Raw genomic sequence first — 57,671 nt, 5'->3', positions numbered from 1 at the left:
TCGCGGAAGTAACGCACAGTTTACATCAGCGATTCCTCGAAGACCTCGCGGCGATTGCCACCCGCGCAGCTAACACGACGGTCCCAGAGGCTGTCGCCCGTAAATCCATCTCGGAAACGGAGGGCGCGCTCGTGGCGGAAGGGCAGATCACGGAAAAGCCTCAGCCCAACACGGTGCTGGAGTCGCTGGTCAGCCACCACATGCTCCTGCGCATCGGCGATCCCGCAGGCTATTCGTTTCAGCACCAGCAATTTCAGGAATGGTATGCGTCGTACTTCGTCGAGCGCCTGATGATGGCGAGTATCGGCGATCCTGCCTCCCACAATAAGCTGAAGGCGGATGTTCTGAATCAACCGACATGGGAAGAATCCATTCTCTTCGCGTGTGAGCGGCTGGCACGCGGAGACATAAGACAGCAGGAAGCCTGCGGTGCGGCCATTCTTGCCGCGTACGAGGTCGACCCGATTCTCGCCGCCGAGATGATCTTCCGTTCGACTGAGGCCATTTGGGCACGTGTTAGCTCGACCATTCAAGGGCTTATTAGGCGGTGGCATACCCCTGGGAAAGTCGATCGTGCTCTAGGCTTCATGATTTCCTCAGGCCGCCCAGAATTTTTCAATCAAGTCTGGCCGCTCATCACGCACGAGAACAACCAAGTGAATCTCTCTGCACTCCGAGCTGGCAGGCAATTCAGGCCATCCCTCCTGGGAAGTGATGCGGCCAAGCGTATTGCCGCATTATCGCCGGATGTTCGGAAAAGCGTCCTGGCCGAGATCGCATCAAACAGCGGCATGGATGGCCTCGACCTCGCGGCCGCCATTACGAAAGATGATCCCGACCCCGAGGTGAAGGCGACGGTGATTGATGCGCTTGCGTTTCGCCGCGCGGACCGCCATGTCGCTGAGGTGCTGCGCGGCGCGGACGAAATGACTTTCGACTTGGTGGCCCGCAGAGGCCTCGTCGACGAAGCGACGGACGAACACGTCAAGAAAGGAATTGAGGCGGCGCACGAACGTCGGCGGAAGCAAGGCGCTTCGGCTTACGATCGGCTACGTGCGATCATCCATGCGCGAGGAGACGAAGACTTGAGCGTCGAGCTGACCGCGATCGTCGCCGAAATGGAGATCGATAAAAAGCGGGATGCGGAAGTCCAGCTCCTCTATGCGGCGCAGACTCGCTACTCACGCGCTATCGCCGATGGTCTCCTGCAGCGTGCGCGCGCGGACCGCACGTTGTTCTACGGCGCAGATGATCTTCTAGCCTCTGCGGGTTTTAGTCTGGAGGACGACACGCTTCTTGAGGCCGCACTTTCTGAGACTAGCCGCCACGATGATCGCGCTGAAGCTGCCGCGTCAGTGCTAGGACCCCAAGCTGTTGGCCGCATGATCGAAGTTATTCTCGAAGTGAAGAAGCATCTTCGCGACCCGAACGGCAAATACGACGAAGCCGCAGGTGACCGCTATCATTCTTTGCTAGACCGCATCGGGCATACGCCGGGCGCAAGTCTGGTAGCCGCTGTCCGTGAGAGCTCCGCAAAGGCGGGGAACGAAGAAATGGCGGAGTTGGCGGAGCTGATCTCTCGCCACCCGGACGACAAGAACGATCGCGGCAGGCCTTTCGACGCCGATTCAGTCTCCACAATCAGCGCCATTGCGGAAGACTGGGGCAACCGGATGCTCGCCTCAGGCGATGCGACGCGTTCGCAATTGGCTTCGATAGCAAGGGTCGCTAGCCGCGTCCCATCGGTGGGCTTGCTGCGATTGCTCAAGCGGTTGCTGGATGAAGATCTGCGCCGCTACCGCGCCTTCAGGGAAGAAGCAAAGGCGACAGGCTGGCGTCAAGGAAGAGCGACGAACGAAGCCGGGACTCTACACACACACGAGTATCAGCGCGCGTTTCTCGCAATCAACGCAGAGGAGACCGCTAGGTTGATGCGTGAATATCTGCACGACGAGCATTTTGGGCAACTCGCCGCTCTCGTATTGGCCACGCAATGGACCGCCGCGAATGAACCCAGCGATGGGGAACGCTTTCGGAGAGGATTAGATTTCTCGCGTGTTGAGGAGAAGCGTGATGTACGCGCCAGAGATCCTGCCGTAACGTCGGCGGAGGCCGACGCCATTTTTAACTCGATTGAGCCGTTGATTGCCGATGGAGCGACAGAGGAGCAGAAGAAGCACGCCGTTGCCCTCGGCGTCGTCGCCGCGCGACTGCCGCACGGCCAACGCGACGCCACGATTCAAAAGCTCATTTCACTGGCCCCGCGCGGTGCGCGCGCCGCCCTCCTTCAAAACCTCATCCTCTCGGGCGAAAGCATCGACATCGAGCTGGTCAAGAACGGCCTCGCGGAGGTATTCAAGGCGGCTAAGGCGCAGAACTGGATTTTGTCGGAGAACGGCTATGAGTTGAAGGAATGGCTGCGCCTGCTGCCTTTCGCCAACCCTCCTGCCGAAGCGTTCGCTGTCGTACGCGGTTTGCCAGACGATCAACGCAGGGTGGACCGCTTGGAAGAAATGATCGCCGGTTTCGGAACGGCGCCTGGCGACGCCGCCGAAAACGTCCTGTTTCAGCTCGCGGAAGCCGATCCGAAACTCTACGCGAGCCACGCCTGGCGCGACGCCGCCATACGCCGAGGCACGCTGTCAGCCGCGCGGCGATTTGTGGATTTGGCAGCGAACGGTGCGTTCGCTGCCAATGGAACGGATCGCTGGCATATGGCGCGCCAACTCGGTGGTTTGCTAGGTGAACATCCCGAGCTGCGTGCGCACGTCTATCAGATCCTAAGAGTCGGCGCTACGAAGCCCGGTCTCGCGTTGCTTGCGCAAGCCGTCGCTGAAAACCCCGATGTGGATGGTTTGCTGCTGCTCGTCAAGATCGAGATCGAGAAAAATCTCTCTTTCATCTCGCGGCGCACGATCGAGAACGTCGTGACTGAACACGTTCCTTCCGAGAGCTGGAAAGGCGCATACAACATCGTTCCCGTTCCCGCCGGTAAATTGCGACGGGAACTGCTCGCTATGACGATGGTCAACAGCCCCACGGACGCCGCCTCGCGTTGCTTGAATCAGATCGATGAGATCAGGGACGAATATGGCACGCCGGATTCCGAACCGCGCCATCCTGATCTGGCATCGGGCAAGCGATGGCCGGTCATGATGCCTACCCAGGATGTGAGTGAAAGGAATCAAGGGGCCAGGTCTAAAACCAAGAATAATTGTTCTTGCGGCATTAGTGGCCGCGATAATTGAGAAATGCCCGATTCTTCAAAAAACATTCCGCTCAGTTATCTTAATCCAAACGATAACCTTAATCATTTATGCATAATTTCCCACACTGATATGTACCGCATGAGGAGACATCATGAGAACTACAGTAGATTTACCCGATTACAGTAGTGTCCGGCAATTTAACCAGGATGATTGTATAAGCGATTGATCTGTAGAATCAAATAGTATGTTTTTGGGTGTCACCGATTTGGAAGTGAATTTTTTGCGAAACTGGAAGTTTCTCTACGTGGTTTCTCATTATGAATTCAGACAAATTGGTATTCGCACAACTCATGGAGCATTTACCCCTTCACACATTCTGTCGCTGTGTGCAACGCTACCCCTCAAATATCCCACCAAGACTTTTTCGCATCTCGATCAGTTTCTGTGCATGGCCCAGCGTTTCTACGGAACTACTGAGAACGCAGTCAAAACGCAGATATGGATTGCCATATCGGTTTATGTCTTGGTTGCCATTGTGAAAAAGCGGCTCAATACCGAAGCCTCGCTTTAACAATTCTACAGATTTTAAGCCTGACTCTTTTCGAGAAAAAACCTATTGATCAATTGGTTAAAAATACCGAGGTGCTAATGGATACGCCAGAAAGTTATAATCAACTGAATTTATTCAACTGAATTGCCGGACACTAATGGAAATAGATATATTAATAGGCGGGAAGGTCAATTGAGAAGCAACTATCTGCTGATCGAAAGAGGGGGTTGCGAACGCGCCAAACTTAGCATATTGAATGTACATGGATTTTATATGTACTCTAACAGGCCGTTGAAAAACTATCTACGTTGCCGCTGCGGTGTTAAAAACAGGCTCAAAATGCTCATTTATTAAGCATAAACTGCGCTTTTTCGCCTGTTTTTGCCTTGCATCGGCTGCCTCGAAAACGTTTTTCAACGGCCTGCTAAAGTAACGACAAGCATGACGTATCAGTCAGCGAAGAGTAAAATACGACTTTAGTTAGATAATTGATTACGAATGTCCATTCAATGGTTTCCTGGGCACATGGTTACGGCGCGCAAAAAGGCAGCCGAAACCATGGAACGCATCGATGTGATAATAGAAGTTCTGGATGCACGCGTGCCGGAATCAGGCAGCAATCCTGTCATTAAGGAACTCCGCTTGCATCGGCAACGGCCCTGCCTGAAAATCCTTAATAAAGCCGATCTGGCGGATCCTGCTGTCACTACAGCGTGGCTGAACTTCTACAATGAACAAGAAGGAATCAAGGCCGTAGCGCTATCCTGCAAAAAACCAGGAGATGTCGCCAAGATTCCCGGTTTGTGCGAGATGCTCGCCCCGCATCGTGATAACCGACTTAAACCATTGCGCATGATGATTATGGGCATCCCCAATGTAGGGAAATCCACACTGACAAATGCGCTGCTGAAGCGCCGGGTGGCCGCTGTAGGCGACGAGCCGGCAGTGACCAAAAACCAGCAGGGATTCGATCTGAATGAACGAATGACGCTGATCGATACGCCAGGGCTAATGTGGCCAAAGATTGAGTATGACAGCGACGGTTTCATGCTGGCCGCAAGCCATGCGGTGGGGAGAAATGCCATAATTGATGAAGAAGTGGCCAGTTTTCTGGGCGACATCCTGCTGGCAGGCTACCCCAGCCTACTTGTGAACCGTTACGGATTCTCCGTCGAAGGTCTGGATGGTGCGGGCATTGTCGAAGCAGTCGCAAAACGGCGCGGTTACCTGCTCAAGGGGGGTGTTCCTGATCTGGAAAAAGCTGCTCTCATGCTGCTACAGGATTATCGCACCGGAGCACTTGGACGGATCAGCCTGGAATCACCAAAAAGCCGCAGTGTAATGTTAGCCGATCAAGCACTGATTAAAGCAAAGGAACAGGCTTCAAAAACAAGGAGAATCAAGGGGCCAGATCTATAACCAAGAATAACTGTTCTTGCGGCATTAGTGGCCGAGATAATTGAGAAATGCCCGATTCTTCAAAAAACATTCCGCTCAGTTATCTTAATCCAAACGATAACCTTAATCATTTATGCATAATTTCCCACACTGATATGTACTGCATGAGGAGATATCATGAGAACTACAGTAGATTTCCCGATTATTAAAATCAATCTCTATCAAGCACAAAGCTAACAACGTCATTAATGAATGCGCGTACGTCTTTGGGTTGCATCTAACAGGCCATTGAAAAACTATCTGCGTTGCCGCTACGGTGTTAAAAACAGACTAAAAATGCTCATTTATTAAGCATAAACTGCGCTTTTTCGCCTGTTTTTGCCTTGCATCGGCTGCCTCGAAAACGTTTTTCAACGGCCTGCTAAAGGAAATATTTCCAAGCTTCAAATAACACAAAGACTGCAGAGTACTTGACGGAGCGATTTAACCGGTTTCAACAGAATAGCCAGAGAAACTCATTACTTCCTGAAAACTACTGTTTCATTTTTCCGTTCTTGGAATTTCTTGCGCATCAATTAGTTGAAATTTATCATCACCGATATGTCTAAGTTTGACTTTATAGTATGTTCCCAATGCCTTTACTTGCTGGATGTCCAATGTTCCAGTTTCAGCTACAAAAACAGAGTTTTCGTTAAGATCTGCAGCTGCTGAAACTGCCAGTTCAAATTTGTCGTGTTCAAGACCACGATTAAAAACTATTGTAATCGGGGATGTCGCGATAGAAACAGAAGTATCGCTATTCGCTTTAGATTCGAATAATTTGAGTTGAATGCGATAGGCGCCGACACTGCCGCCTAATGCATTCGATGCATCAAAAATAGACATTTCCAGGTGTTCGTGCAGTCCCCCATCGCTGCCAATTTCACCGATAACCGCTGCCGTATCACTCACACCGCTGGTTCGATACGAAATAGCAGTGCCAAGCGCGTCGGTAATTTCAATTCGCTCTTCGTTTGGCACAGTCGTGCTCCATTCAGTGCCATTCCAGAATAGCAGTTGACCGACAGGCTGGAAACGCAGCCAATTCCCTGGGGTGAATGCTCCTTGTGCGATATTGACATCAAAACCAGGTTCGTCCGTAGCGTAGAGTCCTCCGCTGATGTCGCCAAAGTCCGGTTCGAACAAATTGCTGTTAAGAAATATTTCCGCGCCAATTTTCCACGGTTGGATGTCGCCTTCATGCGAGTGTGCTTGCGCAATAGCAGATATGGAAAATAAGCTAAGAACGAACGTCATAGTCAGGTTAATAATTTTCTTTAGCATAGATAAGGCCTCATGAGTTGATTTAAGTTACTGTTTTATAATTTCTGCTTGCTTTAATTAAGATAATGGATGCCATTGTCCTCCTTGGATAATTGCTGTTATTCAAAAACCCCGCCAATTTCTTCTAAGTGCTCCAAGCGGAATTTATCGTCTCCGATGTTGCGCAAGGTCGCTTTAAAATTCTTTCCGTGTGTATAGACTGAAGGGATTTCCAGAATTCCGCTTTCAATGTCATACCGAACCGGTATGGCGTAGCGGGGTTTGTCGATTTGTACCGTATTGAGCACAAATATATTTTCATCTTTTAGCTGCAATTGCGCGCGATAATGCTGATTGCTTGCCTGGATATCGTTCAGATTCAATATGCCGGTATTCTGGTCGTAGACCGCTGCCACATTCAATACAGTGGCGGGCGCTATAATCGGGATATTGCACAGCCGGAGTGTGCATAAGTCTTTAGCCAGAGAAGCATCGGAACGATCAATGACACCATCGCGATTGACGTCAAGCATGGCATTGCCTGGGTTAACCGGTTCATTGTTTTGGGCAGCTAATAGAATCAATGCCACATCGATTCGATCCACATCACTGTCTAAATCCACATCGCCGGGAATTGACACAGGGAGTATTGGTCGTGGCGGATCCGGATCAATGTCCGATGGTTTGCCAGCGAGCGCTACTAAGGCTGCAGCGAATGCTGCCTCATCCAAACCGGTATTAAACAAAATCAGGAATGGTTCTGAAGGAAAGAAACGTGCATTGGAAATAAGCTGCATTTCAACCAAATAGGCACCAACAGGCCCGCCTATTTCTCCCTGTTGATTTTCCAGAAAGAAGCTCAGATGGGTGTGTAAAATGCCATTATTGTTGGTAATGTCCACAACCAATTCGGGATTGCCCAGAATGCCTTCAGCAGAGAAAATGGTACTGCCGTCAATGCCAAAGCTACCGTCACTAAAACATACTAATTGTCCAGCGCATTTCGAGAAATCGTTGAGTACCTCGGCACTGGCTTCGAGTCCGCCGAACAGGGTGATTTGGATACCGTGAGGCGAATTCCCCCACGAAGATAACGCCGGATCCCAATATTTAAGCGCCCCAAGTGCGCGATAACTCACCAGTTCATTGGGTAGTAAACCATTTTGAATTGATTGAAACCCCGGATTCTTGGTTCGGAAATCCCCACCGGGAAGATCTCTAAAATTGGCCAGAAAGATAAGCTTTCCTGTTGTAGATTCTTTAGGTAAGGCTCCGGCAGGTAATTCAAGCGTTTGTGCCAGTTTACCTAAGTCACACCCGACAACACCGGGCGTGCGGCAGTACCCGGCAAATACTGCATTGCCTTCTCCCCAGACTTCGACATCCAGGTGCTGGGAGAAAGCTGCCTGATTCAATAACAGCGCAACAATCAGCAAATAAAATCGGATACGGTTGGTCATGTAAGTTTGATTTTCATTCTATGCAATTCTTGCCGTGGTCTTGTCATTAAGCAGATTGACTAAAAGGAGGCACGCAACCCGAACACAAAACTTCGTCCTGGCTCCGGTGCGAAATTTCGTAAAAAGGAAACCGAGTTGCGTATTTCCTCATCCAACAGATTGTGCGCTTTGGCAAACAGCCACAAATCACCCCATGTGCCGGTTTTAATTTGATAATCCGCCGTTGCGGTTAATAAATGGTATCCCCCCGTGGATGTTTCATTTTTGCCCGGATGAGTTTGCGTTTCCCCGCGGGTATAACGCAGCGCGGTAGTCCATAGGCTGTTGCCAAATCCCAGCTCGGCGCCGTAGCGTAGCGGAGGCATGCGCGGCACATCGTCGCGATCGCCATTGACAAAGCGGCCGCGTACATAATCGGAGAACACGGTCAGCAGCACATTGCCCCGCGGCATCTTATAGAGGGTTGCGTCAATCCTGGATTCGAAACCGGCAAATTCGGCATTGCGTTGATCGTAAGCGAAAATCGATACGCATTCCGAGTCGCTGACACAGCGCTGGCGGATCACTTCGTTGTCAATTTCGTAGACCAGGCCGGTATTGCGCAGATAAATATAATTGTCGGTACGGTTATAATAACCATTGATTCGCGCACTGATGCGTTCGGATTTCCAGTCAAAGCCGAAATCAGCCATGTTCACAGTTTCATTCTTTAATTGCACATTCCCGATTTCGAAACTGCGGGTGGATAAATGCGGGCCGAGCGCAAGCAATTCCTGTATATCCGGGGGACGCTTGCCGCGATTCAATGTCAGCGTTAGCGCAACATCCGGTAGCGGATTCCACTGGACGGCTGAGGAAGCGGAGAGTGCCTGATAGTCAAGCGCATTGGGCAAAGGCACAGGTGGCAGGGCGCTGCCGCGCAGTTTCAATTCGCTGGCGCTGGGATTTACGTGCGCTTGTTCGAAGCGGAGGCCGCCACGCACTATCCATTTATTCCAGGTGTAATCCTGCGTGGTATAAAAACCCAATGACTGTTGCTTGGTCGGTGGTACGAAAGTTTCGACGCCGAGGGCGGAGAATTTACGATCTATCCAGTGTGCGCCGAAAGTGCCAGTCAGGTTCGGTAGCGCATTGTGACGCGCTTCGACACGGCCCTCGCCGACATCATTTTTGAACTTGGTGAAAGGTGAGCCGCCTTCCACCTCGGTATGTCCGTAGTCGACCAAACCATAACGAAAACTGATGCTTTCGATACCGCGCATCGGCGCGTACCATTCAGATTTAAAATCGTAGCGGGTTTGTTGCATATTGATACGGATATTCGGGAACAAGGCCTGGGGCCCAAAAATATCTTCAAAGCCAGTCAAATCTCTCAATCTGGGCAAGATCGTTTCCAGGCCGCCCAGATGACTCGGATCCAGATTATGGCTTCCTTTAGGTATTCCATAGCGATTATCCGTGTGACTGACCGACATACCCGCCATGACATTATTGCCCACCCATGAAACACCGGCAAAACCACCGGTTCCTTTGCTATCGGTATTCGGGATTTTGCCACTGACATTTTGGATTCCCGTCAGACCGAGCTGTTGTTCTGCGAAAGTTTCATCAATTGCCTTGCCGGGAATTTGAGTATCACCCCGCTGGCGAAAGAAACCGCCCAAATTGAACGCCAATTGGTCTTTTCCCATATTCAATTTAAAGGCGGAATTTGTGCCGTCTCCGTTTGTATCATAGCGGCTCTCAACAGAACCGCTGATTGGTTTTTTGGCGCGCTTTTCAGGTATGCGCTGATCATTAACATCGACAACGCCGCCAATTGCGTTGCCGCCATAGCGAACTATTTCCGGGCCACGCATGACTTTTATTTCTTCGGCAAATAACGGATCGATTGCCACGGCATGATCCGGGCTGAGACTGGTTGCATCATGGGTGCCAATGCCATTTTGTAAAATACGCACCCGGGATCCGGTTAAGCCACGGATTACAGGGACGCCAACTCCTGGGCCAAAAGAAGCATTGCTCACACCCAATTCCGTCTCAAGAGTTTGACCTAGCGTATCGCTTTGCTGCAAATACAGAGATCTGCCCTTCAAGACGCTGGTATTTGGTTTTGGATTCTGATCGGGTACGATGCCAATTACTTTTATGGGCTCAAGTTTGATCACGGATTCATTCTCGATAGAAACGGGTGCTCCTTTCGTTTGAGCGGAATTACTTGGTTTCTTATCAGTTGCTATAGCTTGATTTGACGTTCCTGCCAATATTTGGTGCTGCCGGGAGCGTGCGTCTGGTGTCCGATTCGATAAATATCTGAAAGATAATTTTTGGAAACGATTGCACATATGACGCTTGCTTGCTTCTTTTCTCTCGATCAGCGTGCGGATGTAATAAGTGTGGATCGATTCGAAATCTTTTAATTTCAGGGAATACATTAAAAATATGTTTCTTCTCATGTAAATCGTAGAGTTATCTAGACGCACCCTAAAAACTCAAGATAAATTTTTATTGCTTCATTCAAATGATATGTTATAACATAACTCTAATCAAGTAATAAAGTTTATTAAATGCGAATAACTCACACTATGAATACATCACCTGATCTTTTGCCCGTGACTGTTCTTTCTGGTTTTCTGGGCGCAGGTAAAACGACTGTGCTAAATCACATTCTTAATAACCGGGAAGGAAAACGAGTTGCGGTCATCGTGAATGATATGAGTGAGATCAATATTGATGCATCAATTATTGAGCAGGAAATATCATTCAACCGTTCCGAAGAAAAACTGATAGAAATGAGCAATGGCTGCATCTGCTGCACTTTGCGTGAAGATCTGCTGATTGAAGTACGTAAACTTGCCACCGAAGGAAAGTTTGATTATCTGGTGATTGAATCAACAGGAATATCCGAGCCGCTACCGATTGCAGAAACATTCACTTTTGAAGATGAAGAGGGTATCAGCTTATCCGATATTGCGCGATTGGATACCATGGTGACGGTGGTTGATGCGGTCAATTTCCTTAAAGATTTTGAAGAAGCAAAAATGCTTCAGGAAACTGGAGAAAGCCTGGGGGAAGACGATGAGCGTAGCGTTGCCGATCTATTGACCGATCAAGTTGAATTTAGCGATGTTATCTTGATCAGCAAGATCGATTTGATCACGCAGGAGGAGCTAACCCGGCTGCAGGGTATTTTAAGTTGTCTCAATACGCAGGCGGAAATCATAGCGATTGAGAATGGTCAGGTTGATTTGTCCAAGCTAATGAATACCCAGAAATTTAATTTTGAGCAAGCTCAGCAAGCACCTGGCTGGTTGAAAGAGTTGCGTGGGGAACATATTCCGGAGACGGAGGAATATGGAATCAGCAGCTTTGTTTACACTGCAAGGAAACCATTTCATCCGAAAAAATTCTATGATTTTCTTCACCATGAATGGCCGGCTGGCAGATTACTTCGCTCGAAAGGGTATTTTTGGCTCGCAACCCGGCCAGATGATGCAGGGCAGTGGAACCAGGCCGGTGGCATTGCAGGATACAGTTATAGCGGTATGTTTTGGAAATCTGTGCCAAAAAAACAATGGCCTACCGATAAAGACTATTTGGCATCTATTGCAGCGAAGTGGGTTGAGCCATTTGGGGATAAACGGCAGGAATTGGTTTTTATTGGTCAGAATCTTAATCAACAAGCAGTTTGTCAATGGTTGGACGAATGTCTGTTGACCGATGCAGAGCTGCATGCTGGCAAGGAATACTGGAATACCTTGGAAGATCCTTTTCCTTCCTGGGATCCTGATTAATATGCAAACATATCCGGCGACTGATCATTTACTCAATCAAGTGATGCCTGCGCAAAGCACTTATGTTATCGGTTGTGCGCCTGAAGTGCTGGCGCAAATTTATGATACGCAGATTAATATGTGCATTTTGCAACGTTCTATTGCGCCTGACGTTAGAATGTATGCGGCGTTTTTGCAGCAAGAATATATCGATTTCCAGTTGATACGGCGGGTCAATATTCCGAGCGTGGTTGATGTGTTAATGGGATCATTGCCTGCGCATTCAATGCGCGTTAGCTTTATCGAAGTTGTTGCAATGGCGATTGATATGTTTTCCTGTCTTTTCGATCTTGATCATGCGGGCTTACGGTTGCTGGTGTTAAATAAAACCATGTGTCCACGTTTTCATGCGGATAAAGTGCCGTGCCGTTTGGTGACGACCTATGCGGGCAAAGGAACAGAATGGCTAGACAGAGAAGGAATAGATCGTTCAGCGCTAGGAACCAGCGAGGAACCAATTGTTGAGCACGATCTCATCCAACATTTAAGCGAAGGGGATATTGCCTTGCTCAAAGGGGACGGATGGAAAGGAAATGAAGGGTCTGGCGTTATTCATCGTTCACCGTTTCTTAATGACAGTGAAACGCGGTTACTGCTTACGCTCGATTTTGTTTAAATTTTGACTGTTGTGTAATGAATCTATCCATACTAAAGTGCATCTCTGTTATAGGCGCACAATTGCAATTTATAATCTTGTAGCAAATCTTCTTACATGCTTACTATGCCACTGGAAGCCAATTAGAGTGCCAACTGATATTGATCAGATCCTTACGAAATCACAAGAAGCTTGTGCGTTGACGGGAGCTAAACTAACCAGTAAGCGAAAGAATGTGCTTACAGTGCTATTGACCGCATCGATTCCGCTCTCTGCCTATGAAATTGTCGAGAGATATAAAACCCGGTTTAATGAAGCACTACCGGTCATGTCCGTTTATCGCATGTTGGATTTCCTGATTCAGGAAAAGCTGGTTCATAAACTTGAAACAGCCGGTCAGTATATGATTTGTGCTCATATTACCTGCGATCACCCGCATGAAATGCCACAATTTCTGATTTGCGACCGTTGTCATGCAGTGAAAGAAATTGGTATCAAAAAGCAGATTATGTCAGAGCTGGAGCGTGATATTCAAAGCACAGGCTTCGCATTAAATAAAAGACAATTGGAACTGCATGGATTTTGTGAACGCTGTCAGAATGAACCTAACCCGGATATTGCATGATTTGCGCGCGCCCTTACTACTGATCAACATCAGTCAGATGCAAGGCATTACATTGGTTTTTGTCAGTCATGACGTTGCACTGGCTCAAGATTTTCAGCATGTTGTCAATTTGACTGAGATCAATCGTGCAAGGATTTCATCAAATGTTCGCTAAAGTTGCTTGGCATAGTTTACTAAATTGCAGATACACCACAATACTGGCAATAATTTCTGTGGCAATCAGCACCTTTGTATTGCTTGGTGTTGAACATATCCGGCACGAAGCCAAAGAAAGTTTCAGCAAAACGGTATCCGGTGTGGATCTTATTGTTGGTGCGCGTACTAGCCAGCTTAACCTGCTGCTTTATTCTGTTTTTCACATCGGTAATCCAACAAACAATATTTCGTGGCAGAGCTACCGTGAGCTGGCCGATGATCCTAAGGTAGCCTGAACAATACCAATTTCTCTAGGAGATTCGCATCAGGGATACCGAGTGATGGGCACCACAGATGATTTCTTCATGCGGTTCCGGTTTGGCAAAAATACCGCGCTATCCTTTTCAGAAGGAGAAGCCTTTTCTCAGCTATTTGATGTCGTGTTAGGTGCTGAGGTTGCCAAAAAACTCAACTATCGCGTGGGTGATCCAATCTTATTGGCTCATGGACTTGGTCGGATCAGTTTTAGTATGCATGATGTAAGCCTTTCAGAGTCAAGGGGATCCTGAGACCAACGGGAACGCCTGCAGATCAAACGTTGTATATCAGTCTGCAAGGTATGGAAGCAATTCATCTGGACTGACGGGATGGGGTAAAAATTCCAGGTAAAAAGGTTTCTGATAGTGACATTGAAGCACTGGATTTAACACCCAAGAGCATTACTGCTTTTATGATTGGATTGCAATCAAAAATGGCAATATTTTCTGTGCAACGCCATATTAATCAATATCCCAAAGAGCCGCTACTTGCCATTTTGCCTGGCATCATGCTGACCGAGCTATGGCAAATGATGAATTCGATGGAAAATACGCTTAGGTTAATTTCCATCCTGGTTTTATTCTCGTCGTTGTTAGGGCTCAGTACCATGTTGCTTTCATCAATACGAGAAAGACAACGAGAAATCGCAGTGATGCGTGCCATTGGTGCCAGCCCCCTGTTTGTTTTTTTGATCATTCAGATAGAAGCTTTAATGATCGCCTTGGTTGGGATAATCGCTGCAATTGTGGTTTTATCAATTGGGATTTTGTTGGCCCAATCAACACTTTCAGAAAATTATGGAATATTTATCAATCACTTATATAATAATAGCCAGACCTCTGATATTGTAGGAATCATTATCCTCAGTACATTTATACTCGGACTGATTCCATCGCTCAGCGCTTATCGTATGTCCTTGCATTATGGTCTTATAGAGAGAAGTTAAGTGAAGTTATTTGATTGGAAGTTGTGATGGGATCAATTGCATCTTCCTGGTTATGAACCTGCTCATCTTGTTGCGGGTTCTTATTTGCCTGAGGAATCTTGCTGCCAAAATAGCATTTTGGGAAACAAAAAAGGCATGCCCAGAGAAATCCCGTTTGCGCGTGCCTGCTAAGTCATCTCAAACCAAAATTCTAACTTGGCAGTGCATATCTGATCGCTGAATTTCTGAGTAAGCTCTATGAGGGGCTCCAGTTATAAGCCTCCGGCTCTGCCGGAAGTAATTTAACTTGAAGAGGGTTAATTTGATGCCGTTGATGTCAACTAACTGGAGAGTCGTTGTCTTGATGTTGCGCTCTTAAACGCAGCGCAAAACTAATCAGGCTATTGGGACCGCTCAGATTGAGTTTTCTGGAAATATTGACCCGATGATTTTCTATTGTTTTATTGCTCACAAACAACTTCTTAGCAATTTGCGGGGTAGTGTATCCTTCGGATATCGCATTGAGTACTTTACGTTCTGTTTTAGTGAGGCTGGTCATTTTCTCAAGTGTCGCCTCGATTAGTTCATCCTTTTCCAGTTGATGCTTACTTTTTCTGGATAATTTCTCAAGTCGAGCCCTGATGCTATTGATCAATTCTTCTTTCGTAAACGGCTTGGTGAGGTAGTCATCGGCTCCCATATTCATCCCAATTCGGGTATCTGAGCGAGTCGATTTTGCGGTCAGAAAAATAAATGCTGTTGGTGGTAATTGCGGAATCTGCTTTACTCTGGAGAGTACTTCGAAGCCATCTATTCCGGGGAGCATGATATCGCAAATGATGATATCTGGAGCATATTCCAATGCCATTGTGATCCCTTCCTCACCGGTAGGTGCGCTGATTACGCGAAAACCATAATGCGCAATAATCTCGGATACGTTTTCGCATAGCACTTTTTCATCCTCTATCAAAAGAATCAGCGGATTGTTCATTGTTTCTGTTTATAAGCGCAATTGAATCGTTACCGTGCATCCGTTCCCGGATTTACTTGCAAAACTGATATCACCGCCATGTATTAGGATTAATTTTTTGGCAATCATAAGCCCCAGTCCGCTCCCGGGAAAAGCTTTGGCATTGGATGCCCGGAAAAATGATTGGAACAGGAATGGCTGATCTTTTTCCGGAATACCGATTCCATAGTCCTTTATCGTTATTAAATAAGAATTGTCATGGAAAATAACAGTAAGTTCAGGCGCTTGCTTATTTTCAGAATATTTAAATGCATTTGACACAACGTTGCGTAAAACATTCCGTAGCAGAATTTCATCTATGCTGATAATGCGGTCTGGTGCATCAAAATGGTAGTTCAGCATTCTTTGCTGTCCATTTGGTTCAATATTCGATTGAATAAATGCATCCATAAACTGCTTGAATGGGTGATTTTTTTTGGATATTTCTATTTTCCCTTCATCAATCCGGCCGATATCCAAAATGTTTTCCATCAGTTCCGTCATGCGCGTTGTTTCCTCTGCCATAATCGCTTTGTGTTTCTGAAAGAACTCGATAAAGGGAGTACTAAGGTTGGTTGATTCTGTTCTCAGATCCAGTAGATCAATGCTGGAACGAATGGTGGCAAGGGGAGTACGGAACTGGTGTGAAGCCAGATTGACGAATTGGGTTTTAAAGCGATTGAGTTCGCGTTCTTTTTCCATAGCTTTTTGAAGCCGCTGTTCCGCCATTTTTATTAGCGTAATATCATTTTCAACAGCGACATAATTGATCAATTTACCGGTGTCATCATAAACCGCAGCGATATTAAGATAGAGCCAGATCTTGTCGCCGCTTTTTGTATAATTCAGAATTTCACCGGAGAATGTACCTGTATCCCTTAGCGAGCGGGTGATTTCACGGATTGTTTCGATAGAAGTTTCCGGTCCTTGGAGAAAAATCCCCGGATCAATTCCAATCACCTCTTCAGATTTATACCCCAAGATTTTTTCAAAACTATTATTGATCCATATCACGCGCTTTTCGGGATCGGTAATCATCACGATGCCATTGGTTTTCTCAGCAACAATGGCCATTCGCTGTAACTCCAATTCGCTCTTCTTTCTTGCAGTGACATTTTGCAAAATACCATACAAACCGATTAGGTCTCCCTGCTCATCAAGCATTGGGTAAATGGTTGTGGTGTGCCATTTGGGTCTGCCATCATCCATCACAATCATAAATTCTTCGGTTCGCTCTGTTTTTTCTATGGTGACATGTGCAATCAATGCGAGCATTTTTTCTTTCTCAGGTCTCTGATAAAAATGCGTGCTTTCAAGTAGGTCTGAGTAATTATAGTTTCTGTCTAATTCGTAAAAGTCATAAAGATACTCAGACCAGATCGTAATATCAGTCTTGAAAGTATGAGACCAATCGCCCATTTCGGCTGTTTTACTGAGAAGGCAAAGCCGTTTTTTCTGGGATTCGAACGAATCGAAAGCCGTCAAGTTAAAATTGGATCCAGAAATCATGAGAAGTTATTTTGTGAAGTTGAAGGCGGTTGATAATCGTCATGCCCAAAGGATTAAACAGCAAGTTTATTTCTAATATTCTTTCGCTACCCTCATCCGGGGTTGCACATAAACGCAATATTACACTGTGATAATGATAGCGGAAGATGAGTCTTTTTATGAATATAGATCTCTTGTACTCTGATTAGAGCGTTCGTATTCGGCAAGCAAATGCCTCAATTGGTTAAAGTCGGGCGGCTTTAACAGATAATGATCAAAGTCAGTTACTTCCCCGAGCAAAGTCTTATTTAGCACATAGCCGCTCAAGGCAATAATCAACACCCGCCGGGTAGTAGGCAGTTTACGTAGCTTTCTGGCGACCTGATAACCATCTATGTCGGGTAGTCCGATATCCAACAAAATGACATCAGGCTCAAATGTCTGTGCAGCAGATATGCCCTGTGTTCCGTTGCGTGCAATCGCTATTTGATGTCCTGACATCTCAAACCATAAAGCGGTACTTTCCACAACATCTTCATTATCATCAATCAGCAAAACTCGCAAACCTTGTTCAGTTTCTTTAGTTGAGCTCCGCGGAATCAGTGGTGTTGTCAGGATTGTTTCCTCTACGAGTTCGGGTAATTGAATCAAGAATTGTGAACCCTGGTTGACACCTTGGCTGTGAGCTGTGATTTGGCCGCCATGTAGTTCGACCAGCTTCTTCGCCAAGGTAAGACCAAGTCCCAAGCCACCTTCGGAGCGGTCGAGCCCTATTGTTTCTTGGATGAATAGATCGAAGATATGAGGCAGCAATTGCGGTTCAATGCCCATGCCATTGTCCCGGACGTGAACGAAGATTGATGAACATTCGACACTTGCGCTCAGGTCAATACAGCCACCCGCATCGGTATATTTAATAGCATTGTTAAGCAGATTGGTGAACACCTGGGTGAGGCGGATGGGGTCGCCTTGCAGATAGATCGGCTGTGTTGGCAATTCGAGATTGAGCGTTTGATGTTTCGTTTGGATTAATGGCAAAATTGATTCTGTCAAATCTTTGAGCAGCTTAACCAGCTCGACACGTTCCCGTTGGATCTTCACTAGGCCTCTGGTGATGCGCGAAACATCCAATAGGTCATCGACAAGTTTGGTAATATGGGTCACATTACGATTCAGTGTCTCAGTGGCCCAATTCAGTGTGGATTCCTGGAAAGGGAATGAAGACAAGACCTGAGCCACATTACTGATGGGTGTGAGCGGATTGCGCAGTTCGTGACCGAGCATGGCCAAGAATTCGTCTTTGCGCCGGTCGGATTCGCGCAGTAACGCTTCAGTCTTTTTCTGTTCGGTGATGTCGAGATTGATACCAGCCCAGTATTTGATATTTCCGTTATTGTCCCGCACCGGTACGCAGCGGGCTAGAATGGGATGCCATTGCCCATCCGCCCCGCGGAAACGATGCTCAATATCCCACACACCACCCGTGCGGATACACTCTTGCCACGCCGAAAGGGTGCTTTCGGCATCGTCGGGATGCAACACGTTACCCCATCCGAAATTCGAGCATTGATCCTGGGTGAGTCCGACGAGCTTGAGAAAACTGGGGCTTGCATAAATGTTTCGTCCTTCTGAATCGCAAACCCAAACGCCATAATCAATGGATTCTCCGATGGCGCGGTACAACGCCTCACTCTCGCGGAGTGCCGCAGCGGCACGCTCTCTTTCGGCTGCTATTTGTATTTGCGTCTCTGCTTGTTTAATGTTTTCGATATCCGTACAAGTACCAAACCAATTTTGAATATTTCCCTCGTTGTTTAAAACAGGCACCCCGCGAATCAACCACCAGCGATAAATCCCGTCAGCGCGACGCAACCGGCATTCAAGTGAATAGGAGTCATTGTTTGTTACTGCATTCTGCCAGGCATCCCAAGCGCGTTGTTGGTCGTTGGGGTGAAATGGTTTATTCCATCCGTGACCGTAGCTTTCTTCTAGTGTGAGTCCTGTATATTCCACCCATTGTTGGTTGAAATAACAGTTCCAGCCATCTGCCCGAGTGACCCAGACAATTTGTGGCATACCTTCGGCTAAAAGACGAAATCCCTTCTCACTGGCAAGAAGCTCCATCTTTCCCTGATTGCGCTCAGTAATGTCGGTGATGATCACGCTTATCCGCTGGTTGCCAGAAAATCCTAAGGTGCAGCAGGAAAATAGCACTGGTATGGATTTACCCACTCCACTTATCAAGGAGAGTTCCTGTTTATCGCAACCCTGGGTTTGATTTTCCAGAAGGGATGTGATCAATGGGTAATCCGAGGGGGGCACATAAGCTCCAAACGAAGATCCGATGAGTTGATCTAGCGGTACTTGCAGCAGTTTAGCCAGGCGGTCATTACAATAGAGGATCACACCGCCCTTTGTTAGGATAGCGGCACCTTCGTTCATGGTCTCGATCAGAATCCGGTATACACTTTCGTAACCTTGCAACATTTGCTCGGTTTTTTCGAGACGAAGGCGTAGAGCCTCTATCTCGGCTAATAGCGCTTCATGCGATCTGTTATCGATTAATATGCCCATGTTTAATTCTGAGGATTGTTAGTGTTACTGACAATCCAATTAAGCGTTTTCCAATTTTTTATACGGTATCCTGTTAATACAGGTTTGCAGAATGATGATAATTCACGATTCTGGAAAGTTGGATTTTACATTCATTTCGTGAGGAGCTTGGCCTGACGCCAATTGGCATGCTTCGCACAGGCGCCCTAATTCCAGGATATTGGTCATGCCGGTCTTGCGTAATATTCGCGCGCGATGAACTTCAATGGTACGGTAACTTATTCCAAGTTGCAGACCAATTTCCTTATTGGAGTGGCCAACTGCAATCAACGGTAAAATCTCTCGTTCGCGACTGGTCAGATCATTTAGGCGGTTATTTAGCAGTTGTATTGCCAGATCTTTTTCTTTCAGCTTAGCTGTTTCTTGCAACACTGCCTGAATGCGTTTTATTAGCAGATCGTTTGAAATAGGTTTCGTTAGATAATCGATTGCCCCAGCTTTCATTGCACGAACTGTTTGAGGTATGCTGCCATATGCGGTGAGGAAAATAATCGGAAAGTGCATATTGCGACGGTTGAGTTCGGCTTGCAATTCATCGCCATTCATTCCCGGCATGTTAACGTCGAGCAGCAAGCAGCCGTATTCATTCAGAGAGGAAGTTTGCAGAAAGTGCTCGGCGCTTTCAAAAGTCCGACAGGCAAGACCGGCATTTTCGATTACCAGCCTGAGTGCATCGCGTACCGCATAATCGTCATCGACAATAAAAACGCAAGGTTCAGTACTCATATCACAAAGGGTAAAGTAAAGTGGACACTTATACCAAAACCGGCATTTTCCTCAGCCCATATCTTTCCGTTGTGCGCTTCTATCAGGGTACGACTAACGGCAAGACCCATGCCTAAGCCCGCGGATTTGGTGGTGTAGAAGGGTTGGAAAATGAGTTTAAGCGCGGCGGTGTCCTCCACGCCAATTCCACTATCGCATACTGTTACATGCACCCTAGACGGATCATCGGCGCAGCAACGCGATGTGATGGTGATGATTCCAGTGTTTCTCCCGCTTTCTTGCATAGACTCTAAGCCATTTTGCAACAGAATAGTCAGTATCTTTTGGATTTGTAGACCATTGCCCGCAACCAGCGGCAGGCCGTCTGCGAGATCCATTTCGAATTTAAAAGCACCTAAATCTAAATATCCATTCATCTTGATAAAGTCGAGCGCTTCAAGGATTGAATTATTGATATCTATCGTTTCGATGACAGTCTCTCCCTTATGCAATACGCTCATCAGCTGCTGTATCACTTCGCAGGCACGAAGTGCTTGGAGCGAACAATTTTTCAATATGTGAGAGAATTTTTGCGAATCTTTGTTGGCGTTTGGCAGCATAGTCAACGCGAGATCCGTATAGGAGGAGAGAGCGGTGAGTGGCTGGTTCAGTTCGTGCGCGATAGCGATGGCTGTTTGGCTGGCGACGTATAATCGGAATGCTTTTTCCATCGAATCGCGCCGTAAATTCAGCTCTTTTGCCTTCTTGTAGTCCGTAATGTCTAAATTGATACCCAGCATTCGATAGGGATGGTTATTGTGATCGCGCAACAATCCGCCACGGGAGTGAATCCAGCGGTACGAGCCATCCTGATGGCGTAAGCGAAATTCCATATCAAAGACTGGTTGACGTTCGGCGATATAGTTTTCAATAGCTGTTAAAACCGATTCCTGGTCGTCGGGATGCAAGCGGTTCCTCCATTCTTCCCAGCTGTTGGGTATTTCCTTTTCGTCCATGCCGATTTGCTGCTTCCATTCGGACGAAAAGTACAATGTGTGTGATATGAGATCCCAGTCCCAATAACCTGCTTTCACTTCATCAACTATTAGGGCAAGCTGCGCTTCGCTTTTACGCAATGCAACTTCCGTGCGCAATCGCTCAGAAACATCGCGCAGGATGACAGTGAACGTTTTCTTGCCGTTTGTTTCGTAGCAAGATATGGTGGCTTCGATAGGAAATTTCTCGCCATTAGTACGGAGACCTGTCACAGCATACAGTTCGGGTGTGTTATGGTTCGTGGAGCCGGAATAACCAGAAGCATGAATATGCGTGCAGCAGTGGTCGAAGCGAAAGCGTTCCGGGATAAAACGTTCAATGGGTTTTCCGATGGCATCATTTTCCGTACAACCAAACATATCTTCCGCTGCTAAATTGAACACCAGAATAGCTTGATTAGCATCGATTGTGATTATCGCATCTCTTGCCGACTCAACTATCTCGATATAGCGTTTCTGGCTTTTCCACAGCGCCGTAGTTGACCTGCGATGGAGATTGGTTGTGGCGATGATAACAACAGACAAAATGCAAAAGCCTGCGTTTAAAATAAAAGCATCGTAGGGTGCAGAAGCCCAAATCGGAAATAATATAAACGCATTAATCGCAATTAAAGATAAAGCGATGGCACAGATTCCAGGATTTCGTCCGAGCCAGAATGTGGACTGGATAATTGCAAAAAAAATAACATGAATGCCGTGCGCTCGCCAATGACCGGAGTTTTGAGCGTCGCGAGCAAGGCTAAGGTGACTGTCAGCACCGCCAAAGCGTAGTGGAACAAAGGCGGCTGCGTATCGAAATAGAGAAAAGCAGATTGCGTTATTGATTGCTTGGCCATCTATTTTTAGGGGCAATGCTCATTTTATAACCGAAATAAGATTTTCAATTTGATGTTAGGCTAAATGATAACGTCGATCCATCGCAAAAAGTTGTATGCACATAAAAATTACTTACGAAAGAAAGGGATTTTTTCTCAGACTATTATGAATTTGATTTTAATTTAAAGAATTCTATTCGAACTATCCTAGTCTGCACAATAATTTTATCCATACCGTGAAGAATATCAATAAGTATCGATTTATTGGTAAACACCGATCCACTTTCTAAGTAATCAACAAAACATTTGTTGATTTGGCCATAAAGTAGTTTGATTAGAATTTCCCCGTTCTGGCCTTCGCCGCACTGGAGAACCGTACCGTTTAATGGCCGTCTCCATCGCTCGAACATGTTCGTATTTCGCATAAAACCTGCAAGATGCGATTCTCCTCAATACCCAAAGATTAACTCTTAAGTAAGTAGTTGCCCTAATTTTTTCTCAAAGCGCTTCATGTTAAAAATACGACCTTGAAGAACCGTTCTGTTAATAGTGATTTTCCGTCTAATCTAAAATAAAAATAACAACTAATCTGGAGAATAGATATGAATAACTTGAATACTCCTCGGCAAAACTATCTTCTCAACGCCCTGCCAACAAATATTTATGAGCGTATTTCTCCCCATCTGGAGCGGCTTTCGTTGCTCAACGGTAAAATTCTTTATGAACCGGGTGAAGAATTGCCTTACGCCTATTTTCCAACGACTTGTATCGTATCCAAGTTTATTTACACGCAGGATGGCGGGTCTACAGAAATAGCCTCGGTCGGCAATGAAGGCGTCGTCGGTATCTTCCTCATCATGGGCGGGAAAAGCATGCCGAATTGGGCCGTCGTGCGTAGCCAGGGATGTGCTTATCGGCTGCGGAAGCATATATTTTTGCAAGAATTCGAGCATCTTCCTGAGAGACCTAATGATGAGTCGTTACACCATTTAATGCTACGTTACTCTCAAGCGTTGATTACACAGGTAGCACAGACGGCGGTCTGCAATCGGTTTCATTCGATAGATCAAAGATTTTGCCGCTGGCTGCTGACAACCATTGATCGGCAGGTTTCGGACGAGTTGATCATCACACAGGAACTGATCGCCAATATGCTGGGGGTGCGCCGAGAAGGTATCACGGAGGCTACTCAAAAATTACAGTTAGAGGGATTAATTGAACACCACCGTGGCCATATTACCGTGCTAGACCGGGCGGGCATAGAAGACCGGGCCTGTGAGTGCTATCAAGTGGTTAAAGTAGAAACTGATCGCCTGCTCCACTGTGTCCATTAATGTGAGGGCAATCTACTTAGAAAATCGGTGGATGTGGTTGTGGAATTGACATAGCTATGGCATCAGAAGAAAAAATAAGAATCGCCTTGATTGAAGAATTAGCAATATCCTCAGTTGAATCTCCGCAATCTTCTGTGATAAGTAGCCCAATTATTGGATTGATAAACAGAAGAATTGAGCTACAAGCGATAAGTAGCGCTGTAATGGCCGGAAAAAAATATACGACTAAGCGGTGGTATTAATATTTTTTCCAAGATGCGCCGGTAAATTCTGTGTGGAACTATTATCCGGAAGCGCTTCAATCAAAGCGAGAGCACCCGCAGCATTTATATCGATTGCTTTTTTAAGAACTGCAATACCGACTGCCTGATTGGCGCTGGCATCGGCCATTGACGTGGCTACATTTGCTATACCTGTAACATCCATGAAATCTCTCCTTAACTTTTATATTGTATATAGCGGCAAGCAATGTAAAAATTTGAGAGAAATATGTTTTGAATCTCTTTGGGTTATATTCCCCGCCGCTTGCGACGTAGAATATATGGATTTGAGAATATATCAATAAGAATCAATATGTTGATGTTTTGATGTGTCACTTGGTATTTCCGGAAAATATAGGCGGATCATCTTTGATGAACAGGTTTAAGCTGTCCTCAAGGAGGTTCTTTGATTGAATGTACAATTTGGCGCAGTTGCGTATTGCGGGTAGTTATTTTATTTCGAGTTGTAAGATGGGCGGATTCAACTTTGAAGCGCAACTTTTGTAAGGAAGTTTACAGGCAAGTGTTGCAAAGTATGCTAGGTAGAGCTTACTCAGAAATTCAGCAATCAGATATGCGCTGCCAAGTAAGAATTCCGGTTTGAGATGATTTGGCAGGCACGCGCAAGCGGGATTTCTCTGGGCATACTCTTTTTTTATCACCCAGAATGCTATTTTGGCAGTAAGATTTCTTAGACAAATAAAAACCTGCATCAAGATGAGCAGGTTCATAACCAGGAAGATACTATTAATCCATGCGGCAGACGTATCAGCGTGCTTGGCTCGAATACTGTTAAGTCGATATCCATACTCTCCTTGATTAAACTTTCCTTCAATCGGAATGCGCTCGCGATATTCCGGTCGACGTTGTGCTTTTAGGCGCATCAATTCATCTTTGTTTTCAGGTGTAATCTTTGGTGAACGTCCCAGTGGCTTGCCTGTGAAGCGGATGTGATTACGTTCCAGATAGCTGCGATTATCACGTGAACCATATAGCGTGTCAGCAATGACGACTTCAGGATAATAGCCATAACGTTTCTTGTAGGCTTCATCTTGCGCTTCAAGATCATGGCCTTCATGTTGCGCGTTCCAGCGCGGCTTGTCGACATGCGCCAACCCTTTGCTCGTTAGGCTCACGCTAATTTCGGCGCCAAATTCCATTGTTTTACCTTGCTTATCCCTGATAATGGGCCGAAGATACGGCTTACTGACAATGCGACCATCACAGCTGTCTGGTTTTGGTTTTATACATTGCATATTGTTGTTGGTACAGATGGGGCACTACCCAGTAGTGGCGCAACAACCAATTGGGTAACGGTATGGGCGTGCCAAGCGGATATTCCGTTAACACAAGACGCAGATATGGATTGCCATATCGGTTTATGTCTTGGTTGCCATCGTGAAAAAGCAGCTCAATACCGAAGCTTCGCTTACACAATTCTACAGATTTTAAGCCTGACTCTTTTCGAGAAAACACCTGTCGATCAATTGGTTAAAAATGAAGAGGTGAAAGTGAATACCTCAGAGAATTATAATCAACTGAATTTATTCAACTAAATTGCCGGACACTAATGAGATGAACCAACTCGAAAAACCGTGCACTATGATTGCTTTTGGCTGCTATAACGAATCATAGTGCACGGTTTTGGCGTTAATTCACATGTTTACGTGCACTAGTAACAAAAATACAATATTATTAAGTATAGTCATATACTTATGCTTTATGAGCAAGCTCTACGTATCTTTACGCCGAGGCCAATCCGCTGATGTACAACGGACCCTCTGGGTTTGTGGGCGTGGGGTGATCCCGCATCAATGGTTACTGGAATGAAGCAGCGAAACAAAAATTGGAACCAATAAAAGCTTAATCACTCTAATTGGGTGAATCAACTCTCCCTTTTTTGATTCTAACCGCATCAATCAGTGTACAAAATACCAGTGCATAGACGGATGGTTGAATAAATTCCTTTGCCAGTACTCCTCAGGTGCTGGTTTCTTTTTGCGTGTTGTTTTCTTGATGTAACAAATGCCATTGATAAAACGTGGCTACAAAACGTTTACAATTTTTAGAAAAGAAAAAGCACTTAGGATTATTAGTCTCTAAGCACTTGATTTATTGGTGAGTCTGGCTGGACTCGAACCAGCGACCAAGGGAGTATGAGTCCTATTTAATCAATAAGTTACAACACATAACAACAAACTAAAGCAATTCTATCAAATAGTTAATTCAGCACTCTTATTGCTGCTTGTCGTGCTTTTTTCTGGTTTTTTATCTGTGAGTGCCCCACCAGTGCCCCATTATTTACTGCGGGGTAATTGCCCCATCCCTTCTTGTGATAACTTTTTAAAGTTATAGAAAACTGACCACAAAAACCACAATAGCGCCCTGCAATAAGTTACGAATGAGTTGTTTCTAAAAAAACTTTAAACATGATTATTACGAATAGAGCATTTAGCCAGCTTGTTTAAAGCATTAGAATAAATCCATATCTTTATACTTATTTTTTCTCTGTGATTTCGGAAGTTTTAATTATGCTTGCTGACACTGTAAGAGCTTCTGAATTTTGCTTTAAAAAGATTAAAATTATTAAGATATTTTATTCCTGTCTTTTAATCTTTTATTATTCTCTCTATTAGCATGTCTGGCAGAAAACCATTTACATCAAGCGATTAGATATTCTGAGGCTGCAATTATGGCTGATGATGGGAAAACCATCTCGAAGCATTCAGAAATAGCAAAAATTCATGCTCTTTTAGTTCAAAACCAAAAAAATATTTCATCGGCAGATCGTATTCATATGGCCGTTGGGATTGTAAGTTTGGATCAAGCCATTGAGAAAGGAAAATATGAGGCTGATGATTCAGCAAGGAAAGCTGCAAGAACTGCCATGTTTCATTTCAAGGAAGTTAGACAATAAACATTGTTATTTGAAAGGCAGAAACAAACTTTTAATTAAATTGTCTCTATAGTTAGAGGTGAATCCAATGAAAACAGATAAACAAGTAGGAGGAATGTGCTATTCATTGTTTAATCATTTGCAATGTATTGCTGATTTGCATATTCCAGAGATTGATTATGAAACTGCTATGCAGATTCCTGAGAATTCTTATCAATATCATACCGTTGCTTTTTTTCATAACTTGCGCTTAGCTGCTCTTGAGAACAATTTCGCCAATCTTTTGACATGTTGTTACTATGAATCCGAAGATTTTGAACAGTTTCAGCGTTTAACGCCTTTCTTGTGCTCTACAAGTCATTTATTGTGTAGTCATACCTTGCAACCATATCATCAATTAGATGAAGACAAAGTTCTTGATTTTTTCATGCGCTTTGCTGCCAATTTCTCTAAAGAGAATGACTTGGGTCAATTCATTCAATTTAAAATTATCCCTTTCATGCACAGTTTTCAAATACACAAAGAAGAGATAATCCATTTGTTTCCGCAGCAACGGCACGCAATTACCCAATTACTGCATTAACTTTAATCCTTCTTACTTTCAAGAATCGCGCCGCTGACCAGTTCACCGAAGAAACTGAAAAATCTCTGACTCTTTTCACCGGAGAGCTTTTGCATATGGTTGTTTTGGGTGGAGAGATCATGATAATGAATTCGCTTTATCATATTACAGACAATTACGAATCACTGATTTTCATAAATAATGTTGTATGATTCGGCAGATTTTATTGCCGCAGTACAAAAAGCGCTCGGTACGCTGAACGATACTATTCCCTCGAGTCGATATAGCATTGCCCGACTCAGAAAATAGTATGTCTTATAGAGAGGTAACTCGAGTTTTGAATGTATACATGAGCTTATCAAAATTAAAATTGAATTAATAACAGATATTGCATTAATCTTTTGTGTTTTTTCTAATCCTGTCCGCATCATCTTCTATTCGATCGGCCGTATCTTCAGCGGCTTTTCTTACTCGATCCGCATCATCTTCCTTTTTATCCGCTATTGCTTCACCGGTTTTTTCTATAGCTTTTTTATTATCTTTATCTTCCTTTCGTATTTGATCGGCTCTATCCTCTAAGCGATCTGCTTCCTTTTCTGCTGGGTCGCTTGCAGAACAAGCCACACCGGTAAAAATAATTAATAAAATAGCGGTTATTGATGTCGAAAATTTCTTAAATTTAATCATTTTTTAATCTCCAGTTGATTGTACTATTTTTTGGAAGCCTCCATTCTTTATGGTGCATGAATAACTTCCTTGATTAGGATATTTCAATTAAGGACTTTCATCTGTGCGGTAGCATACCTTCGAAGATGGTAGGTGTGGGAATCATTAATTAGTTTTTAGGTTTAATTGGTTATATGTCGCGACGTAAAATAAAACTTATCATTGAATTCAAACTAAATTTAATCCAGAAAGGGGGCACAGCCTCCTGTATTTGTTTCTTTTTATCTAAGAAACCTGCGCTGTTAATCAGATTTAATCAATAACCTGCTTATTGTGGTTTTTGCTGGTTTTTTATCTGTGAGTGTCCTACTAGTGCCCCACAGAATCCAGTCATGTAACAGGCAGGTTGGCAATTTAATTGTGTTGATTTTAGACAATATCTAATTTGTACTATCAGTTTCTACAATATTTATTAAACCTATAGAAATTGACCACAAAAGCCACAGAAGGGTTAAGAAATACCTAATTTATCAGTACGTGGCACCGCCGTCGTCCGGCGCGAAGGGTATGCTCTCGAACTTGAGAGGGGGCATGCTGCCAGAACCCTAACGCGCGGATTATCTTTAATCTGGCTACCTCTTATTGCTGAACGCTTTTTGATGGTTCTTGCCCTTGATGGCTCTCCCATATTTAAAGGGTCATTGATGACATCATCCAACTCCTTAATTCCATCAAGTACATTTTGAAATTGCTCCGTGAGTAAGTCTGATTTTGTCACCATTATTGGAAAAAGAAAAAATTAATATTTTGTCATGAGACTGTTTATATAAATTAAAATGATCATTTACATCATTAAGTAATCAATAAAAATGAGTTCGGATAATAATAGTGACGCAGAAAAGAAACATTGGTCATACGTTGAGCACATGTGGATTACTTATAAAAATAATGATAGCTCTGAAAGAAAAGATTTCTATTCAGACATAAAAGGTGCGAAATATCCTGATGATGCTTTTCGTATACCAGGCTATCAATATCAAATCGCACCAGAGCCTGAGGAATTTTTGTTCAATATCTGACAGTTACAAAGCTGGAGGATTTGTATCGACTTGCACATCGATACGATACTGCAGATCCAAAACCTTTATATCGAGGGCAAAGTAATTACTCATGGAAATTGGAAACACATCTTGAACGAAATGTGCCTGAATCTGTACTTAAGGAAACTGGTTTAGAAAGGTATGAGTTAAAAATCATGACTGAAGCGCAACAAAGGTTTCATGAATTTTTTTCTCAGTTACCAGATGAAGAAGATTATTTATCATGGCTTTCTTTTCTTAGACATAGAGGCGTTCCAACTAGATTACTTGATGTTACTCGATCACTTTATATTGCATGCTATTTCGCTATTCGTGACGCCCAGCCGAATGTTGATGCTGCTGTGTGGATCTTTTCGCCTATGGAAATTAATAGATCATATGATCATAATTGGGACTATAAAGCCAATGATTCATGGCTACGTAAAACAATCTATACTGTAGCTAGTTATAATCAAGATCCATCGTTTCCATTTCCTAAAAATCCATATAAACAATTTTCTCCTCCAACAATCGAAACTCTCAAACATCCCTACATACCCAATAAATTAAATGCTTTGAAAGTGATTGATGCAGCAATGCGGGGTTTTGTAGATAAACCAGGAGTAGCTTTTGTTGAACCTTTTTGGATTTCTCGAAGACTTGTTTCTCAGCAAGGTGCTTTCTTAGCTCCGTTTAACGTTCGATATGATTTTGAGTTTAATTTGTTTCATATGTTACGAATGTTAAAAATTGAAACTCCTGAACGTGAAGTACCTAACGACGATCAAGGACTTTTTGATTTATGGCAAAAAGCAAAAATAATTAAACTTCGCATTCCTGCTCATCTTCATGCCATTCTGAAAGTAAAATTAGAAACAATGAATATACGTGAACTTACTTTATTCCCAGATTTAGAGGGTACACTTTTACATCTTTCCTCAATAATACCTAGAGAAATAAAATAACCATGTTCTAATCATGAAATAAGATACTGAAGTTGAAAATATTTTTTAGCCTGGAGCTAAAACCATGGGCGCAACGCCGACCGGCGCGAAAAATATGACCCAGAGCTCGATAATCTTTATTGGTTTATCCGCTACACGCGCAAAAAATCAGTTAAGCGTAAATATTATCGGTATGTTTACAAAATTACAGGATGAAATGACCGGGCAATTTTATTGTTGCTGGGATTGGTGGATTGTCGCAGAAAAATGTCCCGCTAGTGCCCCATAAAAGAAAAAAGCACTTAGTAAGTTTCACTAAGTGATTGATTTGTTGGTGGGTCTGGCTGGACTCGAACCAGCGACCAAGGGATTATGAGACACAATTTCTACATTAGATATATTTAAATAACAGTCACTTACAGCGCTTGCAATAGTTAGAATCAATGTCACACAACTATAATTTATGCCATTTGTATCATTCCTTGACACAAATTTGTCACAATCAATTTTGTGCCATATTTTCTCCTTTAACTATAGGTAGAATCTAAAGCTAAGGAATCAACAAGCATCTTAACTGAAAATTGTTATTGCCGTTTTTACAGACACCACTTCGAGTTCTGTAAATAACTGTATGCAAGAAGAATATTGAGAAAATAACAATAAGTAGAAGTGGTTGCATTATTTTTTTGTCCAATCTCAATATATGGCCTTATAGGTTGTTTTTGAACCAGGCTCATCATCAAACCTGCCAAGAATGAGTATTGCCCAACTGAGCGGGCAGAGAGCAATAAGTCAATACTAAATTCATCGCTGCCATTGTGGAATCTAGCTTGATTACTACCTTCGGCATTCACGATTGCTGACCCGCCATCTCCATTTTAATTGTTACTTTTTAACTACCATCCACATGATGCACCACCGCTAACTGAAAAAGAGGTTCTTCTTAAGGGTGATGAACCACCGGCAAGGCAAGGCATTCCCACCCCGATCCGTTCTGATGCGAACGCCATCGGTTTAACCATACGCTTTAGACAATCGTAAATATAGTCAACTCTCGTTGCAGTACGTGACATGTTATTCGACTCACCAAGATATAAAGCGGCCAAACCAGTCAAGTGGGGCGCGGCCATTGAGGTCCCGTCTAGCACTTTTATTCCGCCTCTAGGGACTGTGGAAATAATACCAACACCTGGGCCGGCGAAATCGATACTATTTCCAAAACATGTAAATGATGGCGAAAAGAACCCTTCAGCTTCAGACAAGTTCGGAACGAAAGTATTAGCAGAAACCGAGTCTATCGGGAGGTAAGCTTTGTGCCCAATTGCACTTACCGCGATGGATGTCGTTAAATTGGCAGGAAACTGAACCGCATCCCCAGAGTTACCGGCTGCAACAAAGCAGGCGATCCCATCATTCTTGGCCTTATTAATGCATTCCGCTATATCATTTGAAAAATCTTTTGATCCCAAGCTCATATTTATAATATCAACCTTATCGGCTATAGCAGCTTCAAGTGCAGCCCCCATAGTAAAGAAGTCACCCTGAGGAAAAATCTTATAGATATACAGTTCAGCCTCTGGCGCAACTCCACGGAATGACAGTCGGCTTCCATCAGAATATCTTGCACCAATGATCCCTGCCACATGGGTACCATGACCAATCTCATCAATCTTCCAGCTTTCGGCACTGCCGCCGCGATTAAAGTCAACGCCTTTTGTTACATGACTTAGCATCTGATGAGTAGCATCACACCCAGAGTCGATTATTCCAATTTTCACCCCTCGACCAACCAAGCGACTCTCATCAAACACACCGAGCTTTCCAACTCCCCAGCTGAGAGCGCCTGAAGCATAAAGATTCTTGTCAAAATCCGCGTAACTTTGAACCCTGATATTATTTATTTTTCCAGCTTTAAATATGGGGTTTCTGACTATCTTGCTCCAATGCATGGATTCTGGTTCGATAACAAGCCCAGCAATCGAGGCAATCATAGCTTCCGGCAACTGAAAACTTGCTACACCGTCTTCATTCGTAATTCCAACAATGGGAACAAGTTGCAAAGGGGTGTACAGCTTCACCGACGAATTAGACAAAGGTTTTCCGGATTCACCAAGAATGCAAATATCTAATCTACCGGATGCTCCCCCATCAGATACTTGTACAAAGGTCTGGGCACTGAACAAACTAGTTATACTCTCCGAGCAAGTTATCCGAAAATTTTCATCTACCCAAATCGGGCTTGTCGGCAGGGTTGATTGATTAACAAACTCTCTGCCTTTTTGTGGGTCAATTGAGACTAGTAAAGCAGCAGTTTCTCCATCGACAGCCTGAGTATCTATCCCTATCTTTTTGCGAACATTCACGATTTCGATGTCTAGACCAGCATAAGCTTTTAGGTCTTTAACTAGGTTTTCTCCATTTGCAAGCATCTGAATAGCTGCTTGGCCATGTGTTCGCTTCGGTGAAATGATAAACTCTTGCGGCCTTGACTGAATAACCTCGATTTGTAATGTATCATCTACATTTTTTGTAGGCTTCGCATCTAGTGTGCTGGATATTTCTGAAACATCCTGATTTGCGACAAGATCCGATTCAGTTTTTAATTGATCAGATAGCTTATCTTTTTTGTTAGAGGACATGATCATTTCCCATTTTGAGATTACAAAATACTTACTTTCTTATTCGGCTCTATTACAATTCCAGCTTTGAACTCATCTAATAATTCATTTATATGCACCTCATCACCCTCGACGAGGAAACGGGTTGGAAAGTTTTCATTAGGTAGCTGTTGCAGGAGACGTAGATTGGCATTCTGATTGATAAGAATCTTGTCTCTTGCAGAGAGGAAATTGGCCCTGCCCGGATCAATTTCCTCTCCTAATAAAGCTCGGACTACAAATTCCTCGCTCATCACTAGACACACATAGGGGCTACACCACTTGATTGAGGTGCAGCAAAAATAGGTTGTCCGTTGACGCTGCCAATGCACACTAGACCTGTAGCAGCTGGCGTTGCGCTACCACCGCTTGAAAATGGCCCAAAGTCTCCCGCCGACATAGGAGTTGCCCCACTTGATTGAGGTGCAGCAAAAACAGGTTGTCCGTTGACGCTGCCAATGCAGACTAGACCTGTAGCAGCTGGCGTTGCGCTACCACTGCTTGAAAATGGCCCAAAGTCTCCCGACGACATAGGGGTTGCACCGCTCAATTGAGGTGCGGCAAAAACAGGTTGTCCGTTAACGCTGCCAATGCAGACTAGACCTGTAGCAGCTGGCGTTGCGCTACCTCCGCTTGAAAATGGTACAAAAGGCGTAAAACCATCCACTCTCATAGGGGCTAGACCACTCGATTGAGGTGCAGCAAAAATAGGTTGACCGTTGATGCTGCCAATGCATACTAGACCTCTTGCCATTTTATTCTTCCTTCCATAAAGTTTTTAGAGCAAAGTTAAATACACCAATAAACATAGTTTCCAATAAATGTTGCGAATATCCGATATCACTTGCTACCTTACCTTAATCAGCTGATCCGATTTATTTGATACCATATCCAGATTAAGATAATGGTTAATTATAAACACCTAATTATATCTAGGTAAAGTAAAAAAAATATTTTTTAAAATAAAAATTAAGGAAGCTCTGATTAAGTTGATTACATTCATGGTTCGACAAGCTCACCCCCACAACGTAATCAATATATTACCGTTCGTCCTGAGCCTGTCAAAGGACTTAATCAGAGTTTCCTTAAACACTATTATTGATCCAGCCGTCAATATGACTTAATATATTCAAATCTTCCTAATCGCTACTTGCAATATAAATATAAATGCGCTTGTATGGCAGTAATTTTATGCTCTCCAATTTTGTTTGGATTTTGAATAATCGAAACTCGATCTACCGATTACCAATTATTTTGCTTGCTTTTAATCATTATACAATTGAAGTGTTTTTCTCGAAAAAAAGCCTGCGCTAAATAATTTAGCTTAATTGAAAAGAAACCGCTTCCCGGGTGCGCCGGTCGGCCCGGCGCAAGGCCATGCCCGGATTCATGGGCATGCTGGCCGATCCCATTCCACTATCGTGTTTCTACTACCTGCCCTTCCTGCAAAACGTTTCTGATTTTTAGTCTTTTTCTGCTTTCTCTAGAATGTGCTTTGCAGAGGTTGTTTATTACCCCTTAATCCATTATGCTTATCGTACTTACTAAGGAAAATTAAATAATGTCTGATCTTGAAAAACAAGCTATCCCTCCTCTATCTCCAGAAGAAGCATTGCAATATGTTGCGATTATAGATAAGGCTGCTGAGAATTTTCGCGGACAAGCTGATGAGCTTCAGGCCGCTATAGGCATGCTCATGACTGGACGACTCTTAGGATGGAAAGTATTACTTATTATTCATAACAAACGCACCATCCGTAAATATGAGGAGATTCTCGGTATCAATGTTCGTGAAATGTTTCCACCGGAAGGCCCTTTAGCCTATAAATCACTTGGCTATAAAATAGCCCGTGGGGTTAGTAACTTCTGGAAAGCTGTAAGCGGTGATGTGAAGATAGAACATCGTCGAGAATTAGATGCAGGCTAAAGGATATTAAATATCCTTGACAGGATAATACATACCCCTTATATTAAGGGGTATGGAAAAACCTTTTGCAAAACTGATTAATCAAACTAGCGCCAGTGTCAATGCGCGGTTGGGAGCGCCAGCGACCAACACAGCACATTGCACTGGCGCATCATCGGATGGTATTCAGTTATCTGATACGGTTCATCCGGTCAATCTCCCCCGTACGGTAATACGGGGGGAAAGTCCCTCCGAAGAAAGAAAAAAATCACAGGCAGCTTTAACAGATTGGTTGAATGTTTCTTTTCCTTTTCCTCCTGAAAATAATAATCCTTTAAAGTTCTTCAAATCCTTTAGTGAAGTAACTAACTTTAGATTTGGCGGTATGACCGATCAAGAGCGTGGTCTCCAAGGCTGGAAAAAATCTTTTCGCTTTGATCATGGTTGTGTCATGTTTGCCTACGGCGGTCAAAATGATACTGCTTTTTTATCGCTACCTGGTGAAGGTTGTTCGTTCATATATGATTGGCAATCATTTGCTTCATTTCTTCAAGATGATCTTCAGAGCCGAATTACTCGATGGGATGGTGCTGTAGATGATTTTAAAGGACTGCATTCAGTAGACCAGGCAGTTGAACTTTATAAGAGCGGAGGCTTCAAGCAAGGCGGCAGAAATCCCAACCCAAAACAGCATGGTAATTGGATCACACATGATGATCTTGGCCGTACATTTGAAGTTGGTAGACGCAAAAACGGCAAGCTCATTAGGATTTATGAAAAAGGAAAGCAGCTAGGCGACCCCTCAAGTCCATGGGTTCGCTGGGAAGTAGAGCTTCATGCAAAAGACCGCATTATCCCATGGGATGTTTTACTGCACCCAGGTGAATATGTTGCAGGTGCTTACCCTTGTATGTCATGGGTATCTGAACGCGCTTTTCGTATTCATACAATCAAAGAACAAGATCGCATTAGCTATGAACGTTTAAAGCAAGTCGCTTCAACTTCTTATGGTGCCTTGTTTAATGTCATGCTTCAACGTGAAGGTAGTGCTGAACGTGTGGTGGCGCTGCTAAAGAAACAAGCTATACCGAAACGCCTTGCATTCTCAGACCATTATTTACGTACTCAGGGTGAGTCTTCTGATGAACTTTGAAATGGATGATCTCGACTGGGCTATGGGTGAGCTTGCAAATCTGTTTGCTAAGTCAAATCGTGTGGGTATTCTTCCGCATCAGCTTAATCCCGGATTATTTTCTGAAGCTTGGACTGTTCTATGTTTTCAACCGCTTGAAATTTCAACTCGCTGCCGTCAAACATTAATTTCAATGCTTACTGCCCCCTTATGGCAAGTATCCAAGGAAGGCTATATCAAGAGAAATTTTGGTTTTAATAATCCCGACAAACCCATGCGCTATGAAAACACTTTCACTCACTGAAGCAGCCAATTTTCTAAAGATGCATGCAGAAGAAGTGCGGCGGCGTGCTAAATCTGGACGATTGCCTGGCGCTAAACTTGGCAAACGATGGGTATTTATTCTTGATGATCTTGTTGAATACATCAGGTCGCAGTATTCTATCCCTCGGCAAGCGTTGCGAGTGGTTACAGAAAAGGAGGTAAACATATGCCACTCTACAAGCGCGGTAATACGTGGTGGATCACATTCACTACACCAGCAGGAGAGCGTATTAGATGCTCTGCTGGCACAGCCGACAAAACCCAGGCCCAAGAATACCACGACAAGCTAAAAGCCGAATCATGGCGTGTTCAGTGCCTGGGAGTAAAGCCAAAATATACATGGGATGAAGCAGCCAGCAAGTTTCTACTGGAAACACAGCACAAAGCAACACATGAACGTGATAAAGAAAAGCTGCGGTGGTTACAGCAATTTTTGCGTAATAAACCACTGCATGGAGTTGACCGTGAATTGATTGATCATATTGCACATGCAAAGTCGAAGGCAACAAGTCCTTCAACTGCCAACCGTCATTTGGCCTTGATACGGGCAATTCTTAGGAAAGCTTGCCATGATTGGGAATGGATCGATAAGGTTCCAAAAATCAGGCTTTTTCCAGAACCTAAGCGTCGTATACGCTGGTTACCACCTGAGCAGGTAAAACGGCTTCTTAACGAACTGCCACCTCATCAACGGGATATGGTGATATTTGCGTTATCAACTGGATTAAGGCAGTCAAACGTGATTAATCTGGAATGGAGCCAGCTTGATTTGGATCGAAAAGCAGCATGGATACATCCTGACCAGGCCAAGGCAAGAAAAGCAATTCATGTTCCACTTAATTCCGTAGCAATGGCGGTTTTACTTCGGCAAGTCGGCAAGCATTCAAGCAGGGTATTTACATACCGCAGTGTCCCGATTGCATGGGCTAATACTCGTGCATGGAGAGAAGCATTAAAACGAGCAGAAATAGAAAACTTTAGATGGCACGATCTGCGTCATACATGGGCGAGCTATCTGGCTCAGCTAGGTACACCTATGAATGTATTGCAAGAGCTTGGAGGTTGGGAATCGGAAGAGATGGTGAGGCGGTATGCTCATTTATCAAAACCGCAACTTATGCAGCATACCGAGCTAGTTTCTAACGTCCTTGATGACACAATTTTGTCACATCAGAAAGAAAAAAGAGGTTAGAAATTAATCTAACCTCTTGATTTGTTGGTGGGTCTGACTGGACTCGAACCAGTGACCAAGGGATTATGAGTCCCCTGCTCTAACCAACTGAGCTACAGACCCCTAAATTATTATTTTAATTATTACCAGTATCGAGAAAACTGCGTAAACGCTCCGAGCGCGCCGGATGGCGCAACTTGCGTAATGCCTTGGCTTCAATCTGACGAATGCGTTCACGGGTGACATCGAATTGTTTTCCAACTTCTTCCAAAGTGTGATCGGTATTCATCTCAATACCAAAGCGCATCCGTAGCACTTTGGCTTCGCGCGGCGTCAAAGAGTCAAGTATATCCTTTGTTACGCCACGTAAGCTAGCATAAACTGCTGCATCGGCTGGTGCCATCGTTGCTGCATCCTCGATAAAGTCGCCGAGATGAGAATCTTCATCATCCCCAATCGGCGTTTCCATAGAAATTGGCTCTTTGGAGATTTTAAGAATTTTACGAATCTTTTCTTCTGGCATTTCCATTTTCTGTGCCAGCACTGCAGGCTCTGGTTCTTGTCCAGTTTCTTGCAGGATTTGGCGTGAAATGCGATTCATTTTATTGATTGTTTCAATCATATGCACCGGTATCCGGATAGTACGTGCCTGATCTGCAATAGACCGGGTAATCGCCTGACGAATCCACCAAGTTGCGTAAGTTGAAAATTTATAGCCGCGCCGATATTCGAATTTATCAACCGCTTTCATTAAACCAATATTGCCCTCCTGAATCAGATCGAGGAATTGCAATCCACGATTGGTATATTTTTTGGCAATAGAGATCACTAAACGTAAGTTTGCTTCGGTCATCTCGCGTTTGGCTCGACGCGTCTTTGCTTCACCCGTCGACATCTTACGATTTATTTCCTTCAAGTCCTTGATTGGAATTCCAATCTTATCTTTGAGCGAGAGTAAATTTTGCTGCTCCTCCAGAACCGAAGGCCTATAGTGCTCAAGTGCTTGACTATATGGCTTTCCAGCTTCGATTTCTTGCTTTATCCACTCAAGGTTTGTTTCATTCCCAGGAAACGTCTTGATAAAATGGTTCCTTGGCATTTTTGCTTTGGATACACATAGGTCCATTATTTTACGTTCATAATTACGTACATCGCCGACTAATTCACGCTGCGTATCACAAAGCTTCTCTACCATTTTTGCTGAGAAGCGAATAGCCATCAGTTCAGATGATATTTTATCCTGCAACTCAATATATTCCTGATGATACGGCCCATCCTTTTCAAGAAGGTTTTGCATCTCGGTATAAATTTCACGAATAACTGAGAAACGTTCCAGTGCATCAGCTTTTAATTTCAATAAATCTGCACTGGCAATAGCAGCGCTGTCTCCGTCTTCATCTTCGTCTTCATCGCCAAGATCGTTGGCAGCTAATTCTTGCTCTAGTGATTCTTCAGAAAACTCTTCATTAATAATATCCTGAGCGTTTGCATCCAATAGCCCATCAACAACTTCATCAATACGTAGAATATCTTTTTCAACTTCAGTAGCCAGATCGACAATTCTTGCAATAATCGGCGGGCAAGCAGATATTGCCTGAATCATGTGGCGCAAACCACCTTCAATACGTTTCGCAATTTCAATTTCGCTTTCACGCGTTAGCAAGCCCACAGAACCCATTTCCCGCATATACATGCGGACAGGATCGGTGGTGCGCCCAAACTCAGAATCCACAGTAGAAAGGGCCGCTTCTGCTTCTTCCGCCACATCCTCATCAGCAACAGTTGTTGCTGCATCCGACATCAGCAATGTTTCGGCATCCGGTGCTTCATCATGCACAGATATACCCATATCATTGATCATGCTGATGATGCCTTCTATTTGCTCCGCATCCAGCATATCATCAGGCAAATGATCATTGATTTCGGCATAGGTCAGGTACCCGCGCTCTTTGCCCAATCCGATAAGCATTTTCAGGCGCATGCGACGTGCTTCGATATCTTGCGGGAGTGAACTACCATTCGATATAACAGAAATTGCTCCCGCATCAATTACTTGGTCAATTCCAGTCGTTGCTTTATTTTTCTTAGGCACTCTACCTCTGGTTTTCTTGGCATCAGTCGATTCAATATCATTTTCTCCAATGATGGATTGAGAAACCTCAGTAGCAGCATAAGCTCCTCTAGCGGATATTTTCATATCAACGACGTCTATGCTTATTGTTTCTTGTTTTGCTTTTTTAGCAGTTATTTTTAACTTTTTTTCAGTTCTAGCTACTAATTTATTAGGCTCTTTTTTCTCTACCGTTTCGGTATTGATATTATTATTTTTTCTAGTTGTTGATTTCTTGGTAACTACATTATCTTTTGACTCGACCGCTTTTGTCTTTGGCATATTGGATTCCCAATAATATTGGATAAATTAAAAGCTGAAAACGTCAGATTATACCAAAATTCGATACCGCTGACACCCTGTGACCGATTTCATCGCATAGCCAATCCTTGTAGCTCTCTTTTTTCTTCGTCGGTTAGCTTATCCAGAGATTTGCTCTGTAATTCAGTCATGCGTTTCTTACGTTGTGCTTGCTGTAATATTTCTAATGCCCCCAAAAACTCCGCTTCTAATTCAGCCGTATTGCTCCATTCTAAGGTTTCGCTTTCTATACTTTCCAGTAATGCGCTATATGGGCTATTTTGTAGATAAGTCAATATTGAAGATCCTGATTTACTATCAATTAGATAAGAATGTACGTCAAGAAAATTAACCAGCGTTTTTAATGCAGCAACTTCTTCAGTGTTTTCATTGCATTGGACAAGCAAGTCTCTATCCAGTTTCGCAATATAATTCGGGCTATACAATAACATTAGAATTAGCCAACGGTAAGGTGTAGAGGGTTGTTTTCTTGGCGCAATCTTCGTGGCGCTAACCCTAGGTGCGCGTTTTATTTGCAGCAATTCCTCTAGCTCGCCTTGACTAATCCCGCTCAATTCCCCCAAACGTCTTACCAGCATCAAAGACAATGCTGGCGCTGCTACTTGCTGCAATAGCGGTTTCGCATCACTGACTAACTTGGCGCGACCTTCGCTGGTTTGAAGGTTTGTCTTTAAACCTAATTCTCTGAATAGAAATTCAGATAAGGGTATTGCTTGTTTGAGCAGCTCCTCAAAGGATTCCTTTCCATACTGATTCACGTAACTATCTGGATCTGCGCCCTCGGGCAGAAAAAGAAAACTCAGATACTTCCCATCTGAAAGCAATGCCAAACTATTCTCAAGAGCACGCCACGCTGCTTTTCTACCCGCTTTGTCTCCGTCGAAACAAAAAATAATATTATCAGTCTGACGTAAAAGTTTTTGTATATGAAAGCTGGTAGTAGCCGTACCCAGCGCAGCCACTGCATAATCAATTCCGTGCTGTGAGAGTGCGATGACATCCATATAACCCTCGACAACAATCACACAATTTGCTTCACGAATGGCTCGACGTGCAGAAAAAAAGTTGTATAGTTCCCGTCCCTTTTCAAATAAAATTGTTTCCGGAGAATTCAGATATTTCGGTTCTTCCTGCTCTAATACCCGGCCACCAAAGCCAATGATCTGACCTTTCTGATTAAGAATCGGGAACATAATGCGATCCCTGAATCGGTCATATTGCTTGGCTTCGTCGTTGATTATTACCAATCCGGCTTGCAGTAATATTTTCCGGGTTTTCTCAGATTTATAATCAGTAAAAATGGCCTCGAGATTTTGCCAACCGGTCGGCGCATAACCAATTGCAAATTGTGCTGCTGTCTTCCCGAATAAGCCGCGTTTCTTAAGATAGGCAATGGCTTTTTCTGAAATTTTGAGTTGCTCTCGATAAAAACGAGTAGCAACTTGCAGAGCACTTAGCAGATCCTGTGGCGATATCTCCGGATAATTATTACCCAGGTAGTTAACTGGATATTGCGAAAAATCATCCGAAGCAGTCTGTTTGGAAAAAGCATCTGCCTGCTGCTCAGGTACCTGCATCCCAACATAAGCTGCCAGATCATGCACAGCTTCAACAAAACTCAAGCCACCGTATTCAATTAAAAAACTAATTGCGTTCCCGTGCGCGCCACAACCAAAGCAATGATAAAACTGTTTAGCCTGGCTAACAGTAAATGAGGGCGTTTTTTCACTATGAAACGGGCAGCAAGCAACAAAGTTAGCACCTGCTTTTTTGAGTGGAACGTGACGATCAATCGCATCAACAATATCTACACGATTGAGTAGGTCATAAATAAAAGGCTGAGGAATCATTTACCGAAAGCAATCAATAACACCCAGCTTCAAGTATAAATAAATTACATCAACTGTGGTTTCGTTTAAAAAAAACAATGCCAAAGTAGCTGGGTAGTATCAGGCTGATATTTTTCCTTTAATCAGCGTTGATACTCTAGCCATATCCGCACGCCCAGCAAGTTTCGGTTTTAATATGGCCATAACTTTACCCATATCCTGCATACCTTTTGCCCCTGTTTCTGAAATTGCATCAGCAATCAACGCATCTATTTCAGAATCATTAAACGCTTCCGGCATATACGCACTTAATACAATGACTTCATCTTTCTCAATATTGGCCAGATCCAGCCGCTGCGCAGCCTCATACTGCGTGATAGAATCCTTCCGTTGCTTGAGCATTTTTTCAATAACCGCGACCACCGCGGCATCATCAAGCACGATGCGTTCATCGACTTCACGCTGTTTGATAGCAGCTTGTAACAAGCGTATGGTATCCCGCAGTTTGGTATCACCCGAACGCATAGCTGCTTTCATGTCTTCCGTAATTCTCTGTTTCAGACTCATCGTACACCATGCGACGAATTGTTAGTTGATTAGCTTTGATGATTATTCCGAGAATGCCCGGAAATAGCATTACGCTACACTAAAGTTTATCTTATTCCTATTTGTTACGACTTAATAAAGCTTAGGAGGTAACAACTGACTACGCAAACGTTTGTAGTTACGTTTTACAGCCGCAGCCAGTTTCCGCTTACGTTCCGCAGTCGGTTTTTCATAAAACTCGCGTGCGCGTAATTCTGTCAGTATCCCTGTTTTCTCAATGGAACGTTTAAAACGCCGCATCGCAACTTCAAATGGTTCGTTTTCCTTAAGCTTAATCGTCGTCATAAATAGGCAAAATCCTTTGGTTAGTTATATAAAAAATACAATTGAATTCTATTTTGCTCCACACCCTATTGGGACGCAACAAAAGCTTTGAATTATAACACTAAGAAGTTTTATATAAAAGATAAAGTTGTATCAGAAATAACAAGCAGAATCACCGGGGGATTCAATTCACATACCCACTAGATAACAACCAGCATACTTCACCATTAAAACGCTGTCCGGCTACTTTCTATCCTGCAGAATTTTATCTCACTTTTAGTGTGTGAAAACTCACTTAGAATTTCTTTGAAAAAATCAATAATGCGCTCACAGATGATTTATTTCTAATAATCAATTTAGTGAGTGATAAGCATGTTAGACAATTCAAAGACTGCACAGATTATTCTGTCTTGGCTATTAGCTATTTCTTTTGTTATTGGTATTTTGATACTTCCTAAGTATGTTTTCGCGGAGGATCTCGACGATGCAGATCCCCCTCAAGATCTAATACTGAAAGGAGATGGTAAGTGTACGGTATGTCATGATGAGAGTAGTGATAATCCAATACTTGCAATTGGGAAAACCAAGCATGGTACCACTGCTGATCACCGAACCCCGACATGCACCAGCTGCCATGGCGAAGGTGGAAATCATGAAGATACTCCACACAAAGCACCCATGCCTCAAAGAACATTCGGTAAAAAATCAGTTAATTCTATTGAGGAAAGAAATAACGCCTGTTTAGCTTGTCATCAAGGCGGTAAGCGTATGCACTGGTCTGGCAGCACACATGCTAACCGCGATGTTGCGTGTACATCCTGCCACACAATTCATACCGAGCAAGACAAAGTGCGCAACCGGATTACTCAGCCAGAGGTTTGCTTTAACTGCCACAAAGAAATGCGTCAACTAATCAACCGTCCGTATCGCCACCCTATTCGTGAAGGCAAAGTGATTTGTTCGGATTGTCACAATCCGCACGGTTCAGCCGGTCCAAGCAAAATGGTGCGAGATAACGTCAACGATACTTGCTATACCTGCCATATGGAAAAACGCGGACCTTTTGTCTACAACCACCCGCCGGTACAAGAAAATTGTGCTATTTGCCACAATCCTCATGGCACGACTGCGCCTAATTTATTGCGTACTCGATCACCATTCATTTGCCAGGAATGCCATGAACCCAACACACACCAAGGCAGCTCCGGGACACTCACTGGCGCTTATGCAAGAAATACCCTCGCTCGCGGATGCCTGAATTGCCACACACAAATTCACGGCAGCAATATGCCTGAAAACATTCGCAATGAAAGCATGTTTCAGCGTTGATCTAGGAGGTGAAGAAAATGTTTACTGCTACTCTTGACCTAAGAAAGTTTCAATATTCAATCGCATTTTTCACATTCTTAGCGGCCACAACCTCGGTATATTCGTCGGAAACAAATAATGATCCTGTTAAAGAACTCGCAAAACCTAGAAGTGTCGTCAATATCGGTGCAGGCCAATTGTTCAATGATAATGCGCGATTCGGTCAGTATACCGGTTTGCGCAATGAAGGGCCTTATGGAATCTTTAATGTCGATATATCCAAGCGCTATGACGATACAGGAACATGGTTTAAATTGCTGGGGCGCAATTTAGGATTGCAAAACCGTGATGTGCATTTTGAGCATAGCAAACAAGGCAACTGGGGTTATTTTATCGATTATAGCCAGACACCTCGCTATGAGCCATTCACTGTCAATACGGCGGTTACAGGTATCGGCACCACTGATCCCCACATTCCGACTTCGCCAACAACGGGCAATCCTGCACAGCTAAGTACCGAGCGCCACTCGATTGGATTTGGTTTTAACAAATTCCTTCCTGGCAATCTTGAACTTCATTTTCATTTTCGTAATGAAGAAAAAGATGGGGATCGCATTTTTGGGCGCGGAAACCGTCTTGGTGAGCCTCGGCTTAGTGGTTTTAATGGTATGCCAAGCCCGAGAGCAATAGGTGGCTTTGAATTTATTCCAGAGCCCATCAACTCAACCATCCGAATTTTTGGCACTACACTAGATTATGTAGGAAAAGATCTGCAATTGTCCGGAGGTTATTATGGGACGATGTATAACAACAAAAATGCATTACTAACTCCTGTCGGCGGCAGTACCGTTGGGGGTATTTTTTCACCCAGTGAATATACGCCGATTTCCCTTGCACCAGATAACCAATCGCATCAGGGGTTTCTGTCGGGCGGATATAGTTTTACGCCGACAACTCGTGGCACGTTCAAGGTTGCTTATACACGAGCAACCCAAACAGACACATTCACCCCATCGCTATTCACCGCACCCGGCATTGGTTCCAATTTAGGCGGACGTGTTGATACTGCGCTCGCACAGGCCGGATTAACAGCGCGGCCGCTACAAAAATTATCGATAAATACCAATTTTCGCTTCGAGGACCGAGACGACAAAACGCCTGTTTTATTTTATAACCCTATGGCAGCTTGGCATGATGATTTAAACGGAAACAGATGGAATGGTCTGAACAATCCACGCTCTTTCAGAACAATAACCAGCAAATTTGAAGCAAGCTATGCACTACCGCATAATTTTCGTTTGGTAGGCAGTGTTGACTATGAACACAGAGACCGCACCGGGACGGCCACCAATACCGGTCATCGCTTCAGAACCGATGAGCTTTCCTATCGCGCAGAACTTCGCCGCTCGTTATCTGAGACAATTACTGGTACGATTTCATATATACACAGCGATCGTTTCGGTTCAAGTTTTCTAACGAATACGACAGGTTCCGGCGATCCGTTCTTTAATCTTATCGCACCGTCCAATCTTGCTGATCGTGCCCGGGATAAAGTCCGCTTTCTGGCTAACTGGGATCCGATTGATTCATTATCAATACAAGTTTCGATTGATGAATCGTTTGATAATTATGGCCATCGGGCAGGCTCGGATCTGGGGTTGCGCAAAGGTTCCGCAAGAAATTATTCACTAGATGCTACCTATACATTTTCTGAGCGGCTGCAAGCTACAGCATGGCTCTCACGAAATGAAACCCATATTAATCAGGCTTCCAGAAACGCGATTACGGACAGCGGAATTCGTGAAATTTGGGGGGCCAATCTGCATAACATAGGCACATCTGTTGGCTTGGAAGTCACCGCCAAACCAACCGACAAACTTGAAACTGGCGCAAATTTCATGTTCTCGGATAACACCGATAAATTCAATCAAAAAGTTACACTTGAGCCGCAAGTAAATATTGTACCGAATCTCACAACGCAGTACTCCAACTTGCGGCTATTCGCCAGATACGATATCCGCAGGAACTTAGGTGTACGCTTGGATTACATTCTTGATCACTTTAAAACCAATGAATGGACTTGGACGGGATGGCGTTATACCGATGGCACCACACTGACTCAAGACACCAACCAAATGGCTAGCTTCGCCTTTCTTTCAGTTCTTTATAGCTGGCAATAAATAAATCCGTTTTTTCGTGCGTTAGTGCTGTCTGGAAATTGCTCAAATTACCTCATGTGAATTTTCTCACAGACAAAGGTAAATCATAGCATTATTATTCAATTCGATTTATCTGCATTAATTAATAAAGGTGAGTAAATAATGTTGCATATAAATTTGTATCACACATTTTTTGCGGAAAGCCTTAATGGCTATATTTTACTAATCACATTTTTAATTTTAGCAATTCTTTCATTTGGATTACCTAAGATCGTATTCGCGAAGGAATCTTCTTTTCCTGAACAAGTTGTTGCATTACAAAATAAGAAAGTTTCTTCAGAACATACTTCTTTGTTCCCGTTTAACCGTTCAAGCGTTAATGTTTTAAGCCCGTAAGCTTGGGCGCGTTGTTGCTAAGAATGCATGAAAAAAGACTTTGCGATATTTAGCAGGCCGTTGAAAAACTATCTGCATTGCCGCTGCGGTGTTAAAAAACAGGCTAAAAATGCTCATTTATTAAGCATAAACTACGCTTTTTCGCCTATTTTTGCCTTGCATCGGCTGCCTCAAAAACGTTTTTCAACGGCCTGTTAGGACATTTTAAGGAAGGAAATCTTGACCATCAAGGAAGGAGACCATGACAGAGAACAGAAATAAGCATCTTGATATTTAATTTATGCGGGTTTATTCCGCATTTATTTGGCCACATGCTTGTGGTGGAAACTGAAAGATTGGAAAACATTTCATTAACATCCCTGCAGCATACATGCTGCAGGGATGTTTTACTATCTGAACTGTCTTTCTTTGTCCGGCTAGACTGTACCCAGATAGTGACTAAAATCGTTCTCACTCAATGAGCGATAACAAGAAAATTTCATGGGCTACACTTTTCATTAACATTCTCAACCATCTTTGTTAGCTTTGCGATATCAAGAATATGCAGCTCATGGTCTTTGCGCAGAATTAAATTGGCTCTTTCCAAATTATTTAATTCTCGTGTGACTGCTTCACGATGTGTACTAACCAGATTCGCCAATTCAACATGTGTTGGTACGGGTGAAATAATGACGATATTAGATCCGGTAGTTTGTTTTTTTGCCAGGCGCAGTAGCTCAGCCTGGATACGATTCCGCACAGCCAAGGTGCTGAATTCAAAGACACGCTCAGTCAGTCGACGTATCTGCTCGGTTAATCGCTGCAAAATAGCAAATGCGATCTTCTGGTTGTGATAAATCAGCTCGAGGAAATCTGGTGAGGAAATTGACGCTACTAATGAACTTGTTTTAGCGACAACGGTTGCAGAACGTGAACGACTATCAATTGCTGTTAACTCACCAAATAGCTCACCCGCAGGCAGATCGCATAAAATAACTTCTTGCCCCGACATCGAATAGTAGTGCACACGCATTTCGCCTTGCGTGATAAAGAAAACACTATTGGAATCGTCATGATACCTAACAATCTCCTCGCCGGCCTCATAGCGATGCCAATGACAGACTTGCGCGATCGTTTCCAGATCAGAGGAAGACAGGCCTTTAAACTCTTTGATGATCGAAAGTATGGCACAACCACGCTCAGGTGGAATATTTCTTGTGGTCATTTGGATTCCTCATCAATTCCTTCAATCCTAACTACATAAAATAAGTTCATTATAAAAGATAAGAAGATGCACTTTACTAAGATATGCATTTGTTTTGCAAAATGCCTTTTAGATTAAATTGCCCTATTGAATGCTAAAATGGCATAGAATTAACAATTAAACTATATAGTTACATAGGAGATTGTCTCATGTTGGCAGAAAAATACTTGACTGATCTAGGAATTAGAGTCGAGCAAGCAAATAACTTTGTTAATGCGAATATTGGGGATCCCCAGAGAATCTTCAAAACAGCATCTGAATATGGCGTAACCACCAGGATGCTGAGTGAAATATCGGGCTATTCAAGAGACAATGTTCAGAAATATTTTGTCGACGTAAATCCAGACTGGAGCAAGTTATTAGATAAGAGCAAATTGGTGAATTCTGATTTAGGCTCATTGGAAGATATTGTTGCTTTCAATACACGAGAAGGAATTTTGTCGAATGCCTCTTTGCGTGCAATTGTTAAACCGAAGATTGATAGTCTCGATTACGCTAATTATGACGAGACTTTTGTATCATCTTTTCCAGATCTTCAACTTAAAGATAGTCTTTATACTTCGGGTGAGCTGGGTGTAGAGCATATTGATAATATCGAAGCTATAAGTGAAAATATTGAATCATTATTCTATGGCACACTGATTAATATATTCTCAACGCTTGATGAATCCGAGTTCGATCAAATTATCGCATTTCCCGAAAATGGTAATAGTGAGGATTTCCAAGTTTTACTTCTTGCGGCGTTAAAAGAGCCGCCCATACCAATTGTTTGGAACGATGAGCAGTTAGTAGATAAAGTAACAGACGCAGCCGTTAATACTTTAGAGAAATATTGGACAGGTGATCTTTTCGGGATCCTTGATCACAGTTATCTTGGATTAGCGACAGCCTGATTCAAGTTGCAAACAATTTAATTAACTCAGGTAACTTCGATTACCTGAGTTTTCTGAAACATCAACAACTATCGTTAGCAACGAAGAACCGAATTGTTGCATACTTTCTGTTTTTCTGAGCCTATCATAATAGATGTGCAACAAGGATTCTGTTTGTAGGTTGTAACACTCCAAGATAAGCCATTGTTAATTGCTGAAACAGATTTCGGTAGCTGGTCATGAAAACTTATGTAATTCTGACTGCTAACTATTTTTAGTTTTCCTGTAGCATAGTCAGAAAACAATAGAAAACCAACGTTATTGATACCGGAAGCACGCTCAATTTCTGTAGCAAGTTCTGTTGGGAAACTCTCAATTGGATCAGTTGGATCTCCGGGTGATGGCTGATCGGCACCTCGCTTGCAAATTAATCTGGTTTCCGAATCAAAGCTAACATAATTGCAAGACTCATAGGTTTTTTTATCAATCTCTACGCCGGAAACTCCGACAACTGAAATAGGTGTAATATTTCTGATTTCAGAAACATTTTCGTTAGCCGAAAGGCCAAATTCATCATGTATCATGAATTTATTTTCCCCGGTTTCACTATTAATAAGAATAACTTGAGAGAACTTAAAACCAGCTTTCTTCTCAAGTTTATGAGAGAGCTCAGGTGTTAATTTTATAAAATTAGTGGCTAAATCTAGAAATCTCTGCTCAACACTTTCCTCTATTTTATCAACAGCCTCATCGATATTTTTTGTGAATTCTTTCATGTCATTTTTTGTTTCTTTTTGTTGTTCTGTGCATCCTATAGATAAAAAAACGAAGCAATAAAACAAAAATATTGTAACTAGCCGCTTAGTATTCATCATGTTACTTTTTCTCCTCTTAAAAATTTAATGTGAATCGGGCAAAAACTGTGCGTGTAGGAATAAAACGCGAATTAAATAATTCTGATGTCTCAAAATGAGGATTTCGAAATAAAAAATCCTCATTAAAAATATTTCTCGCTTCTATACTAAAAATTCCCCTGCGTTTTGGAAGCCGATATCCCACTGATGCATCGACAAGAAAAAATTTATCGATTCCTTTGTTAATCATTTTCATACGATCAACTTCCTGATGAACAAAAGTACCAGTTACATTGGCGAAGAAACCAATGGGATTAAAATAATTGATGCTGGAGGGGATACTTAACGTATCAATCTGATGAGGCCCGTCGTTAGTTGGTAAACGTGAAAATTTCTCAAATTGGATTTCACTTTTTGCTGCCCAGCTGGTATGAAGCAAACCATATACATAAGCTCGATAAAGGTTTTCTTTTTGATCTTGAAAATTGATACTAGAGAGAGTGAAAGATGGAACATACAAATTTCGGTTTGATAATTCAAAACCACTAAATAACTTGTTTCCATAGTGAGCATCTAGTCCAATCCCCATCCGGCGAGATTTGGTGCCGTCAGGATCGTCAAATAATTGATTAAAGCCAGCAACTTGGGTGGGTTCAATCGTTTGTAGAGTCGTAAGCGGAGCTTTGATAGTTTCAAGCCAGGCCATGCGGAATCGGAAATGATTAGCAAAATTCCATTGCAGGCCAAATTTTGGATTAAAGTCACTAATCGAGGATTCTCCTCTTTTAAACGAATCGTAACTAAAACCGATCGTTGTATTTATGTTTTCGTTAAAATTGAGATTGGTGTAGATATAACCATTTGTTCTGTCACGATTAAAATGTACAGGGCTAGCCCCAAAGAAATTAACTTGGTTAGTATCCAAATCTTTTTTACCGGATTTCTGACTGGCATCAATACGATAAATACCTGATCCGGCAAGAATATTGAACCATGAGCTACGAAACTGATATTGCGCTTCAGTTTGATATCCTTCATTTTTCTGATGGCTTGCGTGAATAAAGCTTGGAGATATTCCCTGAACGTTTTGTAAATCTCCATCAAGAAATTGACCTGAAAAGATAATATTCTGATTATGCGTCAAGTCGTATCGTGCGCCGATACGTGCGACATCTTCATTAATTTTTCGGTGCGTTTGATTTTGGGGTGCCTTAGGATCAATGGAATCTTTTTCAAAATCCAGCAATAAATTACCTTGATTCGTTGAACGAGTGCGTATTTCCGCTTGTATGTTCAATTTGGATGTTAAGGCATGTTGAACGAAAACATTGAGAATATCATGGTTTTGATCATTGTTGGTGCGAAAGCCGCTGGTTTCATAATGGAATTGCCCCAGACTAATCGATGTGCGTTCGTTAAATTTAGAGAAAACCACTTCATTGCCCAGGCTACCATTGTTTCCTACCACGCCCGACGTAACCAATTGTGGCTTACTTCGCTCCATTAAAGGCGTGAACTCATTAAATCCTGGATTCGATGGGCCTGTGTTAGTGATAATATTTAAATCCGCTACTACCATGTGCGGTTGCACTGGATTGACGTTAATGGGCTGTAAAAGCTGCGCTTGCAGTAATTCACTGACGCGTGCAGCCTCATGTCTAGAGATATTGGCGTAGGTATCGGATAAAAAACGGTGCGCCGAATGACTGGATGGATCGAAGCTTAATGATTTTGCGGTCTCCATTAACGCACGTTTTTCAAATCCTAAATTCTCAAAAATTCTTGCCAGACTTGAGCCACGCGCGGCTTCATCACGATCCAGCAAAAACTTGGATCGGTATACCGCGCGGTTATTGTTCAACTCAATGGATTTTTGGATATCTTGCAGAGCCTCAATTGGTCGATTCTGGGTTTGTTTTTGAATCGCATCATAGAACCATGGCGTTGGATCTTTGGGGTCACGCTCCTTGGCCAAATCAAACTGAGTACCTGCAAGGGTATATCGTTTCTCCTCAAAGTAGGCCTTGCCCAAGTAACTTCGAATCAAAGAATTGGCCGGATCCAGGCTGGCTGCAATTTCCAGTTCTATTCGGCCAGCTTCCAATTCACCTTCGCGTATCAAGGCTAGTCCTAAACCAAGCCTCGGCATCGGATCGGCTTGATCCAGCACAATGGCTTGGGCAAAGATAGTTTTTGCTGTTTTAGTATCGATTTGCAGTAGATGTGCAAAACCTAATATGGTTTGTGTTTTCGCCAGATCAGGATCCAAGTTCACGGCATGCTGCGCTGCATCCAAGGCGCGACCCAGATCACCTAAAGACATTTGTAATTCGGCCGAGCGTGCCCAGGCAAGCGCGTTTTTTGGATCTAGTGTAATTGCTTTTTGTACACTTTCTAATGCTGCTGTGATCTCAAAATGGGCTTGTTGGGTATAGGAGAGTGCCAGGTGTGCAACAGCGGAATCTGAGTTCAGTGTAACTGCTTTTGTCGCTAAATCGAGCGCTTGATCTTTTTCATTTTGCACTACGGCGATGATCGCAAGCAGTGCATGCGCGTCACTGTTGTCCGATTCAAGTTGAAGCACTTGCTGGATATTTTCTTTGGCTTTATCAGCCTGCCCGACAGTCAATAAACGGCTTGCGTGGCGGATCAGAGCACTAACATCGTTCCCATCTTTTAATTCATTGCTCTGCCAGTAATCTAAGATCTCTGGGTAATAGAGTGCCCACTGCACGGCATCGGTTGGGTGAATGATAATTTCTTTACGCGGCGCTTGATCCTTGGGTGTAATGGCTGCCTCGTGATCATTTAGAATAAGGCTGCCCCGATCATTGCTGGCAGATACTTTGCCCTCATAGACAACAATTCTTGCACTGTCCTCATGCAGGGCGACCAAAAATTCCGTCCCTTCGACACTCGCATTGACGAAAGGTGTTCTTATTTTAAAGGGCTTAGGAGTGCGCGTAATGATATGGATCGCGCCTTCAAATAAATCCAGCAGTGATGTATCTCTAGCTTCTTGTAATGCAGGAAAAGTAATACTGGTTTTTTGATCAAGTCGCAACATGCTATCGTTACTTAAACGTAGTGCTGCCCGACTTTGCGATCGAGCACGAATCATGTCGCCCGCGCAAAGTATTGTATCCATGCTAGTTTTTTGCCAAACTTTTTCTTGCGCTCGGCGCAGTTCGATAATACCTTGCATGGATACGACTCGGGCAACTTCCGGCTGGCAGGAGGTTGTCGCATAAGCTTTGCCTATAGGTGATCCAAAAAAAGTCGCCGCAAAAACAGTGAATATCACTGCCGATACTTTTCTGTAGAACAAATAAATCGCAATTGTCTTGCATATTTTCATTATTCATCTTTCTTTCCATTCGCTTCTTGAGCTAGCGAATGCTGATTTACTATTTATATGCCAAAAAGAATCAAACAATTGGGCTAGTTTACTTTTTCATTATACAAAGTAGATGACCTTATAACTAGACGGGGTATTTGATATTTATCAAATCCAATTAAAAGTTTAGTCAAAAAGCTGTTACCTGTATGTGAGAATTCTCACATACGAATAGTTTTTACTTGCTTCTTTACTGACAGATATATTATTTGCTATCGATTCTTGAGGTAGGCCATGAGCCTGTTGGAGGTTCATCTTTGTATTGCAAGCACAACGGAAGGAAGAATTGTGTTGGACCATCCGTAGGAAAGACTTTGAGAATGTCATAAAAATCTTGACTGGCTTCAGCCCATCTTTGTAACTGGTAGGCATTCAATGCACGCGCGAAGATTTCACATAACCACAATTGTTCTTCAGTGGCTGATTGCCGATAAGCCATGAGTTCCAATAGGGTTACCGAGTTTTTTTTTACCCGGCAACTTAAAATCACCAAGCGAGCGTGTGAGAAAGCCATCTAAGCCATCGACTACTTCACTGGATAGCAAGATGCGTGTTTTGAGAACTTTATTGGCGCCTTGAATTCGATTGGCAGTGTTTATGATATCTCCAATAACGTTGTAACTTCCATCCCCTCTTCTCAGGGACATCTCACCAAAATGCAAACCTATTCTAGTTGGCAACAGTAACCTACTGTCTGATTGCGATTGGTTAAATCGCTCGACTGCGGCAGCTAAATCAAGGGATGCCTGGCATGCTTTCGTTCGCAGAATGGAATTTTCCGGGTCATCAATCCATATTGCCAGCATTGAATCTGCAATCATATCCATGATGTGTCCTTCATGTTGCCTAATCGGATTTTTCAATACGTCGCGATATCCATTGATCAACTGACTTAGATCCCTTGAATCCATCAGTTCAGCTAATGTTGTGTATCCCGCCACATCCGTGGTTAAGCAGGGGCTATAAATGCCATGCTCATCTTTGCTTCCTAGTATTTTTTCTACGGTTTTATTGGGGTAAGAAGAACCTAGTGATTTTCTGATTTCTGTTAGTTGTATCTCGAGTTGCTTATTTTTCCTCTTTTCTAAGTGATGCTTTTGTATTTCTGCCAGAATAAAAGCAAATAGTATTTGTGAAAATGGGATCATCATTGGTAACCAAACAGCGGCTTCCTTGAATAGATAATAGGCGCAGAAGGTGTAGATCGATATAACAAAAATACCCAGTACAATAGATTCATGGGTAGACAAAAGCAGGAAAACAATTCCCATCACAAAACCCAACAGGAATAGAATGCCTAGAGCACCCGAAAGTGCTAAAGGTCTGATAGGCTTGCTCTCCAATAAATTGGCAAAAGCCGTTGCAGCAATCTCGACTCCGCTTATGAAAAGGCCGTCTGGATTTGAGAATACCGTATGATAATCATCTCGCACGATATCTTGCTCGGGCTGCGTGGCGCCTGAGAATCCAACAAAAACAACTTTATCCTTGAAATCGATCCCTTCCGGTAGGTTTTTATCAATGTTATTTTCATGAAGTTGTAGCACTTGATAATAAGGTACTGTTGTAATACTGCGTGGCGGTCCATAGAAATTTAGGTAGTTCTTTTCGTGACCTGAATATAAATTAAATAACGAAATAACCATCTTCTTTTCGGTGAGGCTCATATTTGAATCACGATTGAGCTCGGTTTGTATTTTTTGAGTCAATTGCGGCTGATTAATGAAGATATGGCGCAGTGTTAATACCAAATCTTCGATATCACTATCTTTTGAATGAGAAGATAATTGTTCGGTTATTGTTGGATCTGCTGCATGTAGTAAGCGAACAAAATCGTCAAATATCGGTAGAGTGAAAATTTGTAGCGCGATAACTGGTGCCGTTGGAATATCTCCAGCACTCGCTTTAAAAGTCCAATAATCATTGACCCGCTCTGCTTTAGGTAATGGAAAAGGTGCACGAGCTTCGGCAGCATCTGCAATGATTGGCAGGAGCGGCGCAGGGCCTTCTTCAAAAAGGCGGCTTTGTTTTTGCTCATCGTCTAGGAATAACCCCGTATCTCGATAAACCAATCGTTCGATTAATACAATATTTCCCGCCGCTTCTATGGCATGCGCTAACTTCTTGTCGTTCTCTGGTATCACGCTGGGCGTGTCAAAAATAAGGTCAAAAATGATGACCTGTGCACCCGCCTCGCTGAGCTTATCAATTAGGCTGGCATGTAAGTCGCGTGGCCATAGTCGCGGTGTAATCGGCAAATCCAGTTGGGTAGCCGAGGGCTGGTCAATCGCAACAACAACTACATCATCGGGCGCAGTAATCGCGCCGCGCAAATGAAATAGCCAGTTTAAGCCAAATTTTTCTTCAAGCGGTAACCCGAATGGCAATAGATATATAAGCACACCGAATAAACCGATAAAGCTACCTAAGAGTAGCTGCTTAAACCATTTTGCCATGTTGGTGTTCCACAGACCTGCTGATGACAAGATTGACAGAAACGATTTATGAGACATTCAAAATAGCTTGAAATCATAATCCTGAAAACGGTTTCTAGGGCTATACGGTTTTCATTATAGCAGCCACGAAGACAGGCGCTCAGACTCTCATATCAATTACACCTGTCTGAATGCTGTGGTAGCTCTAATTTCTAAAATGCACCTCTAATTCCTGCAACAATAGCTCGTCCTGGCAGCGGTGCGGCATCTTTCAGAAACGAGGTATGCACGCGCATATCGCTATCCAGCAAATTTCTGCCCTGCAGGAAAAGCGTATAGTGAACGGATTTGGTAAGTTTCATGTGATAGCCCATTTCGGCATTCATCAGTGTGTAACCGGAAGTTTCAGTTTCCAATACGGCTACACGATGCTGGCCTGTTACCCGTGTGAGGTTAAAATTGGCTTGCCACGCATTTTTCTTGTAATCCAGATCAAAGCCAAAGCGTTGCGGAGTCATTCGTGGGATATTGCCATTATCCTTCAGTCTGCCGTACACGATATCGGTAAATAGTCTCAAGTTAAGTGTATCGGGTAAAAGTGCAACGATGGCTTCCGCTTCTACACCGTAAAATTTTGCACGCGTTTGTGAAAAATCCTGAACCAGAAAAGCACCATGCCGATCCAATAAGCCTTCATCATTAACCCTGTCCGCGAAGCCATCGCGATTGCTATCGCGACTTTGCTGGAAAATATAATCATTGATGTGGTTATAGAATAAATTTACTTTTCCGGTGATTGTCCCCGTGGTTTTTTGCAGTGCAATGTCAAAGTTGTTCGAAGTTTCTTTTCTCAGGGTCTGATCCCCTTGCTCAAAAGTATTGGTAGCTATGTGCCTGCCATCGGCATACAGTGCCACAGTATTCGGGGCACGTTGTCCGCGCGTGGCAGTTAAGTCAACCTGATAACCCTCCATAAATTTCCAGGCACTCCCTGCGGATACGCCATACAGATTAAAGTCACGTGTTTGAAGCAGCGTGGCTTGCGGGTTATGGGCGGTATGCTCGAAACGCCCGCCCACTTCAAATCGCCATTGCTGCCATTCACGCTTTTCAAGCATAAATAATCCAGCCGATTGCGAGAGACTCGATGGCACGAAAGCTTCTTCACCTTTAGCGGAAAAATTGCGGTTTTGTAACTGAATGCCCATAACGCCCTGCCACTTGGCGATCGGGGAATGGATAAGTTCGGCTCGGCTGTCCAATTCGTTATTTTTAAAACGGCTGCCCACATCACCGCTCTGTTCGAGCTCTTTGTGCTGGTAATCATTAAAATTAAAGCGCATCTTGAGTTGCTGGAATCCTTTTAATGGGTTATCCAGATCGCCAGCCAAACCATAGCGGGTCTGACTCATGTCAATTTTTGCACCTTCCGGTCCGGGAATACCGTAAAAATTTTCCAGCCTTGAAACCGACATGCCCACAAAGCCGCGGTCACCAATATAGGAGCTGCCCACCGATAAATTACTCGAATCGATCGCACTATTTCTGACAAAACCACTTTCACTGTTTAGATCATTGGGATTCGCACGGCCAGGAATATGAACATCATTGGTTTTTCTTTTGGCGCCTTCAATATTCCAGGACATTCTGCCCAAGCTTCCTGATGCATTGAGCGCACCATTGCGTTCTTCCAGAGCAGAATTGAAGCGTCCTTCAAAGTTTGCTTGTGGTGTCTTAAACAAGCGATCAGGTATGCGATCATTGACCACATTCACCACACCGCCGGACACACCGCTGCCGTACAACAATGTGGATGGTCCGCGTAGTATTTCGATGCGTGACGCATTTAAGGTTTCAGTTGCCACGGCATGATCCGGGCTAATGATCGACAGATCACCCGTACCAACGCCATTTTCTAGAACCTGTACACGCGGCCCGTCCTGTCCTCGAATAATTGGGCGGCCAGCGCTCGGTCCAAAGCTACTAGACGTTACTCCCAGTTCATGCGATAGCGTATCGCCCAGATTGGTTTCACGTTTCCGGCGCAAGCGATCGCCTTGCAATACAATATCAGCTTTGACCCCAGATGACTCAGCCGAGCTTGCGTTCGGCGCAGTAATTTGGACACTTGGTAACTCGACGTTCTTATTGACGCTTTGTGCATGACTATTGGATATTTCCAGCAGGGAAAATACCAAGATAACTGCCACTGTTTGAGATGCCTTGCCTTTATACAACCCGGCAGCATTATTTAATTTATGATCAGAACAATCCATACAGTTTTCCTAATTAAATAGGGTGTTTGGTGTGCAACTGAGTTGCGCCCATGAAACTGATCAATCACAAGCATTCAATACAAATCAAGACAATCAATAGACTGTTTGACGACTGATACAGATCAGGATTAACCGTTTAATAAATCAGATGGAATGAAACAGGAGGTGCACGTGAATGATAGGAAAGGGTTTTGTTATCAGAATGATGTCTGATTGTCAGTAATGACAAGTGGTGACGTGCTATCGGGCCACAAAGGGCGAGCCCAGAAGCAACTAAAAAGATATTGAGTGCAGTAAGCGCAAGACAATCCAAGCAAATTTCATCGAGATCAGCGCCATTATCAGTCCCGGTTTCAGTAACATCGAGCACATCGGCCTGTGCGAAATGTGTGAAAGCGTGTGCCATCGAAAAGATCGGCACAGACAATAATGCTAACGTCAAAATCAGAAATAAGCTTTTGCGTATCATTGGAAATTCAAAGTGGTTTTCTAGCCATAGAAAATCACTTGACCTTTTATTTTGTAAAGTGAATTTTTTAACTACAATCGGCACAAAGGCCTTTTACCGTTAGCTCAATTTCTTGAAATCGATAGCCAATCGGCAAAGGCCAGCTTCGCTCAATCGGCAAATCATC

The 57,671-nt window shown here is 43.6% G+C and carries 52 protein-coding genes, 1 tRNA gene and 2 pseudogenes (1 of these 55 running past the window's edge); 28 read left to right on the top strand and 27 right to left on the bottom strand.

The annotated features are described in order from the left end of the window. The 3 genes and pseudogenes from K2P83_RS07795 to ylqF form a co-directional block, all read left to right on the top strand. Positions 1-3,248, top strand: partial view of a DEAD/DEAH box helicase family protein gene (locus K2P83_RS07795; protein ID WP_292927941.1) — the 3' portion only. It extends 1,180 nt beyond the left edge of the window; only the last 3,248 of its 4,428 coding nucleotides appear in the window; its start codon lies off the left edge, out of view; its stop codon occupies positions 3,246-3,248. A gap of 415 nt (positions 3,249-3,663) precedes the next feature. Further along, a pseudogene (locus K2P83_RS07790) lies at positions 3,664-3,902 on the top strand (IS4 family transposase); the annotation flags it as partial. 355 nt (positions 3,903-4,257) lie between these two features. Further along, positions 4,258-5,178: a ribosome biogenesis GTPase YlqF gene (ylqF, locus tag K2P83_RS07785; RefSeq protein WP_292927939.1), complete on the top strand. Its 921-nt coding sequence runs from the start codon at positions 4,258-4,260 to the stop codon at positions 5,176-5,178. A 519-nt stretch (positions 5,179-5,697) separates the two neighbouring features. On the opposite strand, the gene K2P83_RS07780 is transcribed toward ylqF, so the two are convergent. From K2P83_RS07780 to K2P83_RS07770, 3 genes are all read right to left on the bottom strand, one after another. After that, positions 5,698-6,480, bottom strand: a complete 783-nt coding sequence (locus K2P83_RS07780; protein WP_292927937.1) for a hypothetical protein — start codon at positions 6,478-6,480, stop codon at positions 5,698-5,700. A gap of 98 nt (positions 6,481-6,578) precedes the next feature. After that, positions 6,579-7,919, bottom strand: a complete 1,341-nt coding sequence (locus K2P83_RS07775) for a dockerin type I domain-containing protein (protein ID WP_292927935.1) — start codon at positions 7,917-7,919, stop codon at positions 6,579-6,581. 59 nt (positions 7,920-7,978) lie between these two features. Beyond that, positions 7,979-10,354 carry a TonB-dependent receptor gene (locus K2P83_RS07770; RefSeq protein ID WP_292927933.1) on the bottom strand — a complete coding sequence of 792 codons (2,376 nt, stop codon included), beginning with the start codon at positions 10,352-10,354 and terminating at the stop codon, positions 7,979-7,981. Positions 10,355-10,504: 150 nt separating this feature from the next. On the opposite strand from K2P83_RS07770, the gene zigA reads away from it, so the two are divergent. The 7 genes from zigA (at position 10,505) to K2P83_RS07735 (ending at position 14,371) form a co-directional block, all read left to right on the top strand. Then, positions 10,505-11,713, top strand: a complete 1,209-nt coding sequence (zigA, locus tag K2P83_RS07765; RefSeq protein WP_292927931.1) for a zinc metallochaperone GTPase ZigA — start codon at positions 10,505-10,507, stop codon at positions 11,711-11,713. Between the two features lies 1 nt (position 11,714). Next, positions 11,715-12,368 carry a DUF1826 domain-containing protein gene (locus K2P83_RS07760; RefSeq protein ID WP_292927929.1) on the top strand — a complete coding sequence of 218 codons (654 nt, stop codon included), beginning with the start codon at positions 11,715-11,717 and terminating at the stop codon, positions 12,366-12,368. A 127-nt stretch (positions 12,369-12,495) separates the two neighbouring features. Continuing rightward, entirely contained in the window at positions 12,496-12,972 is a 477-nt protein-coding gene (locus K2P83_RS07755) for a transcriptional repressor (RefSeq protein ID WP_292927927.1), read from the top strand. Continuing rightward, the gene (locus K2P83_RS07750) at positions 12,947-13,126 is read left to right on the top strand and encodes a hypothetical protein (RefSeq protein ID WP_292927925.1); all 180 of its coding nucleotides are present in this window, start codon (positions 12,947-12,949) and stop codon (positions 13,124-13,126) included. The genes K2P83_RS07755 and K2P83_RS07750 overlap by 26 nt, the downstream gene beginning before the upstream one ends. Further along, a complete protein-coding gene (locus K2P83_RS07745; protein ID WP_292927923.1) occupies positions 13,116-13,403 on the top strand; it encodes a hypothetical protein in 288 nt (95 codons plus the stop codon). The genes K2P83_RS07750 and K2P83_RS07745 overlap by 11 nt, the downstream gene beginning before the upstream one ends. Before the next feature lie 45 nt (positions 13,404-13,448). Beyond that, positions 13,449-13,676, top strand: coding sequence for a hypothetical protein (locus K2P83_RS07740; protein WP_292927921.1), 228 nt, complete (start codon positions 13,449-13,451; stop codon positions 13,674-13,676). Positions 13,677-13,858: 182 nt separating this feature from the next. Then, complete coding sequence (locus tag K2P83_RS07735; RefSeq protein ID WP_292927919.1) at positions 13,859-14,371, top strand: FtsX-like permease family protein; 513 nt, start codon at positions 13,859-13,861, stop codon at positions 14,369-14,371. Positions 14,372-14,687: 316 nt separating this feature from the next. Here K2P83_RS07735 and K2P83_RS07730 read toward each other — a convergent pair whose 3' ends face one another. The 6 genes from K2P83_RS07730 to K2P83_RS07705 form a co-directional block, all read right to left on the bottom strand. Further along, positions 14,688-15,341, bottom strand: coding sequence for a response regulator transcription factor (locus tag K2P83_RS07730; protein WP_292927917.1), 654 nt, complete (start codon positions 15,339-15,341; stop codon positions 14,688-14,690). Positions 15,342-15,350: 9 nt separating this feature from the next. Beyond that, positions 15,351-16,778 carry an ATP-binding protein gene (locus K2P83_RS07725; protein ID WP_292927915.1) on the bottom strand — a complete coding sequence of 476 codons (1,428 nt, stop codon included), beginning with the start codon at positions 16,776-16,778 and terminating at the stop codon, positions 15,351-15,353. 246 nt (positions 16,779-17,024) lie between these two features. Continuing rightward, entirely contained in the window at positions 17,025-19,421 is a 2,397-nt protein-coding gene (locus tag K2P83_RS07720) for a PAS domain S-box protein (RefSeq protein WP_292927913.1), read from the bottom strand. Positions 19,422-19,523: 102 nt separating this feature from the next. Next, positions 19,524-20,186, bottom strand: a complete 663-nt coding sequence (locus K2P83_RS07715; protein WP_292927911.1) for a response regulator — start codon at positions 20,184-20,186, stop codon at positions 19,524-19,526. Continuing rightward, positions 20,183-21,745 carry a PAS domain S-box protein gene (locus tag K2P83_RS07710; protein WP_292927909.1) on the bottom strand — a complete coding sequence of 521 codons (1,563 nt, stop codon included), beginning with the start codon at positions 21,743-21,745 and terminating at the stop codon, positions 20,183-20,185. Before K2P83_RS07710 ends, K2P83_RS07715 begins: the two co-directional genes overlap by 4 nt. An 83-nt stretch (positions 21,746-21,828) precedes the next feature. After that, the gene (locus K2P83_RS07705; RefSeq protein WP_292927907.1) at positions 21,829-22,056 is read right to left on the bottom strand and encodes a hypothetical protein; all 228 of its coding nucleotides are present in this window, start codon (positions 22,054-22,056) and stop codon (positions 21,829-21,831) included. A 581-nt stretch (positions 22,057-22,637) separates the two neighbouring features. Here K2P83_RS07705 and K2P83_RS07700 point away from each other — a divergent pair. Then, the gene (locus K2P83_RS07700; protein ID WP_292927905.1) at positions 22,638-23,369 is read left to right on the top strand and encodes a Crp/Fnr family transcriptional regulator; all 732 of its coding nucleotides are present in this window, start codon (positions 22,638-22,640) and stop codon (positions 23,367-23,369) included. 56 nt (positions 23,370-23,425) lie between these two features. Then, entirely contained in the window at positions 23,426-23,611 is a 186-nt protein-coding gene (locus K2P83_RS07695; RefSeq protein ID WP_292927903.1) for a hypothetical protein, read from the top strand. Here K2P83_RS07695 and K2P83_RS07690 read toward each other — a convergent pair. After that, positions 23,595-23,795, bottom strand: a complete 201-nt coding sequence (locus tag K2P83_RS07690) for a YjfB family protein (RefSeq protein ID WP_292927901.1) — start codon at positions 23,793-23,795, stop codon at positions 23,595-23,597. The two genes, K2P83_RS07695 and K2P83_RS07690, sit on opposite strands and share 17 nt — an antisense overlap. Positions 23,796-24,078: 283 nt before the next feature. Further along, on the bottom strand, positions 24,079-24,789 hold the full coding sequence (locus tag K2P83_RS07685; protein WP_292927963.1) for a transposase: 711 nt from the start codon (positions 24,787-24,789) through the stop codon (positions 24,079-24,081). 190 nt (positions 24,790-24,979) lie between these two features. Between K2P83_RS07685 and K2P83_RS07680 the strand changes: the two are divergent. The 3 genes and pseudogenes from K2P83_RS07680 to K2P83_RS07670 form a co-directional block, all read left to right on the top strand. Further along, a pseudogene (locus tag K2P83_RS07680) lies at positions 24,980-25,185 on the top strand (IS4 family transposase); the annotation flags it as partial. Between the two features lie 1,037 nt (positions 25,186-26,222). Further along, the gene (gene smbP, locus K2P83_RS07675) at positions 26,223-26,546 is read left to right on the top strand and encodes a small metal-binding protein SmbP (RefSeq protein WP_363279449.1); all 324 of its coding nucleotides are present in this window, start codon (positions 26,223-26,225) and stop codon (positions 26,544-26,546) included. Between the two features lie 67 nt (positions 26,547-26,613). After that, a complete protein-coding gene (locus K2P83_RS07670) occupies positions 26,614-27,108 on the top strand; it encodes a hypothetical protein (RefSeq protein WP_292927899.1) in 495 nt (164 codons plus the stop codon). 372 nt (positions 27,109-27,480) lie between these two features. Here the strand turns inward: K2P83_RS07670 and K2P83_RS07665 are convergent, their stop codons facing one another. After that, a complete protein-coding gene (locus K2P83_RS07665) occupies positions 27,481-27,774 on the bottom strand; it encodes a hypothetical protein (RefSeq protein WP_292927897.1) in 294 nt (97 codons plus the stop codon). 848 nt (positions 27,775-28,622) lie between these two features. On the opposite strand from K2P83_RS07665, the gene K2P83_RS07660 reads away from it, so the two are divergent. Together K2P83_RS07660 and K2P83_RS07655 are read left to right on the top strand one after the other, a co-directional pair. Further along, a complete protein-coding gene (locus tag K2P83_RS07660) occupies positions 28,623-28,832 on the top strand; it encodes a hypothetical protein (protein WP_292927895.1) in 210 nt (69 codons plus the stop codon). Between the two features lie 20 nt (positions 28,833-28,852). Further along, a complete protein-coding gene (locus tag K2P83_RS07655; protein ID WP_292927893.1) occupies positions 28,853-29,797 on the top strand; it encodes an FRG domain-containing protein in 945 nt (314 codons plus the stop codon). An 875-nt stretch (positions 29,798-30,672) separates the two neighbouring features. Here the strand turns inward: K2P83_RS07655 and K2P83_RS07650 are convergent. The 3 genes from K2P83_RS07650 to K2P83_RS07640 are packed head-to-tail and all read right to left on the bottom strand — an operon-like array spanning position 30,673 to position 33,187. Next, on the bottom strand, positions 30,673-32,415 hold the full coding sequence (locus K2P83_RS07650) for a S8 family serine peptidase (RefSeq protein ID WP_292927891.1): 1,743 nt from the start codon (positions 32,413-32,415) through the stop codon (positions 30,673-30,675). Between the two features lie 20 nt (positions 32,416-32,435). Beyond that, positions 32,436-32,687 (bottom strand): hypothetical protein, encoded by a 252-nt coding sequence (locus K2P83_RS07645; protein ID WP_292927889.1) that lies wholly within the window; start codon positions 32,685-32,687, stop codon positions 32,436-32,438. Between the two features lie 2 nt (positions 32,688-32,689). After that, positions 32,690-33,187 carry a hypothetical protein gene (locus tag K2P83_RS07640; RefSeq protein ID WP_292927887.1) on the bottom strand — a complete coding sequence of 166 codons (498 nt, stop codon included), beginning with the start codon at positions 33,185-33,187 and terminating at the stop codon, positions 32,690-32,692. Positions 33,188-33,761: 574 nt separating this feature from the next. Between K2P83_RS07640 and K2P83_RS07635 the strand changes: the two genes are divergently transcribed. The 6 genes from K2P83_RS07635 to K2P83_RS07610 all read left to right on the top strand — a co-directional run bounded on the left by K2P83_RS07635 (position 33,762) and on the right by K2P83_RS07610 (position 36,987). Then, complete coding sequence (locus tag K2P83_RS07635; RefSeq protein WP_292927885.1) at positions 33,762-33,893, top strand: hypothetical protein; 132 nt, start codon at positions 33,762-33,764, stop codon at positions 33,891-33,893. Between the two features lie 101 nt (positions 33,894-33,994). Then, positions 33,995-34,360, top strand: a complete 366-nt coding sequence (locus K2P83_RS07630) for a hypothetical protein (RefSeq protein WP_292927883.1) — start codon at positions 33,995-33,997, stop codon at positions 34,358-34,360. A 52-nt stretch (positions 34,361-34,412) separates the two neighbouring features. Beyond that, the gene (locus K2P83_RS07625) at positions 34,413-35,492 is read left to right on the top strand and encodes a replication initiation factor domain-containing protein (protein WP_292927881.1); all 1,080 of its coding nucleotides are present in this window, start codon (positions 34,413-34,415) and stop codon (positions 35,490-35,492) included. Then, positions 35,482-35,775: a hypothetical protein gene (locus tag K2P83_RS07620; RefSeq protein ID WP_292927879.1), complete on the top strand. Its 294-nt coding sequence runs from the start codon at positions 35,482-35,484 to the stop codon at positions 35,773-35,775. The genes K2P83_RS07625 and K2P83_RS07620 overlap by 11 nt, the downstream gene beginning before the upstream one ends. After that, entirely contained in the window at positions 35,753-36,085 is a 333-nt protein-coding gene (locus tag K2P83_RS07615) for a helix-turn-helix domain-containing protein (protein WP_363279445.1), read from the top strand. The genes K2P83_RS07620 and K2P83_RS07615 overlap by 23 nt, the downstream gene beginning before the upstream one ends. Further along, entirely contained in the window at positions 35,995-36,987 is a 993-nt protein-coding gene (locus K2P83_RS07610) for a site-specific integrase (RefSeq protein ID WP_292927957.1), read from the top strand. Before K2P83_RS07615 ends, K2P83_RS07610 begins: the two co-directional genes overlap by 91 nt. Before the next feature lie 25 nt (positions 36,988-37,012). Here K2P83_RS07610 and K2P83_RS07605 read toward each other — a convergent pair. From K2P83_RS07605 to rpsU, 5 genes are all read right to left on the bottom strand, one after another. After that, a tRNA-Ile gene (locus K2P83_RS07605) sits at positions 37,013-37,089 on the bottom strand. A gap of 13 nt (positions 37,090-37,102) precedes the next feature. Further along, entirely contained in the window at positions 37,103-39,358 is a 2,256-nt protein-coding gene (gene rpoD, locus K2P83_RS07600; protein WP_292927877.1) for an RNA polymerase sigma factor RpoD, read from the bottom strand. 89 nt (positions 39,359-39,447) lie between these two features. Then, positions 39,448-41,247: a DNA primase gene (gene dnaG / locus K2P83_RS07595; protein WP_292927875.1), complete on the bottom strand. Its 1,800-nt coding sequence runs from the start codon at positions 41,245-41,247 to the stop codon at positions 39,448-39,450. Positions 41,248-41,346: 99 nt separating this feature from the next. Then, a complete protein-coding gene (locus K2P83_RS07590; RefSeq protein ID WP_292927873.1) occupies positions 41,347-41,793 on the bottom strand; it encodes a GatB/YqeY domain-containing protein in 447 nt (148 codons plus the stop codon). 111 nt (positions 41,794-41,904) lie between these two features. Beyond that, positions 41,905-42,117, bottom strand: a complete 213-nt coding sequence (gene rpsU, locus K2P83_RS07585) for a 30S ribosomal protein S21 (protein ID WP_013964468.1) — start codon at positions 42,115-42,117, stop codon at positions 41,905-41,907. 351 nt (positions 42,118-42,468) lie between these two features. Between rpsU and K2P83_RS07580 the strand changes: the two genes are divergently transcribed. The 4 genes from K2P83_RS07580 (at position 42,469) to K2P83_RS07565 (ending at position 46,157) form a co-directional block, all read left to right on the top strand. Beyond that, positions 42,469-43,425, top strand: coding sequence for a DmsE family decaheme c-type cytochrome (locus K2P83_RS07580; protein WP_292927870.1), 957 nt, complete (start codon positions 42,469-42,471; stop codon positions 43,423-43,425). A 17-nt stretch (positions 43,426-43,442) separates the two neighbouring features. Further along, the gene (locus K2P83_RS07575) at positions 43,443-45,584 is read left to right on the top strand and encodes an MtrB/PioB family decaheme-associated outer membrane protein (protein ID WP_292927868.1); all 2,142 of its coding nucleotides are present in this window, start codon (positions 43,443-43,445) and stop codon (positions 45,582-45,584) included. Positions 45,585-45,725: 141 nt separating this feature from the next. Continuing rightward, positions 45,726-45,959, top strand: coding sequence for a hypothetical protein (locus K2P83_RS07570; protein ID WP_292927866.1), 234 nt, complete (start codon positions 45,726-45,728; stop codon positions 45,957-45,959). Between the two features lie 27 nt (positions 45,960-45,986). Then, positions 45,987-46,157 carry a hypothetical protein gene (locus K2P83_RS07565; RefSeq protein WP_292927864.1) on the top strand — a complete coding sequence of 57 codons (171 nt, stop codon included), beginning with the start codon at positions 45,987-45,989 and terminating at the stop codon, positions 46,155-46,157. Between the two features lie 280 nt (positions 46,158-46,437). On the opposite strand, the gene K2P83_RS07560 is transcribed toward K2P83_RS07565, so the two are convergent. Further along, positions 46,438-47,163: a Crp/Fnr family transcriptional regulator gene (locus K2P83_RS07560; protein WP_292927862.1), complete on the bottom strand. Its 726-nt coding sequence runs from the start codon at positions 47,161-47,163 to the stop codon at positions 46,438-46,440. 188 nt (positions 47,164-47,351) lie between these two features. Between K2P83_RS07560 and K2P83_RS07555 the strand changes: the two genes are divergently transcribed. After that, entirely contained in the window at positions 47,352-48,095 is a 744-nt protein-coding gene (locus tag K2P83_RS07555) for a hypothetical protein (protein ID WP_292927860.1), read from the top strand. Positions 48,096-48,169: 74 nt separating this feature from the next. Here the strand turns inward: K2P83_RS07555 and K2P83_RS07550 are convergent, their stop codons facing one another. From K2P83_RS07550 to K2P83_RS07525, 6 genes are all read right to left on the bottom strand, one after another. Beyond that, entirely contained in the window at positions 48,170-48,949 is a 780-nt protein-coding gene (locus K2P83_RS07550; RefSeq protein WP_292927858.1) for a hypothetical protein, read from the bottom strand. 16 nt (positions 48,950-48,965) lie between these two features. Next, complete coding sequence (locus tag K2P83_RS07545) at positions 48,966-52,286, bottom strand: TonB-dependent receptor (protein WP_292927856.1); 3,321 nt, start codon at positions 52,284-52,286, stop codon at positions 48,966-48,968. 244 nt (positions 52,287-52,530) lie between these two features. Then, positions 52,531-52,764, bottom strand: coding sequence for a hypothetical protein (locus tag K2P83_RS07540; protein ID WP_292927854.1), 234 nt, complete (start codon positions 52,762-52,764; stop codon positions 52,531-52,533). Continuing rightward, positions 52,739-54,781, bottom strand: coding sequence for an adenylate/guanylate cyclase domain-containing protein (locus tag K2P83_RS07535; protein WP_292927852.1), 2,043 nt, complete (start codon positions 54,779-54,781; stop codon positions 52,739-52,741). The genes K2P83_RS07540 and K2P83_RS07535 overlap by 26 nt, the downstream gene beginning before the upstream one ends. Before the next feature lie 191 nt (positions 54,782-54,972). Continuing rightward, a complete protein-coding gene (locus K2P83_RS07530; RefSeq protein WP_292927850.1) occupies positions 54,973-57,036 on the bottom strand; it encodes a TonB-dependent receptor in 2,064 nt (687 codons plus the stop codon). A 136-nt stretch (positions 57,037-57,172) separates the two neighbouring features. Next, positions 57,173-57,505, bottom strand: coding sequence for a hypothetical protein (locus K2P83_RS07525; RefSeq protein ID WP_292927848.1), 333 nt, complete (start codon positions 57,503-57,505; stop codon positions 57,173-57,175). Between the last annotated feature and the right edge of the window lie 166 nt (positions 57,506-57,671).

Source organism: Nitrosomonas sp., assembly GCF_019752415.1.
Classification (GTDB): domain Bacteria; phylum Pseudomonadota; class Gammaproteobacteria; order Burkholderiales; family Nitrosomonadaceae; genus Nitrosomonas.
Note: the sequence above shows the minus strand (reverse complement) of the source record. Positions and strands in the feature narration are given on the sequence as shown.

What these genes read in the sequence shown, in the direction of transcription:
- K2P83_RS07735 (WP_292927919.1), top strand. Translation starts at nt 13,859, where the DNA reads ATGGCAATATTTTCTGTGCAACGCCATATTAATCAATATCCCAAAGAG.
- K2P83_RS07560 (WP_292927862.1), bottom strand. Translation starts at nt 47,163, where the DNA reads ATGACCACAAGAAATATTCCACCTGAGCGTGGTTGTGCCATACTTTCG.
- K2P83_RS07775 (WP_292927935.1), bottom strand. Translation starts at nt 7,919, where the DNA reads ATGACCAACCGTATCCGATTTTATTTGCTGATTGTTGCGCTGTTATTG.
- K2P83_RS07545 (WP_292927856.1), bottom strand. Translation starts at nt 52,286, where the DNA reads ATGAAAATATGCAAGACAATTGCGATTTATTTGTTCTACAGAAAAGTA.
- K2P83_RS07725 (WP_292927915.1), bottom strand. Translation starts at nt 16,778, where the DNA reads ATGGGCGATTGGTCTCATACTTTCAAGACTGATATTACGATCTGGTCT.
- K2P83_RS07630 (WP_292927883.1), top strand. Translation starts at nt 33,995, where the DNA reads ATGTCTGATCTTGAAAAACAAGCTATCCCTCCTCTATCTCCAGAAGAA.
- K2P83_RS07695 (WP_292927903.1), top strand. Translation starts at nt 23,426, where the DNA reads ATGGCATCAGAAGAAAAAATAAGAATCGCCTTGATTGAAGAATTAGCA.
- K2P83_RS07535 (WP_292927852.1), bottom strand. Translation starts at nt 54,781, where the DNA reads ATGGCAAAATGGTTTAAGCAGCTACTCTTAGGTAGCTTTATCGGTTTA.
- K2P83_RS07740 (WP_292927921.1), top strand. Translation starts at nt 13,449, where the DNA reads ATGGGCACCACAGATGATTTCTTCATGCGGTTCCGGTTTGGCAAAAAT.
- K2P83_RS07685 (WP_292927963.1), bottom strand. Translation starts at nt 24,789, where the DNA reads ATGGAATTTGGCGCCGAAATTAGCGTGAGCCTAACGAGCAAAGGGTTG.
- rpsU (WP_013964468.1), bottom strand. Translation starts at nt 42,117, where the DNA reads ATGACGACGATTAAGCTTAAGGAAAACGAACCATTTGAAGTTGCGATG.
- zigA (WP_292927931.1), top strand. Translation starts at nt 10,505, where the DNA reads ATGAATACATCACCTGATCTTTTGCCCGTGACTGTTCTTTCTGGTTTT.
- K2P83_RS07700 (WP_292927905.1), top strand. Translation starts at nt 22,638, where the DNA reads ATGAATAACTTGAATACTCCTCGGCAAAACTATCTTCTCAACGCCCTG.
- K2P83_RS07625 (WP_292927881.1), top strand. Translation starts at nt 34,413, where the DNA reads ATGGAAAAACCTTTTGCAAAACTGATTAATCAAACTAGCGCCAGTGTC.
- K2P83_RS07575 (WP_292927868.1), top strand. Translation starts at nt 43,443, where the DNA reads ATGTTTACTGCTACTCTTGACCTAAGAAAGTTTCAATATTCAATCGCA.
- K2P83_RS07770 (WP_292927933.1), bottom strand. Translation starts at nt 10,354, where the DNA reads ATGTATTCCCTGAAATTAAAAGATTTCGAATCGATCCACACTTATTAC.
- K2P83_RS07690 (WP_292927901.1), bottom strand. Translation starts at nt 23,795, where the DNA reads ATGGATGTTACAGGTATAGCAAATGTAGCCACGTCAATGGCCGATGCC.
- K2P83_RS07730 (WP_292927917.1), bottom strand. Translation starts at nt 15,341, where the DNA reads ATGAACAATCCGCTGATTCTTTTGATAGAGGATGAAAAAGTGCTATGC.
- K2P83_RS07530 (WP_292927850.1), bottom strand. Translation starts at nt 57,036, where the DNA reads ATGGATTGTTCTGATCATAAATTAAATAATGCTGCCGGGTTGTATAAA.
- K2P83_RS07650 (WP_292927891.1), bottom strand. Translation starts at nt 32,415, where the DNA reads ATGTCCTCTAACAAAAAAGATAAGCTATCTGATCAATTAAAAACTGAA.
- K2P83_RS07645 (WP_292927889.1), bottom strand. Translation starts at nt 32,687, where the DNA reads ATGAGCGAGGAATTTGTAGTCCGAGCTTTATTAGGAGAGGAAATTGAT.
- K2P83_RS07760 (WP_292927929.1), top strand. Translation starts at nt 11,715, where the DNA reads ATGCAAACATATCCGGCGACTGATCATTTACTCAATCAAGTGATGCCT.
- K2P83_RS07590 (WP_292927873.1), bottom strand. Translation starts at nt 41,793, where the DNA reads ATGAGTCTGAAACAGAGAATTACGGAAGACATGAAAGCAGCTATGCGT.
- rpoD (WP_292927877.1), bottom strand. Translation starts at nt 39,358, where the DNA reads ATGCCAAAGACAAAAGCGGTCGAGTCAAAAGATAATGTAGTTACCAAG.
- K2P83_RS07550 (WP_292927858.1), bottom strand. Translation starts at nt 48,949, where the DNA reads ATGATGAATACTAAGCGGCTAGTTACAATATTTTTGTTTTATTGCTTC.
- K2P83_RS07555 (WP_292927860.1), top strand. Translation starts at nt 47,352, where the DNA reads ATGTTGGCAGAAAAATACTTGACTGATCTAGGAATTAGAGTCGAGCAA.
- K2P83_RS07715 (WP_292927911.1), bottom strand. Translation starts at nt 20,186, where the DNA reads ATGAGTACTGAACCTTGCGTTTTTATTGTCGATGACGATTATGCGGTA.
- K2P83_RS07565 (WP_292927864.1), top strand. Translation starts at nt 45,987, where the DNA reads ATGAAAAAAGACTTTGCGATATTTAGCAGGCCGTTGAAAAACTATCTG.
- K2P83_RS07525 (WP_292927848.1), bottom strand. Translation starts at nt 57,505, where the DNA reads ATGATACGCAAAAGCTTATTTCTGATTTTGACGTTAGCATTATTGTCT.
- K2P83_RS07580 (WP_292927870.1), top strand. Translation starts at nt 42,469, where the DNA reads ATGTTAGACAATTCAAAGACTGCACAGATTATTCTGTCTTGGCTATTA.
- K2P83_RS07540 (WP_292927854.1), bottom strand. Translation starts at nt 52,764, where the DNA reads ATGGCTTATCGGCAATCAGCCACTGAAGAACAATTGTGGTTATGTGAA.
- K2P83_RS07665 (WP_292927897.1), bottom strand. Translation starts at nt 27,774, where the DNA reads ATGATTAAATTTAAGAAATTTTCGACATCAATAACCGCTATTTTATTA.
- dnaG (WP_292927875.1), bottom strand. Translation starts at nt 41,247, where the DNA reads ATGATTCCTCAGCCTTTTATTTATGACCTACTCAATCGTGTAGATATT.
- K2P83_RS07780 (WP_292927937.1), bottom strand. Translation starts at nt 6,480, where the DNA reads ATGCTAAAGAAAATTATTAACCTGACTATGACGTTCGTTCTTAGCTTA.
- K2P83_RS07615 (WP_363279445.1), top strand. Translation starts at nt 35,753, where the DNA reads ATGAAAACACTTTCACTCACTGAAGCAGCCAATTTTCTAAAGATGCAT.
- K2P83_RS07750 (WP_292927925.1), top strand. Translation starts at nt 12,947, where the DNA reads ATGAACCTAACCCGGATATTGCATGATTTGCGCGCGCCCTTACTACTG.
- K2P83_RS07670 (WP_292927899.1), top strand. Translation starts at nt 26,614, where the DNA reads ATGAAAACAGATAAACAAGTAGGAGGAATGTGCTATTCATTGTTTAAT.
- K2P83_RS07640 (WP_292927887.1), bottom strand. Translation starts at nt 33,187, where the DNA reads ATGGCAAGAGGTCTAGTATGCATTGGCAGCATCAACGGTCAACCTATT.
- K2P83_RS07705 (WP_292927907.1), bottom strand. Translation starts at nt 22,056, where the DNA reads ATGGCCAAGCAATCAATAACGCAATCTGCTTTTCTCTATTTCGATACG.
- K2P83_RS07570 (WP_292927866.1), top strand. Translation starts at nt 45,726, where the DNA reads ATGTTGCATATAAATTTGTATCACACATTTTTTGCGGAAAGCCTTAAT.
- ylqF (WP_292927939.1), top strand. Translation starts at nt 4,258, where the DNA reads ATGTCCATTCAATGGTTTCCTGGGCACATGGTTACGGCGCGCAAAAAG.
- K2P83_RS07745 (WP_292927923.1), top strand. Translation starts at nt 13,116, where the DNA reads ATGTTCGCTAAAGTTGCTTGGCATAGTTTACTAAATTGCAGATACACC.
- K2P83_RS07620 (WP_292927879.1), top strand. Translation starts at nt 35,482, where the DNA reads ATGAACTTTGAAATGGATGATCTCGACTGGGCTATGGGTGAGCTTGCA.
- K2P83_RS07660 (WP_292927895.1), top strand. Translation starts at nt 28,623, where the DNA reads ATGAGTTCGGATAATAATAGTGACGCAGAAAAGAAACATTGGTCATAC.
- K2P83_RS07720 (WP_292927913.1), bottom strand. Translation starts at nt 19,421, where the DNA reads ATGGGCATATTAATCGATAACAGATCGCATGAAGCGCTATTAGCCGAG.